Below are 57,303 nucleotides of genomic sequence, written 5' to 3' on the forward strand. Positions count from 1 at the left end.
GTGTTACCGGTACCGATACACGTTCAGGTAAGCTGCTGGACTTTGCTATCGGACAATTCGATACGTACACACCGCTCCAGCTTGTTCAGTATGTATCGACTGTAGCGAACGGTGGATACAGGGTGGCGCCAAAAGTCTTAAAGGAAATAAGAGAACCTTCCCAAGATGGCGAAACGCTTGGAGAATTGCTAGAGGAAACAGAAGTGAAAGTCCTCAATCGCATCAATAATACGGCGAAAGAAATTGAACAAGTTAAAAAAGGGATGCACTACGTGTATTACGGACCGAATGGGACCGGGCGCAACATATTCAACGGTGCTTCCTATACGGCTGCAGGGAAAACTGGTACTGCCCAAACATCTTACTATGGCGATGATAGGAGTAAGTATGGGATGGCTTCGGTCAACTTGACGCATGTCGGCTTTGCCCCGGCTGATAATCCCGAAGTAGCATATGCAGTCGTCATTCCATACGCTTCGACAGATCGAGGCAATTACATTACTCAAGGCATAGCGATGAAAGAGATTGTCAGAACGTCGCTAGACACCTATTTCGAATTGAAGGAAGAGCGGGCAAAGGCGAATGTACTTGAAACGACCGATCAAAAAATAGATCGCAGATTTGAACGAGAGAAAGAAAAAGAAAAAGATACGGACAGGAAATAAGAAAGCTGCCACAATCGCTTCGGCGAAGGGCAGCTTTTTCTTATCTCTTTGTCGTATTCGTAATAATGCCGGCAATTGTGCCGAGGTCCATTGTCGTATCGACTTCGTGCACACCGATTTGAATGCGGCCTGCTAAGCCGTTGTCAATTAAGTATTGTTCCAACTCTTTCGCGCTGCCGATAATCCCCGCGCGCTCAAGCTTGTCAGCAACAGTAGCCGATGTAGAACCGGCTTCGATGGTCAGAATAATTTTTGTTATTGGCTTTGATGGTGATCCGCTGACAGGTTTAGTTTCCGCATTTCCTTCAGTGGCATTGCTATTTTCCCCTGCGTTTTTATCAGTTTTTGAAGAAGTGAGCGTTTGGGCGACAGCCAACTCTTTTTTCACTTTATCCAATTCGATCTGCAACTCGGCCAACTGGGATTGGTACTGATCAGCGCCCGATGCTTCGGAATCATTGTCGGTACCTGTGTAATAAAGGATGCCTCCTGCAAGGATGCAGCCTATTCCGACTCCCCGTAAAATGTCCCTCATCATAAGGCGACACCCCGGGATTTCAATACGTCAATAACTTCCTCGTCAGACAGGGAGGAGCGTTTGGCTATTTCAGGAATTGAATAACCTTGGGCTTTCAAGGATAAGATTTGGTTGATGATGATTTCGTGAACCGGTTTTTGTTTCCGTTGCTGTTTCTGTCCGTTTGTTACAGGTGGTGCGACACCAATCATTAATTCCTCTTCAACGGCTCTCAGTCGCTTTTTCAGTTGGTTCGTCTCCTGATGAAGGCTAATTGAAACGTTTTCGATATCCTCTTCGCTTTTACGAGTGGATTTTCCGATGAAAAATGATAAAATGATACATATAAGGCCGATGCATAGTAAAATTAATTCAATATCCACGATCGAACAACCTCCGGGAATAAATTACTTTGTTCCCATAGTAACATATGCATCTTCCGAATGTAATTTGAAACTTTCTTCTTTACATCACCGTGTGATATGATACAATTGAAAAGTCGTATAAATCATGCTCATATTAATTTATATTGCTAATGAGTGGGAGGGACAACAATGCGCGTAAATATTACACTTGCTTGCACAGAATGTGGAGAGCGTAATTATATTACAAAGAAAAACAAGCGTAACAATCCGGAACGTCTTGAAATGAAAAAATATTGCTCACGTGAAAAGAAACAAACTTTGCACCGTGAAACGAAATAATCGCTCATGCCAAAACTCTTCACGGGTTTTGGTTTTTTATTTCAGAATGGGGGGAATACTTCTATGAGTAAATTATCCAAACGTAAACTAATGATAACAATCATGAAAGATATGAATCATTCTGAACATGCAAGTAAATCTGCAGCGATTTTGAAACGTCTTTATTCGTGCGAAGAATATGCTTCTGCCCGTACAATCGGGGTCACCATCTCTCGCTTTCCGGAAGTGGATACACTTCCTTTGATTGAATCCGCATGGGATTCGGGGAAGCAAGTTGCCGTTCCGAAATGCAATCCTGATACACGGGAGATGGACTTCAGACTCATTACATCCTTTGATGATCTAGAAACAGTCTATATGGATTTGAAGGAACCGATAGTCGGAAGAACGGTTTCCATCGATAAAGGGCAAATCGACCTCCAAATTATTCCCGGAGTTGTATTTTCCGATGAAGGCTTCAGAATCGGATTCGGCGGTGGGTATTATGATCGGTATTTAGCTGATTACGGAGGCGATCGGGTTTCTTTGGCGTTTAATCAGCAAACTTCCCAAGAAGTGCCCATTGAAGAACATGATATTCCAGTCAATATGATTATTACTGAAAACAAAGTGATACGATCTCAGAAAATACGTGATGCCAAATGAATCATTTCCTAGATGTCCTGCAACTTCTTAAACGGTTTGGCATTTTTATATATACAGGGAATCAAAAAACGGATATCGAAATGATGATGTCCGAAGTGAAAGAGCTATATGATAATGGGTTGATTATGAAAGAGGATTATTTGCCTGCGCTCTTACTATTGAAAAAGGAATTAGGTAGAAGGGCTGATTAATTTTTCCCAAATCGATTCCCTCCAGCTTTATAATTAAAAATGAAACTTTTTTACGCTTCATCCGTCTATTATATGTAGTACATGTCCAAGCGATAGGATGAATTTACAAATAGATGTTTTACTTATGAAAGGAAGATCAAGTATGAAAAAAGCAACTTGGCCCAAACATTCCATACTCGTCATTGCAATAATTGCAACGTGGTTAACGACGTATATCGGCTATATCACTAGCTTTTCTATGAAAATCGATAATGTGATGCAGGAATTCATCCTGTTCATTAACCCGCTTAGTTTTCTATTGTTCATTTATGGCTTGGCCTTATTCATGAAGAATGAGAAACGGCGTAATATCTATATATTTTCAATCAGTTTGCTAACATCAATCATCATGTTCAGCAACGCCGTGTTTTATCGATTCTTTAATGATTTCATCACATTGCCTGTATTATTCCAAACAAGCAACTTTGGGGATTTATCGTCTTCCGTCGGTGCCAACGTGCATCCATGGGATATCTTCTTCTTTGCGGATGTAATCATAATCGCATTGGCTATCAAATTCATCCCTGTTTTGGAAAGCTCCCAAAGAGAACGAAGCATTGGACGCAAGCTCTATTTTGTTGTAGCTGCAACAGTGCTGATGGTCAACTTGGGGTTGTCCGAAGCTCAAAGGCCGCAGCTGTTGACCCGAAGCTTCGACCGGGAATTGCTCGTTAAAAATATCGGGACATTCAATTATCACATTTATGACCTATTCATCCAATCGAAAACGCATGCACAACGAGCGCTTGCCGATGGCAGTGAGCTGGCTGAAGTGGCGAACTATATCAACGCCAATTATGCAGAACCCGATCCGAAAATGTTCGGAGTTGCGGAAGGGCGGAATGTGATCTTTGTTTCTCTGGAATCACTTCAAAGCTTCGTCATCAATAACGAGATGAATGGTCATGAAATTACACCATTCCTCAATGAACTAACAAATGATCCAGATACATTCTATTTCGATAATTTTTATCATCAGACAGGGTTGGGGAAAACCTCCGATTCAGAATTCATCGTGGAAAACTCATTATACGGCCGAAATGGCGGTGCTGTCTTTTTCACGAATAGCGGAAATACATTCAACTCAATGTCGGAAAAATTGGGTGAAAATGGATACTTCACGAGTGTCATGCACGCGAACAATCGGAGCTTCTGGAACCGTGATATCATGTATCAAGCCTTGGGCATTGAGAAATTCTACGATGTCGAAAGCTATGAAATCGGCGAAGGGCAGGCTGTCAACTGGGGTATGAAAGATATACCGTTCTTTGAACAATCCGTTGAATTGATGAAGACGATGCCTCAACCATTTTCAACTAGAATGATCACGTTGACGAACCACCATCCATTTGATTTGGATGAAGAAGATATGATGATTCCTGCGTATGATTCCAATTCAAAAACGTTGAATAAATATTTCCAGACAGCTCGCTATATGGATGAGTCCATTAAAATCTTCTTTGAAGAATTGAAGAAAAGCGGTTTGTATGATAATTCCATAATTGTTATGTATGGAGATCATTATGGTATTTCGGAAAATCATAATAAAGCAATGGGCATGTATTTGGATAAGGAAATCACTCCATTTGATAATGTCGAATTGCAAAAAGTGCCGATGTTCATCCATATTCCTGGCAATGGAAAAGGTGAAACGGTCCATGAGCTTTCCGGTCAACTGGATGTAAGACCGACAGTCCTGCATTTACTTGGCATCGATACGAAAGAAGACATGCAGTTAGGTGCGGACATATTCTCACCGGATCACGAACCATTTGTCATTTTCAGGGATGGCCGCTTCGTGACAGAGGATAATATTTACGCTCACGAAGTTTGCTATGAAATCAAAACCGGCGAAGAAACCGAAGGGGCGGCGTGTGAGCCTTATATTGAACGCGCCAATACCGAACTTGGCTACTCTGACTTGATCATTAATGGAGACTTGCTCAGATTTACAGACAAAGACAGGATTGAAGAACAAGAATAAGCCGTTACGGGCGAAGCAACTATGTTCTGCACGGGTTCGTTTACCGTGCAGATATTTTTTTGAATGATTGCGGGGAGGGGGATTGACGGATGAAAAGAATATGGTATCTGCTTGTGGTGAGCGTCTTCATCATGTCGGCCTGTTCGGAACAGAAGGAACACTCTTCTTTGCAACCTGACAGCGAAGAACCATCCGATCTTGTAGAAAAGCCTGCTGAACCGTCGAATCCCCATGTTTTCAAAGCAGACCCTTCACGCTTTCATTTCATTGCAGATTGGCTGACAGACACGCAGATCCTGTATGTTGAAAAAGACGAGGGCGAGTACAAAGTGAACTATTTTGATATCGAAACGGGCGAATCGGGATTGGTATACAAGGATGATTCATTCATAATCGATGTCCTCGTCCATCCTTCCCGTGATTATCTGTTAGTACATACAAGTGAACAAGCAAATGCAGCAGTTGTTAAGGTGATCGGAATGGATGGAACGATACAACATCAGGCTGAGATCAGTTCGACAGAGCTTTCCATTGAATGGAGCCGAGAAAATCCGGACAAAATACTGTTTTCAGCCTTTCAAGAAGACTGGTCCTTTGACTTGTTTGCGTTTGATGGATTGGATGATAGCCTTTCCATTGTGAATTTTGATGATCCCTTTCCCAAATGGGCTGGTGATAACAAAATTATGGGCATGTTGTTCAACGGGCATCCGCTTGACGGAGGAGAGATCCGTTTGTTCAGATTGGATACAGAGGAAATTGAGACCTTTGAAATAGATAACGCGGTTTATAATGATGTGTTTGAAGATTCCATGGTTGTCGTTCAGGTGATCGATCCAGAGGCTTTCGAGTATACAGTCAGAAATCTAGAAGGCCCTATTGTCGCTAGATGGACATTGCCTGCTGTCAGCAATTATTCGGAGTGGGTCACTCCATCGATTGAATGGCTCGATGCAAATCGGCTGATTGTGAAAGGCGCTGAAAAAAGCGGGCAACTGGATGAAATGGCGGCGGGGTTTAATTTGTACCTCTTTGAAGACGGTAATCTGGAGTTGCTTACAAAAGGGTTGGATGCAGGACCGTTAAAATGCTCGCCGTCAGGGCGTTATTGTGTAAGCGGATATATGTCAGATGAGTTGATCGACATGAAAGCGAAGGAAAAATATAAGTGGATTGATTTTGATAACTGATGTCATCAGTACGCTACTTAAGAAATAAAGAAAAACATCCTCTGCAATTACATGCAGGGGATGTTTTTCATGACAAATGTTCATTAATGTACTAGTGCAGGTGGATATCCTTGGAAGACGATTGTTGCAATTGTAAAACCGCCAAAAATCACGGCAGCTGCAACATTAAACAAAATGCTCAACACATTGCGCTCTTTGAAAGCTTGTACAGTTCCAATTACAGCGAAGATCGCAACGAGTCCGAAAATTACCATTAAGATGTTCATGCGGAAGACACTCCTTTCAACAGAGAAAAAATGAATGCCGATTAAGCAATATTCCTCCTCTATTGTACTGTTTCCCACAAATTTTGTCGAGGCATATAAGTGACGATTGTTTGAAATCCAGTTATAAGTCCATTATTATCAGGTAAAGGAGATGTGAAGGATGCTTGAAATACGTACATATCCATTAGGCCCGATTCAAACGAATTGTTATGTTGTCTATAATCGTGAAGGGGAGTGTTTAGTGATCGATCCGGGAGAAGAAGGGGATCGAATCATTGCCGAGATTGAAAACTCGAATGGCAAACCGCTTGCAATCCTTTTAACACATGCGCACTTTGATCATATCGGTGCAGTGGATCGGGTGAGGAACCATTTTGGCATACCGGTCCATATTCACGAAGCGGAAAATGAGTGGCTTGGAAATCCGGATTTAAACGGTTCTTCTAGATACCCCGGTTTGCCTCTCGTGAAAAATAAGGATGCGGATCAATTCCTTCACGAAGGTGATTTGCATATCGGCCCATTCCATTTGGAGGTCCGTCACACTCCCGGTCATTCACCGGGCAGCGTTTCATTCATTTTTAAGGAGGCACATTTTGCAGTGGTCGGTGATACACTTTTCAGGGGAAGTATCGGACGGACGGATCTTCGGGGAGGCGATACAAGAACCTTGCTTCAATCCATCCATGACAAGTTGTTGACATTGGATGATGAGACTGCCGTGTATCCCGGGCACGGCCCATCGACAACGCCTGAAGAAGAAAAGGATATGAACCCCTTTTTGAACGGATTTTCCTAAAAGAAAAAACAGCCAGATTGGCTGTTTTTTTTTAGGACGATTAATGTCCTGCACCTGGTACGTGAATGAATGTCGCATAATAGCTGAATCCTACCATAAAAATCATAAGGTAAGCTCCAAACATGTACATATACATACGCTCTGTCAGATTCAAATATCCAAGCAACAGGAAGAAAATAGTGCTAGCGATGAAAATGACGGAAGCTGTCATCATATCGCCGACGAAAAACATTACAGCGAAAATGCCAGTCCAAAAACCGCATAGCTTGAACATGTTATCCATAAGTGCGTCCCTCCTTAACGTAAAACAATACAAAGATCTCTTATTCATTATAATGGATAACAGTTCGAAAAGTAAACTCCTATCAAGTCGACATTGTGACAAATGCATGGAACGCATATTGACCTTATTACTTCAAAATTCATTTTTGAGCCGAAAAATCCATGTAAAAATGGAATTCTAGCCGGAAACGGCCCTTAAAAATCGAATTCACTTATAAGTATTCCTTTTTCGATTCGTTCACCGTATACTCGTTGTAAGGTGAAAAGCGGTCTTTCGCCTATTGAAAGAGGGGTGTTCAATGGAAAACCGTGATAATCTCATTGAGAAAAAATGTTTCGAACTTTTAGAACGGGCGATTGCTAATGAGGCGACAGACATCCACCTCGTTCCTCTGCAAGATCGGTATGATATTTGTTTCAAAAAGAATTCAAAACTTGAACGGTCCGGCACATTCCCCCCACAGTTGGCCGCCCGTATGATCTCCTTTTACAAATTTCTCTCCTCCTTAGATATCAGTGATAAACGAAAACCCCAAAGTGGTTCATTTCACAAGAAAATGCATAACGAGAACTTTTCGTTTCGTGTATCGACAATTCCCTCTATCCAAATGAAAGAAAGTGTTGTTATCCGTATTCAAAGGCATGATCAAATTGTCCCTCTCGATAAGCTATGCATCGAGTCCGTCTGGGAAAAGAAACTTCGGCGCGCCGCAGAAGAGAGGCAAGGTCTCGTCTTGTTGACAGGCCCGACCGGAAGCGGGAAGACGACGACGATCTATTCCCTTACTGCTCATTGTGTAAATCAGCTTGAAAGACATGTGATCTCCCTCGAAGATCCTGTCGAAAACAACCACTCTCATCTACTTCAAGTACAGGTGAATGAAAGATCAGGGATGACCTATGCCGCGGGATTGAAAGCGATATTGAGACATTCCCCTGACGTCATCATGATCGGTGAGATTAGAGATTCGGAAACTGCTAAAACTGCGGTCGCGGCTGCGCTGACTGGCCATCTAGTATTGTCGACTGTCCACTCGAAAGATCCGGAAGGCTGCTTCTATAGAATGATGGATTTTGGAATAACACCTGAGGAATTAAGACAAACGGTCGTATGCATATCCGCGCAGCGTCTTATTAGGAAAAAAGATGGCGACATCGGTGCGGTATTTGAAATTATCCAAGGCGAGCTATTGGAATCCATCGCTGAAGGGATCATTTCAGGCGAGCAAGTGACGGTGCCAAAGGAAATGACGATAGATTCAATATTGCGAAAATACAGCATGGAGAAAATGATATCCCGTGGTTAGGAACAGAATGCGAATTTTTAAACGACCAGTGCATCGTATTGAGAACCGGCCTGCATTTTTAGGGAGGCTTTCACTCCTCATACAAGAGGGCTACACATTCCATGATGGCTTGGTTCTGCTTATGCCTCACCATTCTAAACAGTACAATGAACTTCTAACTCAAACAGAAAGGGATTTAAAGAATGGACTTGGCGTAACGGATGTTCTTAGGAGACTTGGGTTTTCTTCAAACATCCTTTTACCTGTGATCATCTCGGAAGTTGACGGGAGATTGGCGGATGCCTTGAAAGGGATTGCAGAAAGATTGAAGCAATCTGAAGAAAGAAAGAAGAAGCTGCGGAATTTATTGCTCTATCCGGTCATTCTCTTTTTCTTTCTAGCCATCTTCCTGTTAGTTTTCAGGAGCTATTTCCTTCCGAATCTGCAAGCGATGTCTGTAGCAAGGAATGAAGCTGGAACCGGTTTTGTTTCTCTGCTACCACTCCTTGTATCGAAAATTCCCGATGTAATGCTCGGACTCGGAGTGTTTATTCTCGTAACCGCTTGCATAGGAAATCTTATCTATCGGAGGTTATCGCCGTCCGGTAAGATCCGCTTCCTTCTACCCGTTCCGTTTATCGGTCCGCTATTTTCGAAATGGAAAACTAGAGAATTTGCTGGTGAAGTAGGTAGCCTTCTTCATTCGGGACTATCTATGCAAGATTCACTTGAAGTGTTGGTTGAGCAAGAAGTGGATCCCATCTTAGGTGAAATCGCAAAGACGATTAAAGAGCATGTCATCTACGGAGAGAATTTTGATACGGCAATCCTGCTGACAGTTGGTCTTCGAAAGGAATTATGCGCCTACGCGAAGCATGGATCCGATACGGGACACTTAGGGAAGGAACTACTACTGTTCAGTGAAAATCTTCATGACATGATCGAAGAGGAGATGGCAAGATGGCTAGCGTTGCTTCAACCCATATTGTTCGCAATATTGGCCGTCTGCATTTTGGCTGCATATCTTGCATTGCTCCTGCCGGTTTACAGTACGTTTAACAACTTTTAAGGAGGAGGAAAGGATTGAAACTAGTCAATGAAGAAGAGGGGTTCACTTTAATAGAGATGATGATCGTATTGCTCATCATTTCCGTTCTGCTTCTCATCGCCATACCGAACGTGACAAAGCATTCAAAGTCGATCGATGAAAAGGGATGCAAGGCGTATGTGAAAATGGTGGAGGGACAGGTTGAGGCATATAAGATGGAGAAGCACGTTCTTCCGAGCGCCGAAGACTTGGAGAGAGATGGTTATTTGCCAAATGGTGCGAAGTGTCCGGATGGATCTCAAGTTTTGATTGATGACGGTATAGTTACAGCGCCGTCTCTAAATCGTCCGAAGAGCAATGATGAAAACTGACGAAAACGGCTTCACATTCCTCGAGATGCTTTTGGTCTTAAGTATCGTCGCAATTCTGACTGCTGTTATACTGCCTATCGGCGATCGATGGATAACGAAACAAAGCGAGGAAGAAGCACTGTATACATTCATAGCGACGATTCACCATGCCCAGGCATTTGCGATGGCGAACGAAACATACACAGCTATCAGGTTTAGGAATTCAGGCAAGTCCTATAGTTTGTATGCCCCTAGTTCAGTGGCATATTCCACCATGGATTTTCCGGAAGGCATGCGCTGGGTTGGGGGCAATCGCCTCAGTGCAATCGAATTTCATCCGAAAGGCCATATCATCAATCCGGGAACGGTCATTTTGCGAACAACGACCGGTGACAAGCGATTAACTCTGCAACTACAGCACGGGAGGGTGCTCGTCTATGATCAATGAAAAAGGGTATTCTTGGCCGGAATCAATTTTATCCCTTGTCATTTTGACAGTTATTTTTGGAACGCTGTTGCCATTGTATTCACATATGTCTGTGCGTTTAGAAGTGAAGAGACTAGGTATGCATGCAGCGGAATCTGCCTATCATGGCACAATTCTTTATCGTTCATACGGAATAATGTCAGGGACAAACCGGATAGAGAAGACTTTGTACAACTGGTCTGTGGAAGGTGAAGGAATCTGTGTAACCTATCGTTACATAGAACGGGAATTCGTGAAATGCATAGCATTCTGAAACTCCGAGATGAATCGGGATACTCTCTAGTGGAAGCGTTGTTTCAATTGTTGATCCTGGGCATATTCCTTCATTTTTTCGTTCTGTTCTTTTATTGGAAACTGCCTATTGAACGTCAATTACAAGACTATTATGCGACTGAGTGGGAGCTGTTTGCAATCGATTTGCAAGCATTGTTGCTCGATGTCGACGATTTCAATGTTCATTTGGGCGAGAGGTCCATTTCATTCACAAATGAAAGAGGGAAGATCGAAGTTGGCCAAAGTGGTAATGTTATTCGAAAATTAATTAATAAAACAGGGTATATCCCTCTCTTCACGAGCATCTCAAGTGTGGCTTTTAGTCATGAAGGATATGAACTCAATATGGAAGTGACGATGCTTGACGGACGTAAGCGGGAAAGGAGATTTGCTATTGGGTTTCGTCAGGAATGAGCAAGGAGTCATATTGGCCGCTTCGCTAATTTTATTATTTCTCGTCAGCCTCTTTCTATTTACTATTGTTTCGTGGCATAGTAATCTATACAGAACTTACGATTCAATAGAACTCCATTACGAGAAAGAAACATCAAAGTTGATGAGGCAAGGCGGGTAGAGATATGAAGAGAGTATACTTGGTCGGATTTATGGGAAGCGGAAAAAGCGCTATCGGCAAGCGGCTGGGGACATTGCTGAATTTGCCTTTCTACGATATGGATACGGAAATTGCCAATCAGACAGGAATGACAATCCCTCAGATCTTCGAAACATACGGCGAGGAGGGGTTCAGGGAAATGGAAACCGAATTCTTGCGCAATTTCCATGACAGCTATTGCATCATTGCGACCGGTGGCGGTGTTGCAATGAGAGAGGTGAACAGGACTATCATGAGAAGGACAGGCCTTGTCTTTTTCTTGAATTCAACGTTCCGTGATATTTGGCGAAGGATTTCGACTGATAGCAACAGACCGATCGTTCAGCGATCTTCCAGACATGAATTGGAGATGCTCTTTCACAAGAGGAAGCCGCTTTATCTGCAAAGCGCACATTTTAAAGTCGAAACGACAAATAGGTCATTGAATGAGATTACTCAGTATATTGCGTCTCAGATTGTTAGATTAACAATTGAATGAGAGAGTACTGAAATATCTGGCGATTATAATACGTACGATTAGTTGTTCCGAGTGGATAACGTTCGGTAATTTAATAACACATGAAAAAGGATTGCGCTATTAAAAATAAAATGTTAAGATATGAGGCGAAAGGGCAGTTACTTGTCCGAATTTTACTCATTTTATTTTTAATTGAATATGGCGGATGATTGGATGGGGAGAGCACGCATTAGGCGTCGCCGAAGGAGCAAGTAACGGAAGTTATGAATCTCTCAGGCAAAAAGACTCATTCATGACGCGTCTCTGGAGAGCGCCGGCATTTTCGGCCACCAAAGAGGAAAGCCGCAAGGTCAAACTTTCAGGTACACGGACAGAGGTTCTCTTATTACAAGGGGACTTCTGTCTTTTTTTCATCATTCATTTCAAGGGGGATATGACTTTGACAGGAACTTTGAAACGCACTGCACTATTTGATAGTTATCAACAGTACGGTGGAAAAACGATTGATTTCGGTGGTTGGGAACTGCCAGTTCAGTTTTCAAGCATTAAGGCCGAACATGAAGCTGTCCGAACGAAAGCTGGCCTATTTGACGTATCGCATATGGGCGAAGTTTTTGTTTCTGGCCTGGATTCACTTCCCTTCCTGCAAGGGTTGGTCACAAATGATGTCTCCAAATTGAAGGACGGTCAAGCGCAATACACTGCAATGTGCTATGAAAATGGCGGCACAGTAGATGACCTGCTCATCTACAGAAGGAAAGAGAATGACTATCTTCTAGTTGTGAACGCTTCCAACATCGAAAAAGACGTTGAATGGATGAAGCAGCATGCGTCGGGCGATGTGGTCATCGAAGACCGTTCGAACGAATTCGGCCTGCTGGCATTACAAGGCCCGAAAGCCCAGGAAGTATTGCAGAAATTGACTTCCGAGCCATTGGATGAAATCAAGTTCTTCCGTTTCAAAGAAAATGTCGATATCGCAGGACACAATGTGCTCATTTCCCGGACAGGCTATACCGGCGAAGACGGTTTCGAAATTTATGGATCTCCGGAATCGATGGTCGCTCTATGGCCGGCCATTTTGGAAGCTGGAGAAGAGGAAGGCGTGGTTCCTGCCGGTTTAGGCGCCCGCGATACGCTTCGATTCGAAGCGGGACTGCCACTGTACGGCCAGGAATTATCGAAGGATATCACTCCGCTGGAAACTGGCCTTGGCTTTGTCGTGAAGTTGAATAAGGAAGCCGATTTCATAGGTAAAGAAGTGCTTGCTGCACAAAAGGAGAATGGTGTTCCAAGGAAGCTTGTCGGTCTTGAAATGATCGATAAAGGAATTCCGCGGACAGGCTATAAAGTTTTCATTGGCGACGAGGAAATCGGGGAAGTCACTACGGGAACCCAATCGCCTACACTGAAAAAGAATATCGGATTCGCACTTCTTGCAACGGAGCATACAGCTGAAGGAACTGAAGTGGAAGTTGAAATCCGTGGCAAACATCTGAAAGCGGTTTTAATTGCCACACCTTTCTACAAACGATAAATGGATGAAAAGGGGACATGTTGATATGAAGCATCGTTATATTCCTATGACGGAGACGGATCGCGAAGAAATGCTATCAGCAATCGGGATTGCGACAGTTGATGAGCTATTTGAAGATATTCCGGAGAAAGTCCGTTTTAAAGGTGAATTGAATATTAAACCAGCGAAAGCGGAGTCCGCATTGACGAAGGAGCTTGCACAACTTGCAGCGAAAAACGCGGATGCTCGCACCTATGCATCTTTCTTAGGAGCAGGTGTGTATGATCATTACAAACCGATCATCGTTGACCATGTCATTTCGCGCTCCGAATTCTATACAGCCTATACACCTTATCAACCAGAAATCTCTCAAGGAGAATTGCAAGCCATTTTTGAATTCCAAACGATGATCTGTGAATTGACGGGCATGGACATTGCCAACTCATCGATGTATGACGGCGGCACATCTCTTGCTGAAGCTGGGACGATGGCGGCAGGACATACACGCCGCAAGAAAATCCTCGTTTCCGAAACGGTTCATCCTGAAGCGCGGGACGTAGTGACATCTTACGCGGCAGGTCAATTTATCGATGTTGTAACAATTCCTCATAAAGATGGTGTGACGGATTTGGCATTGCTCGAGGAGTTGCTCGATGATAAAACTGCAGCAGTTCTTGTCCAGTATCCGAACTTCTTCGGCCAAGTGGAAGACATCCAAAAAATTGGAGACATCACTCATGAAAAAGGCGGACTGTTAGTCGTATCGGCGAATCCGCTAGCACTCGGTGTATTGACGCCTCCAGGAAAATTAGGCGCGGATATTACAGTAGGTGATGCACAGCCGTTCGGCATTTCCGAACAGTTCGGCGGCCCGCATTGCGGATACTTTGCAACTACGAAAAAGTTGATGAGGAAAATGCCAGGAAGATTGGTAGGGGAAACTACTGACAGCGAAGGCAGACGCGGATACGTATTGACGCTTCAAGCACGGGAACAACATATCCGACGCGACAAGGCGACATCCAATATTTGTTCGAACCAAGCACTGAATGCCCTTGCAGCTTCGGTTGCGATGACAGCCTTAGGAAAAGCGGGTACAAAGGAAATTGCATACCAAAACATAGCGAAAACCGCATATGCGAAAAGTGCTTTTGAGAAGGCTGGATTCGAAGTGAAATATGGCGGACACCATTTCAATGAAATTGTCGTGGTACTTAAGAAACCGGTCAAAGAAGTGAATGCGAAGCTTCTTGAAAAAGGAATCATCGGCGGATATGATCTTGGATTGACGTATCCAGAGCTTTCCAACCATGTTTTGATTGCCGTTACGGAACAACGTACGAAAGAAGAAATCGATGCACTTGTGCAGGAAATGGAGGCCCTTCATGCATAAAGACAACCAACCGCTCATTTTTGAAATTACAAAAGCAGGCCGGATCGGTTATAGCTTGCCTGAGCTTGATGTTCCTGAAATTGATCTTTCAAGCCATTTTCCGGAAGGTCTTCTCAGAAAGGAATCACCTGAACTTCCAGAAGTTTCAGAGCTTGATATTATGCGTCATTATACAGCATTATCCAATCGTAACCACGGAGTCGACACCGGATTCTATCCACTTGGATCTTGTACGATGAAGTATAATCCGAAAATCAATGAGGCAGTTGCAAGATTCCCTGGTTTTGCGAACATCCATCCGCTGCAGGATGAATCAACTGTCCAAGGTGCAATGGAAATGATGTTTGACCTACAGGAACACCTTGAAGAAATTACTGGAATGGATGAAGTGACACTTCAACCAGCTGCAGGTGCACATGGGGAATGGACTGCGCTCATGATGATTCGTGCATTCCATGAAGCGAACGGGGAATCTCACCGTACGAAGGTACTTGTACCGGACTCCGCGCATGGTACAAACCCTGCTTCCGCTACAGTAGCCGGCTTTGATACAGTAACAGTCAAGTCAAATGAATTCGGTCTTGTCGATATCGATGATTTGAAATCGAAGGTCGGCTCGGATACGGCGGCCCTCATGCTGACAAATCCGAATACATTAGGTCTTTTTGAAGAAGATATTCTTCAAATGGCTGAAATTGTACATGGCGTAGGTGGTAAATTGTACTATGATGGCGCAAACTTGAACGCTGTCATGGCTAAGGCGCGTCCTGGAGACATGGGCTTCGATGCGGTCCACTTGAATTTGCATAAGACATTTACAGGTCCTCACGGCGGCGGCGGCCCAGGTTCAGGCCCTGTCGGAGTAACGAAGGAATTGGCTCCGTTCCTGCCAAAGCCGATTCTCATCAAAGAAAATGACCGATATACATTCCAATATGACGTTCCCCAATCAATCGGGCGCGTTAAACCTTTCTATGGCAACTTCGGCATCTATTTGCGTGCGTACACATATATCCGCTCAATGGGTCCGGATGGCTTGAAAGCTGTCACGGAGAACGCGGTGTTGAATGCAAACTACATGATGCGCAGACTCGAGCCTTATTTCGACCTGCCTTACACGCAGCACTGTAAACATGAGTTCGTATTATCAGGACGCCGTCAGAAGAAGTTGGGCGTACGAACATTGGATATGGCGAAACGGTTGCTCGACTTCGGCTTCCATCCGCCGACAATCTACTTCCCGTTGAATGTTGAAGAGGCGATCATGATTGAGCCTACAGAAACGGAGTCGAAGGAGACGCTTGATTCCTTCATTGATACTATGATCCAAATTGCGAAAGAAGCAGAAGAGAATCCTGAAATCGTTCAGGAAGCGCCTCATACGACGGTTATCAATCGTCTAGATGAGACGAAAGCGGCTCGTCAACCGGTATTGAGGTATACAAAAGAAGAAGAGCTCGTGAAGGCATAATAGGCATAAAGAAAGGAGAGGCCCGAATATAGGGTCTCTCCTCTATTTTATTTACTTTTCACTTTGCCTGTCCAAGTGCGGAATCCGCCTTGCAGCTGGTAGAGTTGGGTATAGTCGCGCTTCTTCAAATACATGGCTGCCCGTGAACTTTTGCCGCCGTTTTGATCATAAAGATAGACAGGCTTGTCCGGACGGATTTCTTTAAAGCGCTGGCGGAACTGTGAATAAGGAATATTACGGGCGCCTAAAATATGACCCGCTTCATATTCTTTCGGTTCACGTACATCGATCAATTGAGCCTTTCGGTATCCTTCGATGAATTGCTCCTGTGTTAGGTTTGTAACTGCTTTTTTGACACGGAACATTGTAATGACAAAATACAAAATGATGGCGAGAACTACCGCCCCTAGAATAATATAATCCACAACCGATTTTCCCCTTTCTTTCTATAGTTCCATTATAAAGAATGAGTAGCACTTGTTCAATGGGAATGATAAAATGATAAGCATTGTGGGTAAGGGGGGTAATGATTTGGGGAAGACGGTCTGGCATTTTATCAATTCAGGAAAATGTTCTCCATCATACAATATGGCGCTGGATGAAGCGTTGTTGGAATGGCATAGCAGGGGAGAGATCGGTCCTGTGCTGCGGTTTTATGAATGGGAGCCGGCAACGTTGTCAATCGGCTATTTCCAAAGTGTTGTAAAGGAAATCAACATGGATGCGGTCGAGAAACACGGACTCGGATTCGTACGTCGGCCAACCGGCGGAAGAGGCGTCCTGCACGAGCATGAACTTACATATAGCGTTATCGTAACAGAAGACTACCCTGGTATGCCTGAAAGTGTTACAGAGGCGTATCGCGTCATTTCCGGCGGTCTATTAGAGGGCTTTCGGAACCTAGGATTGCATGCCGAGTTTTCATTGCCGGCCTCTAAGGAGCAAAGCGATAACCTGAAAAAGCCGAAAAGCGCTGTTTGTTTCGATGCTCCAAGCTGGTATGAACTCGTCGTCGAAGGAAAAAAGGTAGCAGGAAGCGCCCAAACCCGGCAGAAGGGTGTAATTTTACAGCATGGAGCGATACTATTAGGTTTGGATGAGAATAAACTTGTGTCGTTATTCAAGTTCCCATCCGAAGAAAGTCGTAAGCGAATGCTCGAAAGCCTGCCGGAAAAAGCGGTTGCCATCGATCGATTGACTGATCGCGATATCTCTGTGGAAGAATGTGTCAGAGCTTTTGGGAAAGGCTTTGAAACAGCATTGGATATCGTTCTTCAACCGATGGAACTTACGGAAGAGCAACTCCTTTATATCGAAGAAGTTGAAAAAAGGAAATATGCGAACAAAGACTGGAACTTTAAAAAATAAGACTGGAACTTTTGGATTATTTTTTGCGGTGAAACGCATAATATCAACTTCAGATTTTTCGGTTCTAAATCTTATCATTGCGACAGGTTTCAATATGTAGTAGATTAGGGAAGAGAAATAACACAACATGTTGTGTTGATAAAAATAAACCAGAGGGAGGATGCGTTAATGGTAATTGTTTCAAAGCATCAGGAACCAATTCTGGACAAGGCACGGTTGAATGCGGATATTGCAGGATTCCCGCAAGTGCATCCAATTACAGAAGACATGAAAATCGAACACAGCGGTGTATCCCGTCTTGTCATGATCGATCGTTATTCTTTCAAGGATACCGAAAAGAAAACGCTGAAGGTCGGCGATTTCGTCGTATTGACTGTAAAGGAAGATCCGAAGTTTCCAGCAAGGGGACTTGGGTTCATCACAGCGCTTGATGAGAAGAATGGAAAAGCGGATATTTGGATTGAAAAGGAATACCGCACTGCAATCGACAATCCCGAAAATCAGGAAACAGGCATAATAACAAGACCAATTGAAGTCATCGAAAAGCCGCTTGAAGTATTCTACGAGCAGATTGCAAAACGGAATGCGACAGGGCTCGCATCTGTCGAAAAGACGGAAGAGCGGCGCAAGGAGTCGTTCGATCAGTTCTATGGACAACTCTCCAAATTGAACTTCATTCCCGCGGGGCGTGTATTATACGGGGCTGGATCTGACACTGAAGTGACATTCTTCAACTGTTACGTCATGCCGTTCGTGGCGGATTCCCGTGAAGGCATCTCAGATCACCGTAAACAGGTGATGGAAATCATGAGCCGTGGCGGCGGGGTCGGAACGAACGGTTCCACACTACGACCACGCAATACATTAGCACGAGGAGTCAACGGTAAATCATCCGGGTCAGTATCGTGGCTCGATGACATTGCAAAATTGACACATCTTGTCGAACAAGGCGGCTCCAGACGCGGAGCTCAGATGATTATGTTGGCGGATTAAAGACAATGCTAGTCCGCGTCGTCCAGACAATGGACGACTAGAAAATCGGGTGAATTGCGAAGAACTCCTTAGAGGCCATTAAGCTACAACGTGATCGGAAACGATGAGCGTGAATGCTGAAAAATTAATGGCATTGGACAATCCGCAGCCAAGCACCGTTTAAGGTGAAGGTTCAACGACTATCGAAAGCATTGAAAGTGAATGCAAGTAGAGTAGGGAAGATACAGTTCTTTCCGAAGCGCCCGACCCCTAACAGATAATGCTGAGGGTGATGATATAGTCTACTCCGTCTGCTTCTTGCAGAGAAATATCCTGAAAAGGACGGTATTTAGGTGGCATCCTGACATTTGCGAATTCATCATTTCGAAAATGCAGAATCCGAGGATTCTCCGTTATCTTCTAGAACATACAGAAGACGAAATGATTAAGAAGCTCGCAAATGAAAAACTGAAATTCAAACCGCTTACGGCGCAAGAGGAAGCGATGTACCAAGGAATCCTCAACTATCGTACAATCCCTGGAATGGGCGGTTTCAACGAAGCAATATTGAAAGACGCTGAAACGAAATTACGCGATGGAGGAACTTATTCCGTACACAATCCGGAATTCCTGACAGGCGCTAACATCTCAGTCACATTGACAGATGATTTCATGAAAGCCGTAGAACAAGATGCTGATTATGAACTCCGTTTCCCAGCAGTTGAAAAATACTCTGCTGAAGAGATGGCGGCTTATAATGAGGAGTGGCATAAGGTCGGAGACGTCCGTGAATGGGAGCGCCTAGGATATGAAGTCCGTGTATACAGGACAATCAAAGCGCGTGCACTATGGGATCTCATTAACATTTGTGCCACGTACTCCGCAGAACCAGGCATTTTCTTTATCGACAATGCGAATAACGAAACGAATGCAAAAGCATACGGCCAGCAAGTCGTAGCGACAAACCCGTGTGGTGGACTTCGCCTCACGTTAAAAATTGCGGGATGAAGCGGGGAAGCTGAGATGCCAATCCGAACCGAAGGCTGAAGGTAAAGCTTCAGTCAGGGGCAACGCATACCTGGTGATCCTGTTTGATTAATAAAACAGACTATAATCCAGGCACGAGACCGCAACACTGCATTTCGCAGTGAAAATTTATGCTGAGCTGTTTGATTTTTCCATTTGATTTGCAGATTAAATATCTTGTAATTTCGAAAGGAGAAATCATATGCTTTCAAATAAAGTGTGGTTTTCCGATCAAGTAAAAAAAGGTAAAACTTTAACAGATGTCAGTGAGTATTTAAATGTTACTAAAAGGACTGTGTATAACTGGGAGAAAAAGCACGGCTTAAAACTAAAGCGCAATGCCAGAAGAGAAAGAACAAATTTCTTTAATGAAGATTTTTTTGTGGAAATAGACAACGAAGAAAAAGCCTATATTTTGGGTTTTGTTATGGCAGATGGTTGCATTGGAAGTCATGGTAGGTCACTTGATATAAAGCTCCAAGCATCCGACATTGATATACTTTATAAAATAAATGCAGCAATGTGCAGCAGTGCCAAAATAACGGACCGGGCAAATGGAAAGTATAAAACAGTTAGTCTATGCAGCAAAAAAATGATTCTGGATTTAGAGAAGTACACTGTGACCAATAGTAAAAGTTCTACATTACTGTTTCCGGTATTGGAAAATGTCGAACTTTACCGCCATTTTATCAGAGGGTTTTTTGATGGTGATGGTCATATTGGGTTTAGACAATGCGCCTTAGTTATTGGTAGTCCATCCTTTTTTGATTCATTTATGTCCTTTTTAAAACATAATTTCGACTTTACTCCTTGGCATGCCAATAAAGGCAATTACTTCCTTATACAACTTTCCAGAAAAGATAGCTGGTTTATAAAATGGTTGTATAATGATTGCTCAATTTATCTTGATCGAAAATTTAAATCATACATCGATAATTGGAAAGCATACCAAAATGAAGGAACAGAACTGGAGGATAAAAAACCTTCAGGATAACAAAATTGGAACAACCACTAGCACCATATTCGGTTTGTAACCTTGCTGCTGTAAACCTTGCTGAATTCGCTGATAAAGAAACTAAAACTGTGAACTACGATAAATTGATAGAAACAGTCCGTGTCGGTGTCCGTATGCAGGATAACGTCATCGATGCGACACCATATTTCCTAGAGGAAAATAAAGTACAAGCCCTCGGCGAACGTCGTGTAGGACTAGGAGTCATGGGACTTGCCGACCTTCTCATCTATTGTGAAAAAGAATATGGCTCAGAAGAAGGCAACGAGCTTGTCGACAAAGTGTTCGAAACGATTGCGACAACGGCTTACCGCGAATCGATCGAGCTTGCGAAAGAAAAGGGAAGCTTCCCATTCCTTATCGGCAAAACTGACGAGGAGACAAAAATGCTTCGTGAAGCATTCATCAACACAGGTTTCATGAAGAAAATGCCGGAAGATATCCGTGAATCAATTCTCGAACACGGTATCAGAAACTCTCATTTATTGACAGTTGCGCCAACTGGATCCACTGGAACCATGGTTGGAGTTTCTACAGGCCTTGAACCATATTTCTCCTTCACGTATTACCGCAGCGGACGTCTCGGTAAATTCATCGAGGTAAAAGCGGGCATCGTAGAGGAATATTTACAACGTAACCCGGAAGCTGATCCGGACAACCTTCCTGAATGGTTTATTTCGTCAATGAGCCTGGCACCGGAAGCGCATGCAGACGTTCAGTGCATCATCCAACGCTGGATTGACAGCTCGATTTCTAAAACAGTAAACGCTCCACGCGGCTATACTGTCGAACAGGTGGAAAGCGTCTACGAGCGCCTCTATAAAGGCGGAGCGAAAGGCGGCACCGTGTATGTCGACGGCAGCCGTGACTCGCAAGTGCTTACGCTGAAAGCCGAAGAAAACGAAATGGACTCTGATTATGTGGAGGAAGTCGTTGAACAACGAAAAGTCGTACTCGTGAATACGATTCAGGACTTGCGTTCAACCAACGTCACAATCGGCTCTGAAGTCGGCGATACATGCCCTGTATGTAGACAAGGAACCGTCGAAGAAATGGGCGGCTGCAACACATGCACGAACTGTAATGCACAGTTGAAATGTGGTTTATAATATAAAAACGAACTGTCCAATTAGTTAGCAACATAAAACAGGTAAGGAAAAAAAGTTTTTCCTTACCTGTTTTTTCTATTTCCTTAATTTTTTAGAGTGATTGTTTGGAAGACTTGGTATAATAAATAAAATAGTTACTTCATTCTTGTTCAATACCAGAATTTTTAAGAAGGACCAAATAAATTAATTTACTACGGAGGGGGTAATGTATGAAACAGGTTGGAATTGTATTGGGCATAGTAGTAGTGGCTGTGGCGGTGTTTATTTTTGTGAATAAATCACACTATCCTTCTTTACCGATAGATCATCTATCAGCAAAAGAAGCAATTGAAAAACTAAAAAACTCCGATGAGAAGATAGTAGAGCTCGCAACCGACACTAATTCCGTTTGGTATATCACAAGAACTGAAAATAAAGGTATATCGATAGCGGATAATAATATTAAACAGATGATTCGTTCAAAAGGATGGGAATTTAAAGAAAAAGACGGTGCTGGTCTGTTCTTTGAAAAAGATGGAGAAAGATTAGTTGCGACTACTCAAATGTGGACTGGAAAATACGTTCTTGTTCAAGTGCAATATAAATTTAAAGAACTTTAAAGCCTTCAGCAATTCAAATTTTGAATGTATTATCAATTAATGAAGATGAAGATTCCCAAATTTCAACAGTTTATAATTGTAAGTTGCTAAATTGGGAAAATATCTTTTTGAAAATACCTTACACAAAATTGAAGTGTCAGCGATTGGCTGGTGTACACGCCGTGGAATTGAATAGAGCGCTCCATTTCCGGAGAAAAATCTATCAATCCTTAAAACAATGCTACTATAAACCGAAAGAACAATTGAATCCAGAGTATTAGTAGGAAATCAACTGCCCCTGTAACGGTGAAGATCTTTTACCGGGACTATAAAAAAAGGGAGTGCCCCAACTTTCGGGACACTTCCTTTTTATTAATTCACGGGAACTGTCGAATCTTGCATTTTTGTGTCAGTCGACTTCAAAATATCAACATTTTCAATTCCTTGCTCTTCAATTTCAAGCAGTTTATTAAAAGAGGCAATCGCCACTTCCACCTGTTTATCCTCAGGCTCCTTCGTCGTCAACAACTGCAGCCACAATCCCGGATATCCTAAATACTTCAATACAGGAATATTACGAAGGCGGTTCGTAAACTGCAATACTTCAAATGAAATGCCAATCACAACAGGAATCAACAGAATTCGATTGACAACCCTAAACCATAACGGATCAGCGGGAACGAAGAAATAAATGAACATCCCTACAATCACTGTAAACAACAAGAAGCTGCTGCCACATCGATAATGGAGCCGAGACTGCGCTTGGACATTTTCAACGGTAAGCGGAAGACCGTTTTCATAAGCATTGATCACTTTGTGCTCAGCACCATGATACTTGAAAACTCGTTTAATTAACGGTGTCATGGAAATGAGGGAAATGTACAACAACAAAAGTGTTAGTTTGAAAAAGCTCTCCAGCAAGATTTGTGCCGTTTTCCCTGGAGCCATGAATTCGAGCATTTGCGCTAAAAAGACCGGAACAAGTGTAAACGCGAACTTGCCGAATAAAAATGAGAGCACGCCTACCGCTGCGACGCCGATAACCATCGTAAGCTTGGAAGCCTCTTCTCCGTTCTCTTCCACTTCCTCGCCTGGCATGACATCATAACGCTCATTCGCGAACGTCAAATGTCTAGATCCGATACCTGCGGATTCTATCAAAGCGACAATTCCGCGCACAAAAGGGATCTTTTTCAATTTCGCGGCGAATGGCTTCTGCTCTTTTGGAACATAGAAATAATCGAGTGAATCATCCTTCCGCCGGATCGCTGTCACTGTATGGTTTCTGCTGCCGAACATAACACCTTCGATGAGTGCCTGCCCACCGTATGCCGGCGGTTGTTGTTTTTTAGTCATGGGTACCCAACACCTTCTCTTATCAAATGAAAAACATGTTTCGAAATATGTTCTACTCTAGAAACATTATATCAGATAACTTATCTAACTATTGTACAAAAAAAAGGGGATTGACTCCACCATTAAGGTTTAAAAAAATGGCTTTTTCCCGACACTCGTCATAAGGAGGAGTCGATATGTTCAATAAAACAATGATATGGACGACAATCATCGCGGCATTATTCACAATAGGAGCATTGAAATTCCTGCATTTTTTCAATTTCATAAAATGGTCACCTGTCGGATGGGGTGGCAAATGGTTATTATTTGGATCATCGAATGAAGGCTGGAAGTGGGCATTGCTTTTCATCGTCTTATTACTAGCTTTCGGCCTATTCTATGGACTGTCGAGAGCTACGGCAAATATACCTCCGGCAATAACGGCCATTGCCGTCAGTATTGTTGCGGCTGTTGCGATTGAATGGATCATCTATTCTCCACTGACGTTCACGGAGGGTGTCAAGAAACTGTCAATTCCTTTCATCTCCCTAATCGCAATCGTCAGCAGGTTCATTACGGGAACCGCTGTCTATATGAAGAAAACTTTCGAACAACAACCATAAATAGGTTGCGCCATTGGAACGATATGATAAAATGGTGAAGAAAATAGTGAGGGGAATGGTGTAGCTGTGAGACTGCTTGTTCTGAATGGACCGAATTTGAATCGGCTTGGCAAAAGGGAACCCGGTATCTATGGTGCTGAAACGTTGGAGGATGTCGAAAACAACCTGAAATCCATCGCTCAAGAGAAACTTGTGGAGATTTCTTTTTATCAATCGAATGCGGAAGGTGCATTGATTGATAAAATCCATGAGGCCGAAGATGCCGGTTGTGACGGAATTATTTTCAATCCCGGAGCCTATACACATACGAGCGTTGCAATAAGGGATGCAATCGCTTCTGTCGATATACCAGTTATCGAAGTTCATATTTCGAATATACATAGTCGGGAACCATTCAGACAAACATCAATGCTCGCACCTGTGTGCATAGGACAGCTGTCCGGCTTCGGCACTAGCGGTTATGAACTTGCACTCCAGGCTTTCCTTCTCCGTAGAAAAGGGGTAAAGCTATGAAACTGGCAAAATTGAGGGAAGCGTTGAAAGAAAACGGTTTAGATGCACTATTGGTGACGAATCCATATAACAGACGTTATATAACCGGATTTACTGGCAGTGCAGGTGTTGCTATCGTTTCAGCTGATGATGCAGTGTTCATCACCGATTTCAGGTATACAGAACAGGCAGCCGAACAAATGCAAGGCTTCCGCATCGTCAAGCATGAAAAAACGATTATCGAGGAAGTTTCCAACCAAGCAAAGGAAATGAAACTCAAAACATTAGGCTTCGAAAAAGATAATGTTTCTTTTGGCACGTACGAATTATATAATGACAAAGTGGATGCCGAACTGAAAGCAGTTTCCGGAATTATAGAAAATCTTCGTATGGTAAAAAACGCTGATGAAATCAAGATTCTTCAACAAGCCGCGAAAATTGCGGATGATGCATTTGCTCATATTTGCACGTTCATCAAACCGGGAGTTACGGAGCTGGAAGTGTCAAACGAACTCGAAATGTACATGAGAAGACAAGGCGCAGCTTCATCTTCATTCGATACAATTGTAGCTTCAGGGGAGCGCGGTGCATTGCCGCACGGCGTCGCTTCAGACAAAGTGATTCAATCCGGCGAGCTGGTTACATTGGATTTCGGGGCGCTCTATAACGGCTATATTTCAGACATCACTCGTACTGTCGCAGTAGGGGAACCTTCAGAGAAAATGAAGGAAATCTATGAAGTGACCCTTGCAGCACAAGAATTGGCTTTGGAAGAGATCAAAGCGGGTATGACTGGAATAGAAGCGGATGCAATTGCTCGTGACTACATCAAATCTAAGGGATATGGAGATGCCTTCGGACACTCAACGGGCCATGGCATCGGTTTGGAAGTACATGAAGGTCCAGCATTATCCTTCCGTTCGGAAACTGTACTTGTGCCGAACATGACTGTCACGGTCGAACCGGGCATTTATCTGCCTGGAATCGGCGGTGTCCGTATTGAGGATGATATTATTATCACTGAAGACGGCAATGTCCGTTTGACACATTCACCTAAAGAATTGATCATCCTATAACGAACAAAATGGAGGAAAAAGCATGATTTCTGTAAACGAATTTAAAACAGGTCTGACAATCGAATTTGAAGGGGACATTTGGCGCATTATCGATTTCCAACACGTAAAGCCGGGAAAAGGTGCGGCATTCGTCCGTTCAAAACTGCGTAATCTGCGCACAGGAAATGTGAATGAAAAGACATTCCGTGCAGGCGAGAAAGTTGAAAAGGCGCAAATTGACAACCGTCGTATGCAATATTTGTATGCTAATGGCGATGACCATGTCTTCATGGACAATGAATCGTACGAGCAGATCGAATTGCCATCAGCGCAAATCAAAGAAGAATTGAACTACTTGAGAGAAAACATGGAAGTTCATATCATCATGTTCAAAGATGAAATCCTCGGCGTTGAGCTACCGGTAACAGTCACACTTGAGGTGGCAGAAACTGAACCAGGCATCAAAGGCGATACGGCAAGCGGCGGATCGAAGCCGGCTACTTTGGAAACCGGTCTAATCGTCCAAGTTCCATTCTTCGTAAACGTTGGTGATAAATTGATCATCAACACAGAAGAAGGCGAATACGTATCTAGAGCATAATGCATAGTAACACTCCGACTCCTTACTTGGGAGGCGGAGTGTTTTTTTCTTTTGCGGTGGAAATCCATTTTTCCTCCTCAACTCCATCATATTTCTTCCTGCCCTTTCATAAGTTGTTCATGAAGGGGGAACCCGAATTGGAATTGAATGATTTATTGCGTATTGCCGGAATTGGATTGGTCATCGGCTTTTTACATGTCTTCTTTGAACAGACCGGTAAGAAGGAGTTTTCTTTTTTCCTTTTCTTTGTAGCCTACATTTATATTGCCGCCGAAATGCTCCGTTTCCTTAGGATTTTCTTTTCGGAAATCGCCGAGTTCTTTCAATGGCTCTCCTTGGCATTCTAATGGTTACGCTTTTCCAACTGGTCGTCATCTACCTCCTTCTGCTAATCGTGTCTTTCGCTTCCAAGAGCTTGCAGCCAATAATTTACGCAGCACTTTTCTTCTTCTTTCTGTCGTATGTCGGTATGACGATCATCATACCTTTCGGAAAAACCTTTATGAACCTATTCGAACCGTTGCCAGGTCCCTATGCGAAGCTTTTAATAGGAAGCGTCTTTTTGTTTTATTTCTCGGAGATGATTGTGAAGCATGTGGCCGAAGCTGGGTATGAGTCAATTGCAGAGATTGCGAATTTGGCCATTAAAATTGCAATACTATCACTCTGGCTTCCGCAGTTATCCATGCTGCTTAACACGCTCTCCAAATTTATCATTAAATGATCGGATGAAGAATCCATGATGCCTATGCTAGAATCCGTTATCGGGACAGTCCTCTCCAGTTTCATTATCGTCATCATTTCAACATTCATGGCCTTAGTTCTCGATTTTCTTTTTCCTTCATTCAGCAGATGGACGAGAACTTTTCTGTTTTTCATCGTACTAACTGTCGTCCTATACCCGGCGTACGAGCATCTGCAAATGATACGATCCATCACACAGACAGTTGCAACGATGTTCATATCCATTTATCCGTTATTGACTGCTAGCATTCTGGCTTCCGGCGGCTCCTTCAGCATGCTGAACTTTCAGCCCGCCATGCTGTTATTCGCGAATGGTGCAGTCATCCTATCGGATAAGATCCTCATTCCTATGTTGTCTGCAGCATTGCTGTTTGACATAGTTTCAAGGTTTCATCCGGCACTTCCATTTACAAGAATGGCAGATTTACTCAGGGGTTCCCTGATTGGCCTAGTTTCAGCCCTAGTCGCTGCTTACTCCATATTCATCACTGCGGGCGGCACAATTTCTTGGGCACTGACAGGTGTGACAAGTGAACCGATTAAAAAGCTGATCAGTCAAAACATACCACTCGTCGGCTCATTCATGACGGACAGTTTAGGGGCGATCGGACGATATTCCTCGGGGGCAAGCGTTTTTATCGGTGCCTGGCTCATCGTCACGATCTGGTCGGTAGCTCTTTTGCCGACGCTGAAGACGTTGCTGACCGGTTTCTTATACCGGTGGACAGCTGCCCTAATTGAGCCGTTTGCGAATGAAGACATAACAGGCATACTCGATGATATCGGGAAGACGTTATTTGTTCTTTGCGCTGTCTCTTTCCTCGTCGCATTCGCGTTCATCTACACCGCCCTGTTTACTGTCATTCTGGTGAAATTGATTACCGTGGTGAAATGAGGGGTGGGATGCTGCAGTTTTTGACAGGTGTTTTATTTATTACAATAGTGTCCTCCGCTTTATTATTATTGCTTCCGGCCGAGAAGGAGGAAGAATTCCTGCCACTCGTAAAAATGGCAATGGGAATTTGGATCATTCATTCCATTACGAGAATTTTTGGTCATAGCCTCTTCTGAACAAGCATAATATGCAACATAGATAACACGAACCATATCCGGCTCGAAGGGATGAGATGGTGATCATATGCAAAAGCCAAAACGAAAAGTTCATATGCTCTTCATCGGGACGCTGCTAGCAGTCTTCATCATTTTCATCAATTCAACGATTGGTTCGATGGGAGGGGAGAAAGGGAAAGGGGAGGAGAGCCGGAAGGAAGCTCAGCTTGAACAAGCCTTGATGAAGATCGAAGGGGTTGGAGAAGTGTTCATCCACTTCCATTACGATCAACAAGAAGAACCAAGCCCATTATCCGGATATTTTTCGGGCTCCGGATCCTCATCAGTAAAGAGGAATCCGCTCCAGGGAGTATTAGTCGTTGCAGAAGGGGCGGACAATCCTAGAACGAAAAACGAATTGACACGAATCTTGTCGACGGTTCTTCAGTTGCCTGAACATCGGATAGTCGTCGAAGAAATGAAAAGGGGGATACACGTTGAAAGCAAATAAACGTACAGTATGGTTCTTGACTTTACTAAGTCTAGTAGCGGTCATCTCGATCTACTATTTGAAGAAGGAAACACCGATGTCTCTGGACGGAATGGCGATCTTCGGTGATAAAGATGCAGTAACCGTCTCAAAACCGGGCGATGCTGAAGGAGAAACGAAAACCGTTTATGCAGACTCGATGTTATTTGAAGAAATGAGAATGCAAGTACAAAATGAGAGAAGTTCCTTGAAAGATCAATTGCAATCCAAAGTGATTTCTTCGGACACAACAGCTGAAGAGAAAAGCGCAGCGTATGATGAAATGGCCGAATTGACCAAGCGCACATCTGCTGAAGCATTGATGGAAACACAATTAAAGGCGCTGGGCTATCCGGAAGCGTTCGTCCGTAAAGATAATGGCAAGGTGAGTGTGGCTGTAATCGCGGAAGATGGCGGACATTCCACAAAAATGGCGGCAGAAATTACGCAATATGTACTGACGAGCTGGGAAGATGCACGTACAGTCCAAGTCGATTTTATGGAAAAATGATTAAATGAGGCCCTAAATGGGTCTTTTTCTATTTATTTTACCGTATTTCACAGTAAATCCAGTATATCTATTTCAATATGCTTGAAAAACGTCTAAAATAGGGAGGAGGTACGTAAATAAAAATGAGTCAGGAGAATTGTCATGTTGAAAATTCAAGAAATCCGTGAAATCATTAAATTAATTGATCAATCTTCAATTGAAAAATTTACATTCGAATCAGAAGGTACAAAAATTAAACTTGAAAAAGCAAACGGCACTAAACATCAACCCGTTCAAGTAGAACAACGGAAAGAGGAGCCTGTTCAGCAAGTTCAACCATCCGTCCAAGAGACGAAGAAGGAACAGTCCGAGCAAGCACCTGCAAAACAAGAGAGCAAGGAGCCTTCCACAGAAACATCCGCAGCAGAAAACGATCCATCTTTGCATAAGATAACGTCTCCGATGGTTGGAACATTCTACAAATCTTCATCTCCTGATGCGGATCCTTACGTGCAAACAGGCGACTCTGTAAAAACGGATTCCATCGTTTGTATTGTTGAGGCAATGAAGCTCTTCAATGAAATCGAAGCGGAAGTTTCCGGAGAAATCGTGGAGATCCTTGTGGAAGACGGTCAGTTGGTCGAATATGGACAGCCTCTCTTCCTAGTCAAACAGAAGTGAGGGGGCAAACTACAATGAAAAAAGTATTAATAGCAAACCGGGGCGAAATAGCAGTAAGGATCATCCGGGCATGCAAAGAAATGGATATTAAAACAGTGGCGGTCTATTCGGAAGCGGATCGGGAAGCTCTTCATGTTGAACTTGCCGATGAAGCATATTGCATCGGACCGAAACTTTCAAAGGACAGCTATTTGAACTTTTCAAATATCATCAGTATCGCAAAATTGACAGGCTGTGATGGAATTCATCCGGGATATGGATTCCTCGCTGAAAATGCAAGTTTTGCGGAGCTTTGTGAAGAAGTGAATATTGAATTCATTGGCCCGACTGCCGATGCGATTTCCAGAATGGGAACAAAAGACGTAGCAAGGGAAACGATGAAACAAGCAGGCGTTCCGATTGTTCCAGGATCTGACGGAATTGTCGCAGATGAAATCGAAGCCCTTAAAGTGGCACGGGAGATTGGCTTCCCAGTCATCATAAAAGCGACTGCCGGCGGTGGCGGTAAAGGGATCAGGGTTGCCAGAGATGAAGAGGAATTGGCCAAAGGTATTAAGATTACGCAGAAAGAAGCTGCAGCAGCATTTGGAAACCCGGGCGTATACCTTGAAAAGTATATCGAAGAATTCAGGCACGTCGAAGTGCAAGTCCTTGCAGATAAGCATGGAAATACGATCCATTTCGGGGAACGTGATTGTTCCATTCAACGAAGGATGCAAAAGCTCGTTGAGGAAGCTCCTTCGCCAGCCCTTACTCCCAAAATTCGGGAAAAGATGGGGGAAGCGGCAGTTAAGGCTGCAGAGGCAGTCAACTATAGAGGAGCCGGAACTGTCGAATTCATTTTCGATCATATCAACCAGGAATTTTACTTCATGGAAATGAATACCCGCATTCAGGTTGAACATCCAGTGACCGAGATGATCACCGGAATCGATCTGATTCAACAGCAATTGAAGATCGCAGCGGGTGAAAAGCTTGCTTATCGTCAAAAGGATATCAAGATTAACGGTTGGTCGATCGAGTGCCGGATCAATGCAGAAAATCCGGCGAAAAACTTCATGCCTTCACCCGGAAAAGTGACAATGTACATGCCGCCCGGCGGTTTTGGAGTCAGGGTCGATTCAGCGATGTATACGGGTTACACGATTCCACCGTTTTACGATTCCATGGTGGCGAAGCTGATCGTTCATGCTGATACGCGCGAAGAAGCGGTTGCAAGGATGAAACGAGCACTTGACGAATTCATCATCGAGGGTGTCGATACGACAATTCCTTTCCATTTGAATTTGATGGACCATGAAGTTTTCAAATCCGGTGATTTTGACACGAAGTTCCTTGAGAAATATACAGTCATGAAGTAAGTGGGTATTACGGCTAATGCGGCGAGGAAGTTTAGGCGATTAGGCGAGCATGAATGCATAGGAGAGGGAGGAGAAGTGGAATGGCTGATAAGGTAAATCCTTCATTCGCAGGAAAGAGTTCAAAGGGAGACGAGGTTTTAGGCCGTGTTCAATTGGCTCCTGAGGTGCTTGAAGTTATCATCGGCATTGCAACGAACGAAGTCGACGGCGTCGCAACGACGAAAGGCAACTTCGCGACAGGGGTTGCGGAGAAGTTCGGCAAGGTGTTCCATGGAAAAGGGGTCAAGACGGATTGGACTGGTGATAGACTCGTTATTGATGTATATTGCGTCGTCCAGTATGGCCACTCGATCCCCACTGTAGCAACTGAGATTCAAAGGCAGATCCGGCATGCGGTTTACAATATGACTTCGCTTGAGACGGAAGAAGTGAATGTCCATATAACCGGCATCGATTTCGATACAACTTCTGAATCAGAGTGATCTGAAAAGCATCGTCCATTGGATGGTGCTTTTCAACTTGTCCTGCTATATCTTCGTCAAGTGAATATGCTATGATAAAGCCCAAGAGACACAGTAGTGGAGGAGACAAACAATGAAACGAAGAGAAGCACGTGAAAAGGCGATTCAAACGCTTTTTCAATTGGACAATACGGATATGTCGATCGGGGAAGCGATTACTTATATTATGGAACGGCCAATCGACCCTTTCTATGAATCACTCGTCAAAGGCACGACTGAATATCGCGACGAAGTGGACAAGGCATTGTCAAGCAAGCTCGAAAACTGGTCGCTAGACCGATTGCCGAAAATCGAAAGGACGATTTTGAGATTGGCGGTCTATGAACTGCTGCATCATGAAGATGTGCCCCATAAAGTCATCTTGAACGAAGCCGTCGAGCTATGTAAACAGTTCGGAGATGAAAAATCAGGTCGCTTTGTCAACGGCGTCCTATCGAAGTTCGAAGAGAAATAATACTGTAAGGTGGAGGGAAATCGGATGACCGCAAAATTGATAGATGGAGTGGCGATCGGCAAAGAACTCAGAGGGGAAATAAAGCACGGGGTCGGAACTCTGGTAGAATCCGGATGCAAACCTGGTCTTGCAGTCATCCTCGTAGGAGAAGATCCCGCTTCGCAGACATATGTGAAGAATAAAGAGAAGTCCAGTGTCGAGGCCGGCATGAAATCGGAGTTGATCAGATTGCCAAAAACGGTAACTGAACAGGAATTATTGGCACATGTCGATAAATTGAATAACGACGATTCCATCCATGGCATTTTGGTCCAATTGCCTTTGCCGGACCATATTAATGAAGATCTTGTGATCCAAGCGATCGACCCCAGCAAGGATGTAGATGGATTCCATCCACAAAATGTCGGGAAGATGATGATCGGGCAAGAGACATTCATTCCATGCACCCCACACGGAATAATGGAAATGTTGGATCGTTCCGGCGTTGAAATCGCAGGAAAGCATGCTGTTATCATCGGAAGGAGCAATATTGTCGGTAAACCGATGGGACAACTGCTACTTCAAAAAGACGCTACAGTGACATACTGCCATTCAAGAACAAAGGACCTTCCGACATTTACAAAACAGGCTGATATTTTGATCGTTGCCATCGGCCGGGCGAAATTCGTAACGGACGAACATATTAAAGAGGGTGCAGTTGTCATTGATGTCGGTATGAATCGTGATGAAAACGGCAAATTATGCGGGGACGTCGATTTTGAGAAAGCGAAGGCTGTCGCTTCTGCCATCACTCCTGTTCCGGGCGGTGTCGGTCCGATGACCATTACGATGCTTCTGAAAAACACATTGCAAAGTGCCGAATCGGCATGCCAAAAAGGCAAGTCGCAATAATAGTAGGGTAAACGAAATTCGGCTACCCGCCTTAAATAATCATAAACGAAGAGCTGCGCTGTTTTTCATAGGAAAGACAGCGTTTCTATACGTCTGAATTTCCGGGGGTAAAGTTATTGAGTGAAAATGTGTATCTATCCGTGCATTCATTGACAAAATACATAAAACGTAAATTCGAAGCCGATCCTTATTTAAGAAATGTTTTTGTAAAAGGCGAACTTTCCAATGTGAAAATCCATCCAAGCGGGCATATTTACTTTACGTTGAAAGATGATAAAAGCAGAATACAGTCCGCCATGTTCCGTTCGGCTGCAGGAGCTTTGAAGTTCAAACCTGAAGAAGGGATGAATGTCCTGATTACAGGGGACGTGAATGTGTACGAATCTAGCAGTCAATATCAGCTGTATGTCCAATCGATGCAGCCGGACGGCGTTGGGGCATTATATCTGGCTTATGAACAACTGAAAAAAGCGCTTGCGAAAGAAGGATTATTCGATGTGCGTTGGAAACAACCGCTGCCCGTTTTGCCTAACAAGATCGGTGTCATCACCGCCCAGTCAGGTGCTGCGATTCGGGATATCTGTTCCACGTTGCAACGGCGTTATCCTTTAGCTGAAATTTGCCTGTTTCCGGCAATCGTGCAAGGTCCTCAAGCTGTCCCTTCTATCGTGCAGGCGTTGGAGCTTGCGGAATCGCATGGTTCGATCGATGTGTTAATCCTTGGACGAGGCGGCGGTTCCATAGAAGATCTTTGGGCTTTTAATGAAGAGGCGGTAGCAAGAGCAATCTTTTCTTGCAGGATTCCTATTATAAGCGCTGTCGGCCATGAAACGGATACGACAATCGCAGATTTTGTAGCCGATATGAGGGCGCCGACTCCAACTGCGGCCGCTGAATTAGCGGTTCCTTCAAAAGAAGAATTGTTTGAGAGGATATTGGAGCGGAAGCGTTCCCTTTACATCTCGCTTTCGAATCATATCAAGCATGAACGCAAACGATTGACCACCACTCAGCAATCATATCCGTTGCAGTTCCCGGAAAGGCTTTACAGGCCATTCACGGAAAAGTTGAGCGGACTGGATGACAGGCTTCTCAGGAGCAGAAATGAACTGACTGCGAATAGGAAAGCGGACCATGACCGATTGGATAGGATGCTCTCATTTTATTCTCCATTGCAGCGAATCAAGGACGAAGATCGAAACCTTTCGTTATTGACCGAAAGGATGAAGAGGGCAATGCAAAATGATCTACGGAACAAGGCCGAACAATTCAGTTCGGCGATCAGAATGCTGAAAGCGCTAAATCCATTGGAAGTGATGGAACGCGGATTTTCAATCATCTATAAAGAAGGAACCGTCGCAAATTCCGTTATCGGACTGGAGATTGGGGAGACGTTGCATGTCCGTATGCAAGACGGGACTGTGGAATCTGAAATCAAATCGATCACGATGAAGGATGAGGAGGAAAACTAAATGAGCGAGGAAACACTACGATTTGAAGAAGCAATGTCAAAGTTGGAAGGCATTGTTCAAAAATTGGAAGCGGGAGACGTTCCGTTAGAGGACGCCATCACATTATACAAGCAAGGTATGGAGCTATCCGCATATTGTCATGGAAAATTGCAGGATGCGGAAAAGCAGTTAATCTCAATCATAGATAATAATGGGCAGTCGGCTCCGTTCGATCCATCCAAAGGTCGGGATTCGAATGGATAAACGGCTTCAGAGTTTCATTTCAGAAAAAGCACCATTGATTGATGCGGAAATGAATCGGTTGATCGACACAGAAAAAGCGCCATCATCTTTGAAGGAATCCATGCTCTATTCAGTGAATGCGGGAGGTAAAAGGATTCGTCCTCTTCTAGTCTTGGCAGTCCTCGCTGATTTCGGGAAGGACTCCGCTGATGCACTTAAAGTGGCATGTGCAGCTGAACTCATCCATACATACTCTCTCATCCACGATGATCTGCCAAGCATGGACGATGATGATTTCAGAAGGGGTAAACCGACGAATCATAGAGTATTCGGCGAAGCGACAGCGGTTCTCGCCGGTGATGCATTGCAGACGAGGGCATTCGGTATATTAGCTTCCCTGGAACATGCGAAGCCGGATCAGGTGATCAGATTGGTCGCTCTTTTAGCGGATGCTTCAGGCGCGAATGGCATGGTCGGCGGTCAAGTGCTGGATATGGAAGGTGAGACGGCTGCCTTATCGCTGAAGGAGCTTGAAGAAGTGCATCTGCATAAGACGGGCGCATTATTGTCATTCTGTATAGAAGCAGGTGCAATCCTTTCCGATGCAGAAGATGCTGAGTTGGATCAGCTTCGCAAATATGCGAAGAACATCGGATTAGCTTTCCAGATCAAGGACGACATTTTAGACGTCACATCAACGACCGAACAGCTAGGAAAGACCGCAAATAGCGATGCTGCCAGTGATAAGTCCACGTATCCTTCCCTTTTGGGACTTGAAGGGGCACAGCAACAATTGGAAAAGTATCACCTGGATGCAACCGCAAGCTTGGATTTTTTAAAGAAGGAAAACTCGATGTTAAAACTTTTTGCTGATTATATCGTCCAAAGAGATGTCTGATATTCCTTTGGTATGAAAAACCCGTTGTCCGGATTATGGTCCAATAGTTCCTATTGTAGAGCCTTCTTGTTATAATGAAAACATTACTTGGACTTACGTGGCAATAATTTATGAAGGTGTGTGATAGTAGTGGATCTCGCTAAAATTACAAATCCGTCGTTTCTGAAGCAACTTGATAAAGAAAAAATGACGGAATTGGCAGAAGAAATCCGGAAATTTCTAATTGAAAACCTGTCTGTGACAGGCGGTCATATCGGTCCGAACTTAGGTGTTGTTGAATTGACGATTGTCTTGCATAAGCTATTCAACAGCCCAAAAGATAAATTCATCTGGGATGTCGGGCATCAAGCATATGTGCATAAAATCCTGACGGGTCGAGCTAATCAATTTGGCACGCTCCGCCAATATAAAGGTCTGAGCGGCTTCCCGAAAATGTCTGAAAGCGAACACGATGTATGGGAAACAGGGCATAGCTCCACATCCCTTTCCGCTGCCATGGGAATGGCTGCTGCCAGAGATATGCAAGGCGGCTCGAACCATGTTATTCCAATCATCGGCGATGGTGCATTGACGGGCGGCATGGCTTTGGAGGCATTGAACCATATCGGCCACTTGAAGACAAATATGATTGTCATCTTAAATGACAACGAAATGTCAATCGCGCCTAACGTCGGAGCGCTTCATGATATCCTTGGCAAGTTAAGGACTGCCGGGAAATACAATAGCGTGAAAGATGAATTAGAATATATTTTGAAAAAGATCCCTGCAGTCGGCGGAAAAGTGGCTGCTGCTGCTGAACGAGTGAAGGATAGTTTGAAGTATCTGCTTGTTTCCGGTGTGTTTTTCGAAGAGCTTGGATTTACGTATCTGGGACCTATCGATGGACACGACTTCAATGATCTAGAACGTAATCTTCAGTATGCCAAGAAGGTTGAAGGTCCTGTCCTGCTTCACGTTATTACGAAAAAAGGAAAAGGATACACACCTGCCGAAAATGATAAAATTGGAACTTGGCATGGAACCGGCCCCTATAAGATAGAAACAGGCGATTTCGTGAAATCAAATACGACTGCACCGTCATGGAGCGGGCTAGTGGCTGAAACCGTCAGAACAATTGCCAGGGAAGATAAACGGATAGCAACCATTACTCCGGCTATGCCCGTAGGATCCAAACTGGAGTCCTTCGCGGCTGAATTTCCGGACCGGTTTTTTGATGTGGGAATTGCTGAACAGCATGCCGCAACGATGGCAGCAGGTCTGGCAACCCAAGGGATGAAACCGTTTTTGGCCATATACTCGACGTTCCTGCAACGGGCATATGATCAAATGCTTCATGATATTACTAGACAGAAGTTGAACGTCTTTATCGGCATAGATCGTGCAGGACTCGTTGGTGCGGATGGAGAAACTCACCATGGTGTGTATGATATTTCATTTTTACGACATATGCCGAATCTCGTAATTATGATGCCGAAAGATGAAAATGAAGGGCAACATATGGTAAAGACGGCTTTGGAGTATGATGACGGTCCTATTGCGATGAGATATCCAAGAGGGAACGGTCTGGGAGTCGTAATGGACAAGAAATTGAAAACGATTCCTATTGGTACATGGGAAATACTGCGCGAAGGTGCGGACGTATCGATTTTGACATTTGGGACAACCATTCCAATGGCATTGGAAGCAGCGGAGTTACTTGCGAAAAAAGGCATTCATGTAAAAGTCGTCAACGCAAGATTCATCAAACCGATGGATATTGCAATGCTCGATCAACTATTCAGTACTGGTAAACCGATTGTCACTGTGGAAGAAGCGGCATTGGCAGGCGGGTTCGGAAGTGCTGTCATGGAGTACGCACATGATGTCTCTGCATCTGTTTCCATTAGCCGTATTGGCATTCCGGATGAATTTATTGAACACGGCAGTGTCGATAAGTTGTTTGAAGAAATCGATTTGACGGTAGAGAATGTTGTAAGGACGACGGAACTGGCTGTCAAAGGAACGACCCATGCAGAAAGGGAAATCGTATGACGAACGGTCAACCAAAAGAGCGAGTCGATGTACTCCTTGTTCAAAGAGGGTTAGTTGAAACGAGGGAGCAAGCGAAGCGTTCCATAATGGCAGGAATCGTGTTTTCCGCAGAAACGAGATTAGAAAAGCCCGGTGAGAAAATCAAGATAGACGCCCCGTTGTCGGTAAAAGGATCCGCATTGAAATATGTGAGCCGAGGCGGCTTAAAGCTTGAAAAGGCTCTCGAAGTTTTCGATATATCCGTACAAAATAAGATTGTTTTGGACATCGGTTCTTCTACGGGCGGTTTTACGGATTGCGCTTTGCAAAATGGGGCAAAACATTGCTATGCGCTTGATGTAGGGACAAACCAGCTTGCTTGGAAAATCCGGAGTGATGAGCGGGTTACCGTCATGGAGAAGACCAACTTCAGACATTCGATTCCCGAACACTTCACGAAAGGGACGCCTCAAGTCGCCACAATTGATGTCTCGTTCATATCACTTACATTGATACTGCCTCCACTGAAGCGGATAATTGCCGATGGTGGAGACATTGTGGCGCTCGTAAAACCTCAGTTCGAGGCGGGGAAAGACAAAGTAGGAAAAAAAGGGATTGTGAAGGAGAAGGCCGTCCATTTAGAAGTCTTACAAAAGATTGCGGCTTCCTCCACCATGAACGGATTTTCTTTACGCGGTATTTCCTTTTCCCCGGTTACTGGCGGGGAAGGAAATATCGAGTTCCTTTTCCACCTGCAATCGGAGGAAGACCCGGTCAATCCTTATGATGAATCAGCTTTTAGTGCGTTGATCACTGAAGCTTATGTAGCATTGACCTGATTTCAAATAGAAAGGTGTGAAGTTGAGCATGGGAGGTATTGTATTGAATAAAGGACAACGCCATCTGCGTATCCGGGATATTATTACAAATGAGGAAGTTGAAACACAGGATCAACTTGTTGATAAATTGAAAAACGCCGGAGTGGACGTGACACAAGCGACGGTTTCCCGTGACATTAAAGAATTGCATCTCATCAAAGTCCCATTGCCCGATGGCCGTTATAAATATAGCCTGCCGCCTGTCCATAGATTCAATACCGAAGAAAAGCTGCGTCGAATGCTTACTGATGCATTTATAGGTATTGATAGTGCAAGCCATTTCATTATTCTGAAGACGTTGCCTGGAAATGCGCATGCAGTTGGTTCCCTTATTGATAACTTAGGATGGGATGAAATGCTTGGAACCATTTGCGGAGATGATACGTGCATGATCATTTGCAGGGATGAGTCCCTAACAGTTGAAGTGAAAGAAAGGCTGTTAGCGCTCATTTAAGCTGAATGTTCGATTCTCTGAAGGAGGTGCGTATTTGAATGTTAGGTGAGATTTCCATTCATAATTTTGCGATAATAGAGCATCTCGAAGTGACTTTTGAAGAAGGCTTGACCGTTCTGACCGGCGAAACAGGCGCCGGTAAGTCCATAATCATTGATGCCGTTCAGCTCCTTGCCGGTGCAAGGGGCTCGCAGGAATTCATTCGTCACGGAGCGAAAAAGGCTGAACTGGAAGGGATGTTCACAATCGATGATGCGAATCACCCTGTCTTTGGAAAACTAGCTGAATTCGGCATTGATTGCGAGGATGGCATAATCATTCTCAGACGTGATCTGAACGCCAGCGGTAAAACGACTTGCCGGATCAATGGCAAACTAGTGACGATTGCCAGCTTGAGAGAAATCGGTTCGCAATTGATCGATATTCACGGCCAGCACGATAATCAAGAATTGATGCATGAAAAGCGGCATATTAATCTGCTCGATCAATTTGCTGGAGTGGGTCTGGCTGAAGCACATCGCAATTATATAGAAATATATAATCAATATACAAAATTGAAGCGTAGGCTAGAAACCGCTAGTGAAAATGAACAGCAAGTGGCACAGCGGATTGATCTCTATTCTTTTCAATTGAAAGAAATCGACAGTGCAGAGCTGATCATCGGTGAAGAGGAAGAGCTTGAAGAGGAAAAAATGAAACTCCAACACTTCAATAGGATCTTTGAACGTCTAAATACCGCATATGAGTCAATCAGCGGTGACAATCATGCATTGGATTGGGTGGGATCTGCAATGAGTGATTTGGAAGATGCCGCTTCTGTCAACAAAGAACTGGAATCCCACTCCGAGATCGTTTCATCAAGTTTTTACTCTTTGCAAGATACTGCACATGAATTAAAGAGCATTATTGACAGAATGGAGTACGATCCAACACGATTGCCTATTGTCGAAGATCGGCTGGCAATGCTCGTAACACTAAAGCGCAAGTATGGTGCCACGATTGAGGATATTCTCATTTATCGGGAAAAGATTGCAGATGATCTAGATCAATTGCTCAATCGGGATGAACGTCTTGGTCAAGAACAGGAAAAACTCATCCAACTTGAAAAAGATCTAGAAGTGGAAGCGAATGAACTATCTATTATCCGACAAGAAGCAGCTCTCCGTCTGCAAGATGCAATTATGATGCAACTGAAAGAGCTACATATGGAAAAATCCACCTTCAATGTATCGATTACACGAAAAGCATCCGGCAGTTTTGACAGTAATGGCTTTGATGAAGTTATTTTCCTCATTTCAACAAATCTGGGAGAACCGTTGAAACCTTTAGTTAAAATTGCATCCGGTGGCGAATTATCGAGGATCATGTTGGCATTGAAAACAATTTTTTCCAAGCATCAAGGAATAACTTCAATTATCTTCGATGAAGTCGATACAGGGGTAAGTGGACGGGTCGCTCAAGCAATTGCAGATAAAATTGCGATGGTCGCCACCCATTCACAAGTGCTTTGCATATCTCATCTCCCGCAAGTCGCTGCCATGGCTGACCACCACTTGCTCATTAGGAAAGAAGTGAAGGCGAACCGCACGACGACAGCGGTTGCTGAAATTACTGATTTGGAGAGAACGAAGGAATTATCAAGGATGCTGTCAGGTGCAGAAATAACTACACTGACGTTGCAGCATGCTGATGAATTACTGTCAATTGCTGACGAAAGGAAAACAACTTTCCGTATTTAAACGCATACAACAAGTATGCGTTTTTTTACATGATTTAACCTTTCATAAGTTCCATCTGAACGGACATACCAATAGTATCTTTCAGCTGAGGAGGTGAACCATGGGATGGAGTAAACGACTGATGTTATCCGTTTCGTTTGCCACGCTTTTGAATTTCCTGCCGATCCAACATGATGTTTCCGCTTCATCCGATGACAAAGTCATTCCGATGGGCCATTCAATTGGTATTCAAATGGATTTATCGGGCATTTTCGTCACAAATGATGTACTGGTCAATAACGAGCAATGGCTAAAGGCTGGCGATTCCATAATCCGACTTAACGGAACGGACATCGTTAGTCTCGGCGACTTTGAACACATCATGATGAAAGTGAAAAAAGAAAAAATTCACATGAATATCAGTCGAAAAGGTGCATCAGTTGAGGTGTTGGCGGAAAAGGATGCTGTAAAACGCCTCCTGCCTTTCCTTAAAGACCGGACGGAAGGTACCGGGACACTGACATATGTTGATCCGCAAACAGGCACATATGGAGCCCTCGGCCATCAAATCGTTGACAGCTCCTTGAAATCACCACCACCTTTTAAACATGGCGCAATATACCTTTCCGAAATTGAACAGATAAAGAAAAGTACGCCAGGCTCTCCAGGATATAAAATCTCCTCCATCGTAGAAGACGAAGAATATTTGGGAACAATTAGATCTAATGGGATTTATGGAATTTTCGGGGCGTGGAACGATGCTTATAAGAAAGTGTTGGCTGAACCTCTAGAAGTTATGCAGCCCGCGGAATTACAAGCAGGGGCGGCGGAAATTTTTACTACAGTAAAAGGGACCGAAGTCGAAAAGTTCTCCATCCAAATTACTGACATTGAGGAAGAGCAGTTCCATTTCATTTTAACCGATGCAAAATTGCTGGAAGCCACAGGTGGGATCTTACAAGGCATGAGTGGTAGTCCCGTCATTCAGAACGGCAAGTTTGTCGGCGCTGTCACTCATATGTTTGTCGATGAACCGCAAAAAGGTGCAGGTTTATTTTTAGTCACAATGCGTGACGGTGAGAAAAGAAAATGAGGAAAAACCGATCCGAAATTTGGGTCGGTCTTTTTAAATGAATTTAGTCGAATAATGACGAAACCATAATCCTTAAGTTTCATTTTTCGGAAAACAGAAGGATTGTTCGATTGTTTGTCGAAATTTTCCTTTACAGCAATTCGATTTCATGCGAATAATAGAATCATGGAGAATAATGGCAGGGATGAAAAACGAGTAGGGGGAAAATGGGATGGGGAAAGTAAGGATTGCAATTGCGGACGATAATAAAGAATTGGTGAACACGATGCAAGCATATTTTGAGCAGCATCCGGAATTGGAAATCATTTGGACAGCACATAACGGTAAAGTATGTCTTTCCATGCTGCAGGAAAACAAGCCTGATCTGCTGCTTTTGGATATCATAATGCCGCATTTGGATGGGATTGCGGTATTGGATACGATAAAGAAGGATGCTGCATTATCCGATATGCATATTATTATGTTGACTGCATTCGGGCAAGAGGACGTCATGGCGCAGGCAGGCAGCTTAGGCGCTTCCTATTTTATGTTGAAACCATTCGAATTTGACAGATTGGTTTCACAGATTTTCCAAATCTCAGGAACGGCAAAACCTTCAAGACCTATCGTTCAAAAGCAGGTGGAAGCTGATACAACGATGAACCAACGTGCTCTTGATACTACGATTACATCGATCATAAAAGAAATCGGAGTCCCTGCTCACATTAAAGGGTATGCATTTTTAAGAGAAGCGATTCAAATGGTCTACACTGATGTCGACCTGCTTGGATCCGTAACCAAAATCCTTTATCCCGACATTGCAGAGAAGTACAAAACAACCCCTTCACGTGTGGAAAGGGCAATTAGGCATGCGATTGAAGTTGCTTGGAACCGGGGGAATTACGATGTCATTTCAAAAACATTCGGCTATACAGTCCATCACTTGAAGAGCAAGCCTACAAACAGTGAGTTCATCGCGATGATTGCAGATAAAATCCGTCTGGAGCATATAGCAAGCTAACTGGCATCATAAAATAGCTACTTTATCAAACACCGTAAATTTGCGGTGTTTTTTATCTGTCTATTGTAGAAATATTGTTTAAACTTTATAATGAAACAAGGATAGATGAGAAAACGGGGTGTCGAATTGCTAGTTCAAAATGACTTTTTTGATTTATACGTGAAAGAGGAAGATGTAGTAATCGACTTGAAAAAGACCGGTTATCCTTTAAAATCGTTTGACATGATGACCAACCAAAATCCAAGGATTAAAATTGCATCCTTTCCAGCCTTAAGAAAAGCTCTGACGGAAATTGGGAATGGACATAAGGTCGGCTACTATTTACCTTTAATTGAAGTGATTGTTCAGCCGGATCATATGAAAGCAGAAGTTGTTATCAATATGACAATATCGGAATTTCAATCGGAGAAACACCGACTGCTTCCCCTCATTGGAAAATCACTGCAAGACTGCGGCGTCGTCTTTGGGGTAATTGACTTGGCGGTAGATGATTTGTATCCGGGGATCGCTATTGAAGCTGCAGTTGGACGGGAACCCGAGAAAGGCGAGGACGCCAAAATTACATATATAGAAAAACCGGAGAAAAAGCCTGTAATCCGCGAAGACGGTTTGGCAGATTACTATGAAATGAATTTTGTCACACATGTAGAAGAAGGCGATTGGTTAGGCGATAAAATTCCACCCACGGACGGGAAACCAGGAAAGGATATTTTCGGAAACATTGTCGCTGCAATGCGGGGAAGCGATGTTAATCTTCGTTATGACCGGAAATCTGTAGTGGAAGTGGAAGAGCAGAAGAAATTTGTACTTCGTGCATTATTCGGAGGTGCGCTTGAATTCGTCGATGACATTGTGAGCGTTGGAAAACACTTGATCATTAACGGGGATGTAGGTCCTGAAACGGGTTCCATTACATTTGACGGGGCGATTACAGTTTACGGAACAGTCATGTCAGGCTATTCTGTAAATGCAACTGGAGATATTTCAATCGAGGGCAACGAAGGTATAACAAATGCCAAGGAAATATGTTCATCCGAAGGGGATATTTATATTAAGGGCGGAGTATTTGGTGGAGACAATTCCCTTATAGAAGCAAGTGGTGATATATACATAAAGCACGCAAACAATTGCAGGCTATTTGCAAAAAATATCTATGTAGGGTCCTATATATTAGGCTCCGAAGTAGTAGGCGATACGGTAATGGTCGATAAAGAAAGAGGGAGAATCATCGGCGGCCGTATTGAAGCACTTTTCAGGATTGAATGTGCATTCGCCGGCAATGTCCATGAGAGGACGACCCATTTATATGCAAAAGGAATCGATAAAGATTTAATCTACCTGGAAATACAACAAATGGTTCTAGAATTGAAGGAAATACAAAAAAATACGTTGCATCTTGAAACGCAATTATCTTTGTTTGATAACGGACTATCAAATCAATTGCATGGAGAGCAGGCTGATGCATATGATAAGTTGCATAAGACGCTCCAAGCCGGAAGGGATAAGATGTTTGAACTCGACCGGGAAATCCAGGTCGGACTTTACAAAATTAAAACTGCAAAGCCTCCTCAAATTGAAGTTTCAAAAGAAGCATATCCTGGCGTCATTATTCAAATAGGATCAAAGACCAGTTTGCTGAATAATACAACGAAAGGTGTCTTCGAAGTTGTCGACAAAATACTTAATGTCTAACCCGATGGTCTTCGCGCACAGGGGTGCTTCAGGTGTCTGTTTTGAAAATACAATGCAGGCATTCAAGGAAGCTGCAAGGCTGCATGCTGACGGGATTGAATTGGATGTTCAATTAACGGCCGATGGAGTGCCAGTCATTGTTCACGATATGGATCTTTACAGAATTTCCGGAATCCGGAAGCTCGTTTCAGATCTCCATTTTAGTGAATTGCAACATATAAACATCGGAAATAAATTCTTCAGGATTTTTAAAGGCCATCGCATACCAACATTGCAGGAAGTCGTTTCATTCTGCGAACTGAAACGGCTGGCCTTGAATATCGAGTTGAAAGAGACAGTTTCCGAGAGGCCGGAGCTGTTGCGTAACATCATCGATATAGCCATGCTGTCAGATAGTGTCCATTTGTCTTCATTCGATCCGGAAATACTCCGAAAAGCAAAAGCGCTGGAGCCATCTATTGAAACGGCATTGCTTGTAAAGAGAACAACGACTGATTGGAACTGCCTTGAAAATTATGATTTCGTAGATGGCTTCAACTTCCATAAACGCTTGTTGAAAGAACCGTATATAGGCGCAATGGTCGCCAGCGGAAAAAAGATGAGGGTCTATGGAGTTACCGGTAAAGAGGCAATTACTTTCCAACCACCTCCATATATCGATGGCTGGATAACAGATTTCCCAGAAAGGTTCAAATAGACTTATGGCCCCGAGTCTATGGCGTCCGGAGTCAAGACGAATAAAGGACATCGGCGAATTCGTCGATGTCCTTTGTAGATTCATTGATTTATTTGAAACGATCTTGAACCCTTCCTTTTCGTCTATCACGTCGTAGCAGGAAACCCGCAAAGAAGGCAAGACCTGCACCGAACATGAGGAAGCCCACCGTGAATTGAAGCCAGATGAAAGGAAATGGAGCAAATTGGATTCCGAAAAGTGAATCACGCATGAGCTTAATACCGCCTGCTGTGATAAGAATAGGAATCAGAAGTACGATGAATGCCGCCATACGAGCCATAATATCAATCTCCTTACCAAATATAATTTTACCTGCTCAACATTTATTGTCAAGAACAGAGCAATCGTGTATTATGAATATAGATTTGCAAAAGATTGCATGGTGCTAAAAGGAGAATGAATATCCTTGCAAAATGTACTCATTGTTGGAGCGGGCTCCGGGGGCACGAAAATACTGAACCTGCTCTTGAACTCGAATTTCATGAATGTATCAGCAATTGTCGATATTGATGAACAGGCACCGGGGCTTGTAATCGCAAATAAACTAGGAATCCCGTATGGCTCCGATTGGAAGCTTTTCATGACTGAAGAAGTCCATATTGTTTTTGATGTAACGGGAGAAAAAGCAGTTTTTGATGAATTGATGAAGAGCATTCCAATGCATACGTTAGTAATTCCCGGATCTATCGCGAATCTGCTCGTAGGCCTATTGAATGAAAACGATCAATACATCCGTAAACTACAAACGGAGATGGATAGGCAGCGTCTCATCTTTAATTCAATTGATGAAGGCATGATCGGTATTAATCACGACGGTGTAATTGATTTTATTAATGAAAGCGCTTGCAAAATGTTGGAAGTTTCTGATTTCGATGCACTCGGCAAATCGATCGGTGACATTATTCCGGAAAGTAAATTGGTTAGGGTGCTTACATCCGGCCGCTCTGAAGTGAATGAAGAGTTGATTCTGCGCAATGGATTGAAAATTGTAAGTTCCCGTTATCCACTCATTTCCACTGAGGAAGAGACATTTGGCGCATTTGCAATTTTCAAAGATGTGTCTGAAGTTGTCAAGCTCGCAGAGGAAATAACAGATTTGAAATCAATAAAAACGATGCTCGAAGCAATCATTCAATCTAGTGACGACGCAATTTCGGTTGTTGACGAGAAAGGGAATGGCATCCTTGTCAATCCGGCGTACACTCGGATCACAGGCTTATCTGAAGACGAAGTGATCGGGAAACCGGCATCTGTCGACATCAATGAAGGCGAAAGCATCCATATGAAGGTATTGCAAACAAAAAAACCAGTCAGAGGCGTAAATATGCGGATTGGGGAAGATAATCGGGATGTTATTGTAAACGTGGCCCCTATTATTGTCGATCAGGAAGTAAAGGGAAGCATTGGTGTCATCCACGACATCACCGAAATGCGCAGCCTAATGAAAGAACTTGATTGGGCAAGACAAACAATCCGGAAATTGGAGTCGACTTGCACATTCGACGATATCCATGGCAGCTCCTCTGAGATCAATCTTGCTATCGATCAGGCAAAGGTTGCCTCGAAATCGGATATTCCCGTCTTATTACGAGGGGAAGCAGGCTCGGGGAAAGAGCTGTTCGCAAACGCTATTCATAGCGGCAGTGAGCGGAAGTCAAGCAAGTTCATCCGTTTAAACTGCGCGGCAATTGATCCTTTTGTAATTGAGAAAGAAATCTTCGGAAATAACGCAGCTCATGACACAGGCGCTGCATTCAGGGCGGGGTTGTTGGAGGAAGCAGGAAAAGGGACTCTATTCTTGGACGAAGTGACGAATCTACCATTAGCCGTCCAATCAAGACTCCTAGATTATCTGCAACTGTCAATGTCCAATCGAAGAAGCAATGCATCCACAGAGACTGCGCGGATCATTGTGGCTTCTACAAAAAACCTTGAAAAGGCAATTCATGAAGGTGCGTTTAATATGGATTTTTATTACATGCTCAATCGGTTGTCGATTCAAATACCGTCATTACGAACGAGGAAATCGGATATTCCGGAAGTCGCACTTCAACTTTTGAAGAAACTGAATCAAGAGTTTGGCATGAATGTAGAAAGCATTTCAGAGGAAGCTATGCAAAGGCTGCAAAAATATGAATGGCCTGGCAATGTGCGTGAACTTGAAAACGTCTTAAGCCGGGCAATGATTTTTATGAAGCATGGATATGCCGTCATCAGGGAAGAAGATATTAGAAGGTCTCTTTCCACGAATGAGGTTAAAGCGGGAGACGTTGCCCTTCCCGAAATCAGTACACTGGCCACAGTGATGGATGACTACGAACGAACTGTGCTTGAAAAGGCTTTGGCCGAACATGACGGGAACAAATCGTTGACAGCAAACCGTCTTGGCATTTCATTGCGCTCCTTATATTATAAATTGGAGAAATACAAACTCATCTGAAGGAGGCTGCTCATATGTCGACACTGGATGCTTTGGTCGAAAAAACAGCTTCTTCTGGTACTCGGGTCGTATCCGTTGCATGCGCCGCCGATCCGGCAGTGTTAGAAGCAGTGGAAATGTCAGTCATGAAAGGAATTGCATCTTTTCTTCTATTTGATGATGAAGATAGATTGCGTTTGGCCATTAAAGATCGTTATCCGGAACTTGATGGACATCCCTATATCACACTCATCCATACGGACAGCGACGAAGAAGCGGCGGAAAAATCCGTACGTGCCGTATCCGGCGGGGATGCCCAGGTGCTGATGAAAGGCAATTTACCGACTGCACTCATTCTGAAAGCTGTATTGAACGGAGAATATGGGTTGCGGACCGGGAAAGTCCTCTCCCATGTAGCGGCGTTTGAAGTGGATGGCTATAATAGGTTGCTTTTCGTCACGGATGCCGGAATGAACATTGCACCCACCTTGGAAGAGAAAGCGCAAATCATCCGGAACGCGGTTGCCGCCGCCAGAGCATGTGGCGTGAAATTGCCGATTGTCGCCCCTCTTGCAGCAATCGAAACAATCAATCCGGCAATGACTCCCACAACTGATGCGGCGTCGCTCGTCGTCATGAATCAAAGAGGTCAAATTAAGGATTGTATCATCGATGGGCCCCTTGCTTTGGATAATGCAGTTTCTATTGAATCTGCCAAGCATAAGGGAATAACGAGCGAAACTGCGGGTCTGGCGGACATTCTCGTAGTGCCTTCGATCGAGGCGGGAAATATCTTATACAAATCACTTATGTATTTCGCCAAAGCGAAAGTCGGCGGCATCATACAAGGTGCCAGAGCTCCGATCGTATTAACATCCAGATCTGATAGCGCAGAGAGCAAGCTTTACTCGTTGGCATTAGCCATTCAGGCATCTAAAAACTAAAAACGGATATTCCGGAGGAGGAAATGCATCATGGAAATTTTTAACTATATGGAAGATCACGATTACGAACAATTGGTTATTTGCCAAGACAAAACTTCAGGATTGAAAGCGATTATCGCAATTCACGATACAACTCTCGGACCTGCTCTAGGCGGTACTCGCATGTGGACATACGCGAGTGAAGAAGAAGCAATCGAGGACGCTCTTCGTCTAGCAAAAGGAATGACGTATAAAAATGCAGCTGCGGGACTCGATTTAGGTGGCGGAAAGACGGTCATCATCGGAAACCCGAAAACGGATAAAAACCCGGAGATGTTCCGCGCATTCGGCCGCTTCATCGAAGGATTGAACGGAAGATATATTACAGCAGAAGACGTAGGTACAACAGAAGAGGATATGGATTTGATCCATTTGGAGACGGATTATGTTACTGGCGTTTCCGCTGAGTTCGGTTCTTCAGGCAACCCTTCACCTGTCACGGCGTTCGGTGTCTATAAGGGGATGAAGGCCGCAGCGAAAGAAGCATTCGGAAGTGATTCCCTTGAAGGCAAGACAGTAGCTGTCCAAGGTGTTGGAAACGTCGCCTACACATTATGCGAATACTTGCATGAAGAAGGCGCAAAGCTGATTGTCACTGATATTAATAAGGAAGCTGTTCAACGTGCTGTTGATGCTTTTGGCGCAACTGCCGTCGAGACCGACGAAATTTATTCGCAAGAAGCGGATATTTTCGCTCCATGTGCATTGGGGGCCATTATCAACGACGAAACGATTCCACAGTTAAAAGTGAAAGTCATTGCTGGTTCAGCGAATAACCAATTGAAGAATCCGGAGCACGGCGATACAATCCATGAAATGGGAATCGTCTACGCACCTGACTACGTCATCAATTCCGGAGGCGTCATCAACGTGGCTGATGAGCTTGCAGGCTATAACCGGGAACGTGCATTGAAACGCGTCGCTGGCATTTACGATACGATTGAAAAGATTTTCGCGATTTCCAAGCGCGATAACATTCCATCGTACGTTGCAGCGGATCGACTTGCTGAGGAACGTATTGCCCGTGTTGCCAAATCACGTGGACAGTTCCTGCAAAATGAAAAAAGTGTTCTTACACGAAAAAAATAAGACAAATCATTCCCTAACAGGTGCACCCCGAGAGGAGGATGACCGTGCGAAAAAAGAGTTACCGGATTCTCGTCATCAACCCCGGATCCACATCAACGAAAATCGGTGTGTACGAAAACGATCAAATCATTTTTGAAGACACATTGAGGCATCAGGCGGAAAAGCTTTCACACTTCGATTCGGTCATCGATCAATATAATTTTCGAAAAGAGGCCATCCACTCTTCTATGGAAGTTGGCGGCATCCGCATGACGGAAATTGATGCTGTATGTGGAAGAGGGGGATTACTCCGACCGATTTCAGGCGGTACATATTACGTCAATGAAGAAATGCTCAACGATTTGAGAAAAGGCTTTTCCGGTCAACACGCTTCAAATCTTGGCGGCATCCTTGCCAATGAGATTGCTTCTGAAGCAAATATCCCTGCATTCATCGTCGACCCGGTAGTTGTCGACGAGATGCAGCCGATTGCCCGCATTTCGGGATTCGCACCGATCAGCAGAAAATCCATTTTTCATGCACTCAACCAGAAAGCGGTTGCCAGAAGATATGCGAAGCAGATCGGCAAGAATTATGACGAGCTCCGATTGATCGTCACTCACATGGGAGGCGGCATAACAGTCGGGGCACACTGTTACGGTAAAGTTATAGACGTCAACAACGGCTTGCACGGTGATGGGCCATTCAGTCCTGAACGGTCTGGTACAGTACCTATCGGCGAACTGGTAGATTTGTGCTATTCGGGAACTTATTTCAGAAAAGAGATCATGGCAAAATTAGTCGGACAGGGCGGTCTTGTCGGATATTTAGGTACGAACGATGCTGTGACTGTCGAAAAAAGAATAGAAGCTGGCGACTCAAATGCGGCATTGGTCTATGAAGCAATGGCTTATCAAGTCGCAAAAGAAATCGGCAGCGCGGCAACAGTGCTCGAAGGCAAAGTCGATGCCATCCTATTGACCGGTGGCCTCGCGTACGGCAAGGAGTATGTTGAAATGATCAAAAGCCGGGTCGGCTGGATATCCGAAGTAGTAACCTATCCAGGTGAAGACGAGTTGCAAGCCCTTGCTGAGGGTGCTCTACGAGTCCTGAATGGTGATGAGCAAGCAAAAATCTATCCTGCTTGATGGATAGCAAGAGGAGGCCATGAATATAGATGGCAAACGAATATGATGTGGTAATTTTAGGCGGAGGTACAGGCGGTTACGTAGCCGCAATACGCTCCGCACAATTAGGCCTGAAAACGGCACTAGTTGAGAAGGATGCACTTGGAGGCACTTGCCTGCATAAAGGATGCATCCCAAGCAAAGCCTTATTAAAAAGTGCTTCCGTGTATCAAATGACGAAAAATGAAGCTGCCCACTTCGGTGTCGAAACGAATGGTGCATCATTGAATTTTGCGCGCGTCCAGGCAAGGAAGGATGAAATCGTCCAACAATTGCATAAAGGTGTCATCGGGTTAATGAAAAAAGGAAAGATTGATGTATATGAAGGGCACGGCCGCATGTTGGGACCTTCGATTTTTTCCCCGATGCCAGGAACGATTTCCGTTGAAATGAACAACGGGGAAGAAAATGAAATGCTCATCCTGAAAAACCTCATTATTGCAACCGGCTCGAGACCCCGCACTTTGCCAGGGTTGGAAATCGATGAACAACAGATCCTCTCTTCAGATGGGGCCCTCCAGATGACGGAACTACCGAAATCGATCCTTATTGTCGGTGGAGGAGTCATCGGAATCGAATGGGCTTCGATGTTGAATGATTTTGGCGTAGATGTCACTGTAATTGAATATGCGGACCGGATCATTCCTACAGAAGACGATGACATTTCAAAGGAAATGAAGAAACTTCTGTCGAAAAAAGGGATCTCGTTCGTGACCGGTGCGAAAGTTGCTGCGGACAGTCTTTCGAAAACAGAGGAATCTGTTACGATATCCGCTGAAATAGCAGGTGAAATGAAAGAGTTCACTGCCGAGAAGATGCTTGTTTCAGTAGGACGCCAAGCGAACGTTGAAGGGATTGGCATTGAAAATACGGAAATTCAAATTGAAAATGGTTTTATAAAGACAAAGCCGACATTCCAGACGAAGGAAAGCCATATCTATGCAATCGGCGATGTTATCGGCGGACTGCAGCTGGCTCATGTAGCTTCCCATGAAGGCATCGCAGCTGTTGAACATATCGCCGGTAATACAACGGAACTGATCAATTATAAGAACATTTCCCGGTGCATCTATTCAAGTCCAGAGGCGGCAAGTGTTGGTCTTACTGAAGCGCAGGCGAAAGAACAAGGCTTTGATGTCAAAGTTGGAAAGTTCCCGTTTGCTGCAATCGGCAAGGCGCTCGTCAATGGAAATTCTGATGGATTTGTAAAGATTATCGCCGACAAAAAATCAAATGATATTTTAGGTGTCCATATGATAGGCGAGCATGTAACAGATTTGATTTCCGAAGCAGGTTTAGCAATGGTGCTCGATGCGACTCCGTGGGAAGTGGCTTCGACCATCCATCCGCATCCTTCTTTATCTGAAGTGATCGGGGAAGCTTCCCTTGCTGTGGATGGAATTGCAATTCATATGTAATGAAAATATCGCCATCGGCTGTCCGTTTGAATTTGAACACCGATTTTATGCTTGGAAAAGAAGGGGGTTTCTAAAATGGCAAAAACGCGTCATGAAGAATTGGGATTGACGAATGAAGATGCATTGGAAATATATGAAACGATGGTCATGGCAAGACGGTTGGATGAACGTATGTGGCTATTGAATCGTGCAGGTAAAATTCCGTTTGTCATTTCATGTCAAGGGCAGGAGGCCGCTCAAGCAGGGGCTGCGTATGCACTCGACAAAGACAAGGATTGGATTGCACCTTATTACCGTGATATGGCAGTTGTCCTTCATTTTGGAATGACACCGAAGGAACTTATGCTTTCGGCTTTCGCAAAAGCGGAAGACCCGAACTCGGGCGGACGTCAGATGCCGGGTCACTTCGGGCAACGGAAGAATCGTATTTTGACGGGCTCATCACCGGTTACGACACAGCTTCCGCATGCAGTGGGCGTCGCGCTTGCTGCGAAAATGAAACAAGAGGATTTCATCACATTCGTCACATTAGGGGAAGGGTCGTCCAACCAAGGCGACTTCCATGAAGGGATGAACTTTGCAGGTGTCCATAAACTTCCGACAGTGATTATGGTCGAAAACAATAAATATGCAATTTCCGTTCCAGTTGAAAAACAGTTGGCTTGTGAGAACGTCTCTGATCGTGCCATTGGATATGGCATGCCTGGCGTGACTGTCGATGGTACAGATCCACTTGAAGTATACAGGGTAGTGAAGGAAGCGGCTGACCGTGCCCGTAATGGTGAAGGGCCGAGCCTCGTTGAAACAATCTGCTATCGTCTCACAGCGCACTCTTCAGATGATGATCATCGTTTGTATCGGGATTCAGAAGAGCTTGAAAACGAACGGAAGCATGATCCGATCCCTAAATTTGCAGCATACTTAAGGGATGCTGGCATCCTCGATGAAGCTTATGAAAAAGAAATGGAAGAACGTATCATGGCGATTGTCAATGAAGCGACCGACTATGCAGAAAAAGCACCATATGCAGAACCGGAATATGCGCTTCGCCATGTTTATAAAGAGGAAGGGGGGAACGAATAATGGCCGTCATTTCGTATATTGATGCAATTACACTTGCCATGAAAGAAGAAATGGAAAGAGACGAAAATGTATTCGTTCTTGGAGAAGACGTTGGAAGAAAGGGCGGCGTTTTTAAAGCGACAAACGGCCTTTACGATCAATTCGGTGAATACCGCGCGCTTGATACGCCTCTTGCAGAATCCGCTATTGCGGGTGTAGGAATCGGAGCCGCTATGTATGGAATGCGTCCGATAGCTGAAATGCAGTTCGCGGATTTCATTATGCCGGCTGTAAACCAAATCGTTTCCGAAGCGGCGAAAATTCGTTACCGTTCCAATAACGACTGGTCTTGTCCGATTGTCATCCGTGCGCCTTTCGGTGGCGGAATCCACGGAGCATTATACCATTCCCAATCAGTCGAATCGATGTTCGCCAGTACACCTGGCTTGAAAATCGTCATCCCTTCGACTCCTTATGACGCAAAAGGATTGTTAAAGGCGGCTATTAGAGACGATGATCCGGTCCTGTTCTTCGAGCATAAACGGGCATACCGTTTAATCAAAGGGGAAGTTCCTGAAGAAGAGTACGTACTGCCAATCGGAAAAGCGGATGTGAAGCGCGAAGGGGACGATATTACAATCATCACCTACGGCCTTTGTGTGCATTTCGCATTGCAAGCAGCGGAAAGACTGGCTGAAGATGGAATTTCTGCTCATATTCTTGATTTGCGGACAGTTTACCCGTTGGATAAAGAAGCCATCATTGAAGCGGCTTCCAAAACCGGAAAAGTGCTGCTCGTCACTGAAGACAATCTAGAAGGCAGCATAATGAGTGAAGTGTCAGCAATCATTGCAGAAAACTGCCTGTTTGATCTCGATGCCCCAATCAGGCGTCTTGCAGGTCCTGACATTCCAGCAATGCCTTATGCACCGACTATGGAGAAATTCTTCATGGTCAACCCGGATAAAGTTGAAAAGGCTGCACGAGAATTAGCAGAATTTTAATCGGAAAGGAGGCAAAAGGATATGACAATAGAAAATATTGAAATGCCGAAGCTTGGAGAAAGTGTTACAGAAGGAACAATTGAGAAGTGGTTAGTGAAGCCGGGAGATACTGTCAATAAATACGATCCGTTGGCTGAAGTGAACACGGACAAAGTGACTGCCGAAATCCCTTCCTCCTTCGCTGGAACAATTAAGGAAATTATCGTTCAAGAAGGCGAAACTGTAGAAGTCGGCGTCGTCGTTTGTACAATCGAGACAGAAGGGGGCGCAGAAACTACGGTGGAAGCGGTCCCTGCGAAAGAAGAGCCCGCGAATGAAATGCCTGCTGCCGGCTCCCAGAAACCAGCCGCGCCTATCAAACGTGAAGCAGGGGCATCTCGCTTTTCTCCTGCAGTCTTGAGGTTGGCACAAGAGAACAATATCGATCTTTCACTTGTCCAGGGTTCTGGGAAAGAAGGACGCATCACTCGTAAAGATATTCAACGAATTATCGATAGCGGTGAAATTCCAACCGCAGAAACTGCACCAATCGAACAGACTCCGAAAAACGTTGAACAGCAGGCTGCAGGTCCAGTACAAAGCGCGCATGCGAGCAAGCCGGTTGAGCCTGTCTCGATTCCGACCGCTGCAGGCGATATCGAAATTCCGATTACTGGAGTGCGACGTGCGATCGCGACAAATATGCTCCGATCCAAGCACGAAGCACCACATGCATGGACAATGATCGAAGTGGACGTAACGAACCTTGTCGAGTATCGTGACTCCCTGAAAAATGAGTTCAAGCAGAAAGAAGGCTTCAACCTGACATACTTTGCTTTCTTCGTGAAAGCAGTTTCCCAAGCCTTGAAGGAATTCCCAATGATGAATTCGATGTGGGCAGGAGACAAGATCATCCAGAAAAAAGATATAAACATATCTATCGCCGTTGCTACCGAGGATGCACTATACGTCCCGGTCATTAAGCATGCAGATGAAAAAACAATCAAAGGCATCGGCCGTGACATCAATGATCTCGCCTCAAAAGTGCGTTCGGGCAAATTGAAGTCCGATGAAATGCAAGGCGGGACATTCACCGTTAATAACACTGGTTCATTCGGTTCGATCCAATCAATGGGGATTATCAACTACCCGCAAGCAGCAATCCTGCAAGTTGAATCGATTGTCAAACGCCCTGTCGTTATGAACGGCAATATGATTGCCGTGCGCGATATGGTAAACCTCTGTCTATCACTCGATCACCGTGTGCTTGATGGGTTAGTGGCTGGTCGTTTCCTTGCACGAGTAAAGGAAATCCTTGAAAACATCACATCAGAGAATACATCTGTCTATTAAGAAGCAGTAGAAAGCTGTCCCTCCAGTAAAGGAGACCACTGAAAGAAACCTATTAAATAGGATTATGTTTAAGCTGTTGATTTCCGTTCCGAGCGGACGCTTTCCGTGGGGCGGGCGGTAAGCCTCCTCGGTCGCTTTGCTCCACTGCGGGGTCTCACCTGTCCCGCTAATCCCACAGGAGTCGCCGCTCTCCAATTCAATCAACGGAATTCACTCTAATATATATAGGTATTAAATAAAAATATAAAATCCAAGCCAAGCGATTCATTTCCTTTCATCGGGGAATGAATCGTTTTTTTATTATATAGTCAACTTATTTAATGGAAGAGTGTTCTTCCCGATTATCTTCCGAATAAACCCCTAAATCCGATCATCGTAGATGCTATGCATATATAATTTCGCTATAACCAAAAATCACTAAAAGAATTAGGTTGTTTTCTTAAAGTTTGTTTTTTAAATAGGTTGTTTTCGTATAGATTGTTGTTTTAATATGTAAATTAAAGAGGGCTTCAGCGCCCCTTTTATTTACCAATTTAAACAATTAATCAAGAAGACCATTTCCAATATACTTAAAAGTATTTACATCGGCATAGATAATCACATTGTTTGGAGTGCCTTTGTTTTTAGTAGGGAAATCGATTAAATAGACTTCTTTCCCTTCATATGATTTATCATCGATTTCAGTTATCATATATTCATTCAAAGTAACTTTTGAGACCTTTCCATCCTTCCAAGTACCATCAATCCATTCTTTTTGTTTTGCCGATAATTGTTCCCAAATAATTTTTCTAACATCGTTTTCGTTTTTATCCTTATTGACTCGCTCTTTGTTACTAACATTGTTTTGGTCATCGCTATTCTTTGCTTGTTTAATCTGGTCAGAACAAGCGAATAAACCTAATAAGAGACAAAAGGATAGAATAAACAGAACGGTTTTCTTCAAACCACCACCTCCTTATTTAATTTGACGACCCATCTATCTCATACGTTACAACATGAAACAGACTTTTCTTTGTAATTATGCACTTCCCAACAATTTAACTGTTGTATTGTTCGATTTTGACACGCTGAAATAAGCATTTGCTCAACCTGTTTTTCAAATGCCAAGTTTTTTCCCTTATCAAGCTAGCGAAACCAATAGAGGTAATTATCCAGATACTTTGTCGCAACACCCTGAAACCGTTCCATCCAAGTCACTAAGCGATTATGAAAGTTATTGACGTGCTGAACGTGATATATGCCTTTCTTTACACGTTGTTTAAATCGCTCATTGACCATTTCGAGTTGGAATCCTTTCATCTCGGCAACTATATATTATTCTTTTCTGTATCCATACATAGCAAAGCAGACAGGGGAATCTATTCACCTATCTATTGGTTTAAAAGAGATTCGTTGATTGGAGCGAAAGGCGGCGACTCCTGCGAAAGCCGTCACGAAGAACGGCTTTTGCGAGCACAAGCGAAGCGTTGCGAGCAGGATGAGAAGGATGAGGCTGCCTTAATTTCTGCATAGAACGCAGAAATACGGCAAATCGAACCCTTCGCTGTTCGATTGGCTCAAGCCATGCCCGCGGAAAGCGTCCGCCTGTA

General features: G+C 44.0%; 63 protein-coding genes, 4 pseudogenes and 1 riboswitch (1 of these 68 running past the window's edge). Of the genes and pseudogenes, 58 read left to right on the forward strand and 9 right to left on the reverse strand.

Annotated features, from left to right (window positions below):
* Positions 1–665, forward strand: partial view of a peptidoglycan D,D-transpeptidase FtsI family protein gene (locus M3191_RS10165; protein ID WP_251700278.1) — the final stretch only. Its footprint begins 1,537 nt before the window's first position; 665 of the gene's 2,202 nt are visible here — the last part of the coding sequence; its start codon lies off the left edge, out of view; the stop codon is at positions 663–665.
* 40 nt (positions 666–705) lie between these two features.
* On the opposite strand, the gene M3191_RS10170 is transcribed toward M3191_RS10165, so the two are convergent.
* Both M3191_RS10170 and M3191_RS10175 read right to left on the reverse strand, forming a co-directional pair.
* Entirely contained in the window at positions 706–1,203 is a 498-nt protein-coding gene (locus M3191_RS10170) for an endolytic transglycosylase MltG (RefSeq protein ID WP_251700279.1), read from the reverse strand.
* Complete coding sequence (locus M3191_RS10175; RefSeq protein WP_251700280.1) at positions 1,200–1,565, reverse strand: hypothetical protein; 366 nt, start codon at positions 1,563–1,565, stop codon at positions 1,200–1,202. Before M3191_RS10175 ends, M3191_RS10170 begins: the two co-directional genes overlap by 4 nt.
* A 171-nt stretch (positions 1,566–1,736) precedes the next feature.
* On the opposite strand from M3191_RS10175, the gene rpmG reads away from it, so the two are divergent.
* The 5 genes from rpmG to M3191_RS10200 all read left to right on the forward strand — a co-directional run bounded on the left by rpmG (position 1,737) and on the right by M3191_RS10200 (position 5,935).
* Positions 1,737–1,886 carry a 50S ribosomal protein L33 gene (gene rpmG / locus M3191_RS10180; RefSeq protein ID WP_060210366.1) on the forward strand — a complete coding sequence of 50 codons (150 nt, stop codon included), beginning with the start codon at positions 1,737–1,739 and terminating at the stop codon, positions 1,884–1,886.
* Between the two features lie 63 nt (positions 1,887–1,949).
* Positions 1,950–2,531, forward strand: coding sequence for a 5-formyltetrahydrofolate cyclo-ligase (locus tag M3191_RS10185; RefSeq protein WP_251700281.1), 582 nt, complete (start codon positions 1,950–1,952; stop codon positions 2,529–2,531).
* Positions 2,528–2,722: a YqgQ family protein gene (locus tag M3191_RS10190; RefSeq protein WP_251700282.1), complete on the forward strand. Its 195-nt coding sequence runs from the start codon at positions 2,528–2,530 to the stop codon at positions 2,720–2,722. The genes M3191_RS10185 and M3191_RS10190 overlap by 4 nt, the downstream gene beginning before the upstream one ends.
* Before the next feature lie 142 nt (positions 2,723–2,864).
* Positions 2,865–4,745: an LTA synthase family protein gene (locus M3191_RS10195; protein WP_251700283.1), complete on the forward strand. Its 1,881-nt coding sequence runs from the start codon at positions 2,865–2,867 to the stop codon at positions 4,743–4,745.
* A gap of 89 nt (positions 4,746–4,834) precedes the next feature.
* Complete coding sequence (locus M3191_RS10200) at positions 4,835–5,935, forward strand: hypothetical protein (RefSeq protein WP_251700284.1); 1,101 nt, start codon at positions 4,835–4,837, stop codon at positions 5,933–5,935.
* 83 nt (positions 5,936–6,018) lie between these two features.
* On the opposite strand, the gene M3191_RS10205 is transcribed toward M3191_RS10200, so the two are convergent.
* Positions 6,019–6,201 (reverse strand): DUF2759 domain-containing protein, encoded by a 183-nt coding sequence (locus M3191_RS10205; RefSeq protein ID WP_251700285.1) that lies wholly within the window; start codon positions 6,199–6,201, stop codon positions 6,019–6,021.
* Positions 6,202–6,361: 160 nt separating this feature from the next.
* Between M3191_RS10205 and M3191_RS10210 the strand changes: the two genes are divergently transcribed.
* Positions 6,362–7,000 (forward strand): MBL fold metallo-hydrolase, encoded by a 639-nt coding sequence (locus tag M3191_RS10210; RefSeq protein ID WP_251700286.1) that lies wholly within the window; start codon positions 6,362–6,364, stop codon positions 6,998–7,000.
* Between the two features lie 40 nt (positions 7,001–7,040).
* Here the strand turns inward: M3191_RS10210 and M3191_RS10215 are convergent, their stop codons facing one another.
* A complete protein-coding gene (locus M3191_RS10215; RefSeq protein ID WP_251624533.1) occupies positions 7,041–7,283 on the reverse strand; it encodes a DUF2626 family protein in 243 nt (80 codons plus the stop codon).
* Between the two features lie 298 nt (positions 7,284–7,581).
* On the opposite strand from M3191_RS10215, the gene comGA reads away from it, so the two are divergent.
* The 10 genes from comGA (at position 7,582) to gcvPB (ending at position 16,176) form a co-directional block, all read left to right on the forward strand.
* The gene (gene comGA, locus M3191_RS10220) at positions 7,582–8,589 is read left to right on the forward strand and encodes a competence type IV pilus ATPase ComGA (protein ID WP_251700287.1); all 1,008 of its coding nucleotides are present in this window, start codon (positions 7,582–7,584) and stop codon (positions 8,587–8,589) included.
* 7 nt (positions 8,590–8,596) lie between these two features.
* Positions 8,597–9,637 (forward strand): competence type IV pilus assembly protein ComGB, encoded by a 1,041-nt coding sequence (gene comGB, locus M3191_RS10225; protein ID WP_251700288.1) that lies wholly within the window; start codon positions 8,597–8,599, stop codon positions 9,635–9,637.
* A gap of 14 nt (positions 9,638–9,651) precedes the next feature.
* A complete protein-coding gene (gene comGC, locus M3191_RS10230) occupies positions 9,652–9,987 on the forward strand; it encodes a competence type IV pilus major pilin ComGC (protein WP_251700289.1) in 336 nt (111 codons plus the stop codon).
* Positions 9,977–10,414, forward strand: coding sequence for a type II secretion system protein (locus M3191_RS10235; RefSeq protein WP_251700290.1), 438 nt, complete (start codon positions 9,977–9,979; stop codon positions 10,412–10,414). Before comGC ends, M3191_RS10235 begins: the two co-directional genes overlap by 11 nt.
* Positions 10,404–10,706, forward strand: a complete 303-nt coding sequence (locus M3191_RS10240; RefSeq protein ID WP_251700291.1) for a hypothetical protein — start codon at positions 10,404–10,406, stop codon at positions 10,704–10,706. The genes M3191_RS10235 and M3191_RS10240 overlap by 11 nt, the downstream gene beginning before the upstream one ends.
* Positions 10,691–11,140 (forward strand): competence type IV pilus minor pilin ComGF, encoded by a 450-nt coding sequence (gene comGF / locus M3191_RS10245; RefSeq protein ID WP_285853306.1) that lies wholly within the window; start codon positions 10,691–10,693, stop codon positions 11,138–11,140. The genes M3191_RS10240 and comGF overlap by 16 nt, the downstream gene beginning before the upstream one ends.
* A gap of 164 nt (positions 11,141–11,304) precedes the next feature.
* The gene (locus M3191_RS10250; protein WP_251700293.1) at positions 11,305–11,817 is read left to right on the forward strand and encodes a shikimate kinase; all 513 of its coding nucleotides are present in this window, start codon (positions 11,305–11,307) and stop codon (positions 11,815–11,817) included.
* A 184-nt stretch (positions 11,818–12,001) separates the two neighbouring features.
* Positions 12,002–12,094: riboswitch (glycine riboswitch) on the forward strand.
* Positions 12,095–12,235: 141 nt separating this feature from the next.
* Positions 12,236–13,333, forward strand: a complete 1,098-nt coding sequence (gene gcvT, locus M3191_RS10255; RefSeq protein WP_435368151.1) for a glycine cleavage system aminomethyltransferase GcvT — start codon at positions 12,236–12,238, stop codon at positions 13,331–13,333.
* A gap of 25 nt (positions 13,334–13,358) precedes the next feature.
* Positions 13,359–14,705, forward strand: coding sequence for an aminomethyl-transferring glycine dehydrogenase subunit GcvPA (gcvPA, locus tag M3191_RS10260; RefSeq protein WP_251700295.1), 1,347 nt, complete (start codon positions 13,359–13,361; stop codon positions 14,703–14,705).
* Positions 14,698–16,176 carry an aminomethyl-transferring glycine dehydrogenase subunit GcvPB gene (gene gcvPB, locus M3191_RS10265; RefSeq protein WP_251700296.1) on the forward strand — a complete coding sequence of 493 codons (1,479 nt, stop codon included), beginning with the start codon at positions 14,698–14,700 and terminating at the stop codon, positions 16,174–16,176. The genes gcvPA and gcvPB overlap by 8 nt, the downstream gene beginning before the upstream one ends.
* Before the next feature lie 47 nt (positions 16,177–16,223).
* On the opposite strand, the gene M3191_RS10270 is transcribed toward gcvPB, so the two are convergent.
* On the reverse strand, positions 16,224–16,541 hold the full coding sequence (locus M3191_RS10270; protein ID WP_285847111.1) for a rhodanese-like domain-containing protein: 318 nt from the start codon (positions 16,539–16,541) through the stop codon (positions 16,224–16,226).
* A 133-nt stretch (positions 16,542–16,674) separates the two neighbouring features.
* On the opposite strand from M3191_RS10270, the gene M3191_RS10275 reads away from it, so the two are divergent.
* The 6 genes and pseudogenes from M3191_RS10275 to M3191_RS10300 all read left to right on the forward strand — a co-directional run bounded on the left by M3191_RS10275 (position 16,675) and on the right by M3191_RS10300 (position 22,262).
* Positions 16,675–17,544: a lipoate--protein ligase family protein gene (locus M3191_RS10275; RefSeq protein ID WP_285853307.1), complete on the forward strand. Its 870-nt coding sequence runs from the start codon at positions 16,675–16,677 to the stop codon at positions 17,542–17,544.
* 168 nt (positions 17,545–17,712) lie between these two features.
* A pseudogene (locus M3191_RS10280) lies at positions 17,713–18,531 on the forward strand (ribonucleotide reductase N-terminal alpha domain-containing protein); the annotation flags it as partial.
* Positions 18,532–18,870: 339 nt separating this feature from the next.
* Positions 18,871–19,491: pseudogene (locus M3191_RS10285) on the forward strand (vitamin B12-dependent ribonucleotide reductase); the annotation flags it as partial.
* A gap of 253 nt (positions 19,492–19,744) precedes the next feature.
* Entirely contained in the window at positions 19,745–20,536 is a 792-nt protein-coding gene (locus M3191_RS10290) for a helix-turn-helix domain-containing protein (RefSeq protein ID WP_251700298.1), read from the forward strand.
* Between the two features lie 8 nt (positions 20,537–20,544).
* A pseudogene (locus M3191_RS10295) lies at positions 20,545–21,663 on the forward strand (vitamin B12-dependent ribonucleotide reductase); the annotation flags it as partial.
* 209 nt (positions 21,664–21,872) lie between these two features.
* Positions 21,873–22,262, forward strand: a complete 390-nt coding sequence (locus tag M3191_RS10300; protein ID WP_251700299.1) for a hypothetical protein — start codon at positions 21,873–21,875, stop codon at positions 22,260–22,262.
* A gap of 351 nt (positions 22,263–22,613) precedes the next feature.
* Here the strand turns inward: M3191_RS10300 and M3191_RS10305 are convergent, their stop codons facing one another.
* Positions 22,614–23,597, reverse strand: coding sequence for a DUF1385 domain-containing protein (locus tag M3191_RS10305; protein WP_251700300.1), 984 nt, complete (start codon positions 23,595–23,597; stop codon positions 22,614–22,616).
* A gap of 176 nt (positions 23,598–23,773) precedes the next feature.
* Between M3191_RS10305 and M3191_RS10310 the strand changes: the two genes are divergently transcribed.
* The 26 genes from M3191_RS10310 to M3191_RS10435 all read left to right on the forward strand — a co-directional run bounded on the left by M3191_RS10310 (position 23,774) and on the right by M3191_RS10435 (position 45,202).
* Complete coding sequence (locus M3191_RS10310) at positions 23,774–24,199, forward strand: hypothetical protein (RefSeq protein ID WP_251700301.1); 426 nt, start codon at positions 23,774–23,776, stop codon at positions 24,197–24,199.
* A 66-nt stretch (positions 24,200–24,265) separates the two neighbouring features.
* Positions 24,266–24,712, forward strand: coding sequence for a type II 3-dehydroquinate dehydratase (gene aroQ, locus M3191_RS10315; protein WP_251700302.1), 447 nt, complete (start codon positions 24,266–24,268; stop codon positions 24,710–24,712).
* Complete coding sequence (locus tag M3191_RS10320; RefSeq protein ID WP_251700303.1) at positions 24,709–25,767, forward strand: M24 family metallopeptidase; 1,059 nt, start codon at positions 24,709–24,711, stop codon at positions 25,765–25,767. Before aroQ ends, M3191_RS10320 begins: the two co-directional genes overlap by 4 nt.
* A 22-nt stretch (positions 25,768–25,789) precedes the next feature.
* Entirely contained in the window at positions 25,790–26,347 is a 558-nt protein-coding gene (efp, locus tag M3191_RS10325) for an elongation factor P (RefSeq protein ID WP_251700304.1), read from the forward strand.
* 137 nt (positions 26,348–26,484) lie between these two features.
* On the forward strand, positions 26,485–26,694 hold the full coding sequence (locus M3191_RS10330; RefSeq protein ID WP_060209461.1) for a SpoIIIAC/SpoIIIAD family protein: 210 nt from the start codon (positions 26,485–26,487) through the stop codon (positions 26,692–26,694).
* A complete protein-coding gene (locus tag M3191_RS10335) occupies positions 26,673–27,071 on the forward strand; it encodes a SpoIIIAC/SpoIIIAD family protein (protein ID WP_251700305.1) in 399 nt (132 codons plus the stop codon). Before M3191_RS10330 ends, M3191_RS10335 begins: the two co-directional genes overlap by 22 nt.
* 15 nt (positions 27,072–27,086) lie before the next feature.
* Complete coding sequence (locus M3191_RS10340; RefSeq protein WP_251700306.1) at positions 27,087–27,986, forward strand: stage III sporulation protein AE; 900 nt, start codon at positions 27,087–27,089, stop codon at positions 27,984–27,986.
* A gap of 8 nt (positions 27,987–27,994) precedes the next feature.
* A complete protein-coding gene (locus tag M3191_RS10345; protein ID WP_251700307.1) occupies positions 27,995–28,162 on the forward strand; it encodes a hypothetical protein in 168 nt (55 codons plus the stop codon).
* 67 nt (positions 28,163–28,229) lie between these two features.
* Positions 28,230–28,652 (forward strand): hypothetical protein, encoded by a 423-nt coding sequence (locus M3191_RS10350; protein WP_251700308.1) that lies wholly within the window; start codon positions 28,230–28,232, stop codon positions 28,650–28,652.
* Positions 28,639–29,181 carry a SpoIIIAH-like family protein gene (locus M3191_RS10355; protein ID WP_251700309.1) on the forward strand — a complete coding sequence of 181 codons (543 nt, stop codon included), beginning with the start codon at positions 28,639–28,641 and terminating at the stop codon, positions 29,179–29,181. The genes M3191_RS10350 and M3191_RS10355 overlap by 14 nt, the downstream gene beginning before the upstream one ends.
* A gap of 141 nt (positions 29,182–29,322) precedes the next feature.
* Positions 29,323–29,841 (forward strand): acetyl-CoA carboxylase biotin carboxyl carrier protein, encoded by a 519-nt coding sequence (accB, locus tag M3191_RS10360; RefSeq protein ID WP_251700310.1) that lies wholly within the window; start codon positions 29,323–29,325, stop codon positions 29,839–29,841.
* 14 nt (positions 29,842–29,855) lie between these two features.
* The gene (gene accC / locus M3191_RS10365) at positions 29,856–31,202 is read left to right on the forward strand and encodes an acetyl-CoA carboxylase biotin carboxylase subunit (RefSeq protein ID WP_251700311.1); all 1,347 of its coding nucleotides are present in this window, start codon (positions 29,856–29,858) and stop codon (positions 31,200–31,202) included.
* A gap of 80 nt (positions 31,203–31,282) precedes the next feature.
* The gene (locus M3191_RS10370; protein ID WP_251624506.1) at positions 31,283–31,684 is read left to right on the forward strand and encodes an Asp23/Gls24 family envelope stress response protein; all 402 of its coding nucleotides are present in this window, start codon (positions 31,283–31,285) and stop codon (positions 31,682–31,684) included.
* A gap of 112 nt (positions 31,685–31,796) precedes the next feature.
* On the forward strand, positions 31,797–32,177 hold the full coding sequence (gene nusB, locus M3191_RS10375) for a transcription antitermination factor NusB (protein ID WP_251700312.1): 381 nt from the start codon (positions 31,797–31,799) through the stop codon (positions 32,175–32,177).
* A 24-nt stretch (positions 32,178–32,201) separates the two neighbouring features.
* Entirely contained in the window at positions 32,202–33,068 is an 867-nt protein-coding gene (gene folD, locus M3191_RS10380) for a bifunctional methylenetetrahydrofolate dehydrogenase/methenyltetrahydrofolate cyclohydrolase FolD (protein WP_251700313.1), read from the forward strand.
* 116 nt (positions 33,069–33,184) lie between these two features.
* On the forward strand, positions 33,185–34,540 hold the full coding sequence (gene xseA / locus M3191_RS10385; protein ID WP_251700314.1) for an exodeoxyribonuclease VII large subunit: 1,356 nt from the start codon (positions 33,185–33,187) through the stop codon (positions 34,538–34,540).
* Entirely contained in the window at positions 34,541–34,783 is a 243-nt protein-coding gene (locus tag M3191_RS10390; RefSeq protein ID WP_251700315.1) for an exodeoxyribonuclease VII small subunit, read from the forward strand. It begins immediately after the preceding gene.
* Complete coding sequence (locus M3191_RS10395; RefSeq protein WP_251700316.1) at positions 34,776–35,660, forward strand: polyprenyl synthetase family protein; 885 nt, start codon at positions 34,776–34,778, stop codon at positions 35,658–35,660. The genes M3191_RS10390 and M3191_RS10395 overlap by 8 nt, the downstream gene beginning before the upstream one ends.
* Before the next feature lie 129 nt (positions 35,661–35,789).
* A complete protein-coding gene (gene dxs / locus M3191_RS10400; protein ID WP_251700317.1) occupies positions 35,790–37,691 on the forward strand; it encodes a 1-deoxy-D-xylulose-5-phosphate synthase in 1,902 nt (633 codons plus the stop codon).
* Positions 37,688–38,509 (forward strand): TlyA family RNA methyltransferase, encoded by an 822-nt coding sequence (locus tag M3191_RS10405; protein WP_251700318.1) that lies wholly within the window; start codon positions 37,688–37,690, stop codon positions 38,507–38,509. The genes dxs and M3191_RS10405 overlap by 4 nt, the downstream gene beginning before the upstream one ends.
* Positions 38,510–38,552: 43 nt before the next feature.
* Positions 38,553–39,002 (forward strand): transcriptional regulator AhrC/ArgR, encoded by a 450-nt coding sequence (gene ahrC, locus M3191_RS10410; RefSeq protein WP_251694445.1) that lies wholly within the window; start codon positions 38,553–38,555, stop codon positions 39,000–39,002.
* 38 nt (positions 39,003–39,040) lie between these two features.
* Complete coding sequence (gene recN, locus M3191_RS10415) at positions 39,041–40,741, forward strand: DNA repair protein RecN (RefSeq protein WP_251700319.1); 1,701 nt, start codon at positions 39,041–39,043, stop codon at positions 40,739–40,741.
* A gap of 100 nt (positions 40,742–40,841) precedes the next feature.
* A complete protein-coding gene (locus M3191_RS10420; RefSeq protein WP_251700320.1) occupies positions 40,842–41,813 on the forward strand; it encodes a SpoIVB peptidase S55 domain-containing protein in 972 nt (323 codons plus the stop codon).
* 211 nt (positions 41,814–42,024) lie between these two features.
* On the forward strand, positions 42,025–42,813 hold the full coding sequence (spo0A, locus tag M3191_RS10425; protein ID WP_251700321.1) for a sporulation transcription factor Spo0A: 789 nt from the start codon (positions 42,025–42,027) through the stop codon (positions 42,811–42,813).
* A 126-nt stretch (positions 42,814–42,939) separates the two neighbouring features.
* Positions 42,940–44,505, forward strand: coding sequence for a DUF342 domain-containing protein (locus M3191_RS10430; RefSeq protein ID WP_251700322.1), 1,566 nt, complete (start codon positions 42,940–42,942; stop codon positions 44,503–44,505).
* Positions 44,480–45,202 carry a glycerophosphodiester phosphodiesterase gene (locus M3191_RS10435; protein ID WP_251700323.1) on the forward strand — a complete coding sequence of 241 codons (723 nt, stop codon included), beginning with the start codon at positions 44,480–44,482 and terminating at the stop codon, positions 45,200–45,202. Before M3191_RS10430 ends, M3191_RS10435 begins: the two co-directional genes overlap by 26 nt.
* Positions 45,203–45,290: 88 nt before the next feature.
* Here M3191_RS10435 and M3191_RS10440 read toward each other — a convergent pair whose 3' ends face one another.
* Positions 45,291–45,521 carry a DUF2627 domain-containing protein gene (locus tag M3191_RS10440; protein WP_251624491.1) on the reverse strand — a complete coding sequence of 77 codons (231 nt, stop codon included), beginning with the start codon at positions 45,519–45,521 and terminating at the stop codon, positions 45,291–45,293.
* A gap of 126 nt (positions 45,522–45,647) precedes the next feature.
* On the opposite strand from M3191_RS10440, the gene M3191_RS10445 reads away from it, so the two are divergent.
* From M3191_RS10445 to M3191_RS10480, 8 genes are all read left to right on the forward strand, one after another.
* Positions 45,648–47,681 carry a sigma 54-interacting transcriptional regulator gene (locus M3191_RS10445; protein ID WP_251700324.1) on the forward strand — a complete coding sequence of 678 codons (2,034 nt, stop codon included), beginning with the start codon at positions 45,648–45,650 and terminating at the stop codon, positions 47,679–47,681.
* Between the two features lie 14 nt (positions 47,682–47,695).
* Complete coding sequence (yqiS, locus tag M3191_RS10450; RefSeq protein ID WP_251700325.1) at positions 47,696–48,604, forward strand: phosphate butyryltransferase; 909 nt, start codon at positions 47,696–47,698, stop codon at positions 48,602–48,604.
* Between the two features lie 30 nt (positions 48,605–48,634).
* Complete coding sequence (locus M3191_RS10455; protein ID WP_251700326.1) at positions 48,635–49,732, forward strand: Leu/Phe/Val dehydrogenase; 1,098 nt, start codon at positions 48,635–48,637, stop codon at positions 49,730–49,732.
* Positions 49,733–49,776: 44 nt separating this feature from the next.
* Positions 49,777–50,859, forward strand: coding sequence for a butyrate kinase (gene buk, locus M3191_RS10460; protein WP_251700327.1), 1,083 nt, complete (start codon positions 49,777–49,779; stop codon positions 50,857–50,859).
* A gap of 29 nt (positions 50,860–50,888) precedes the next feature.
* Positions 50,889–52,316, forward strand: coding sequence for a dihydrolipoyl dehydrogenase (gene lpdA, locus M3191_RS10465; RefSeq protein ID WP_251700328.1), 1,428 nt, complete (start codon positions 50,889–50,891; stop codon positions 52,314–52,316).
* A gap of 75 nt (positions 52,317–52,391) precedes the next feature.
* The gene (locus tag M3191_RS10470; protein WP_251694457.1) at positions 52,392–53,399 is read left to right on the forward strand and encodes a thiamine pyrophosphate-dependent dehydrogenase E1 component subunit alpha; all 1,008 of its coding nucleotides are present in this window, start codon (positions 52,392–52,394) and stop codon (positions 53,397–53,399) included.
* Positions 53,399–54,382: an alpha-ketoacid dehydrogenase subunit beta gene (locus M3191_RS10475; protein WP_251624484.1), complete on the forward strand. Its 984-nt coding sequence runs from the start codon at positions 53,399–53,401 to the stop codon at positions 54,380–54,382. Before M3191_RS10470 ends, M3191_RS10475 begins: the two co-directional genes overlap by 1 nt.
* 21 nt (positions 54,383–54,403) lie before the next feature.
* Positions 54,404–55,714 carry a dihydrolipoamide acetyltransferase family protein gene (locus M3191_RS10480; protein WP_251700329.1) on the forward strand — a complete coding sequence of 437 codons (1,311 nt, stop codon included), beginning with the start codon at positions 54,404–54,406 and terminating at the stop codon, positions 55,712–55,714.
* Between the two features lie 541 nt (positions 55,715–56,255).
* Here M3191_RS10480 and M3191_RS10485 read toward each other — a convergent pair.
* Positions 56,256–56,657, reverse strand: coding sequence for a hypothetical protein (locus tag M3191_RS10485; protein WP_251700330.1), 402 nt, complete (start codon positions 56,655–56,657; stop codon positions 56,256–56,258).
* A 38-nt stretch (positions 56,658–56,695) separates the two neighbouring features.
* Positions 56,696–56,968, reverse strand: a pseudogene (locus tag M3191_RS10490) (hypothetical protein); the annotation flags it as partial.
* Between M3191_RS10490 and M3191_RS18780 the strand changes: the two are divergent.
* Positions 56,936–57,226, forward strand: coding sequence for a hypothetical protein (locus tag M3191_RS18780; protein ID WP_435368155.1), 291 nt, complete (start codon positions 56,936–56,938; stop codon positions 57,224–57,226). The pseudogene M3191_RS10490 and the gene M3191_RS18780 overlap by 33 nt on opposite strands.
* Positions 57,227–57,303: the final 77 nt, after the last annotated feature.

This window comes from Sporosarcina luteola (assembly GCF_023715535.1).
GTDB lineage: Bacteria > Bacillota > Bacilli > Bacillales_A > Planococcaceae > Sporosarcina > Sporosarcina luteola_B.

Bases quoted from the DNA above. Each gene is read 5' to 3' on its own strand.
- M3191_RS10170 (WP_251700279.1), bottom strand. From the start codon at position 1,203: ATGATGAGGGACATTTTACGGGGAGTCGGAATAGGCTGCATCCTTGCA.
- rpmG (WP_060210366.1), top strand. From the start codon at position 1,737: ATGCGCGTAAATATTACACTTGCTTGCACAGAATGTGGAGAGCGTAAT.
- M3191_RS10185 (WP_251700281.1), top strand. From the start codon at position 1,950: ATGAGTAAATTATCCAAACGTAAACTAATGATAACAATCATGAAAGAT.
- M3191_RS10190 (WP_251700282.1), top strand. From the start codon at position 2,528: ATGAATCATTTCCTAGATGTCCTGCAACTTCTTAAACGGTTTGGCATT.
- M3191_RS10195 (WP_251700283.1), top strand. From the start codon at position 2,865: ATGAAAAAAGCAACTTGGCCCAAACATTCCATACTCGTCATTGCAATA.
- M3191_RS10200 (WP_251700284.1), top strand. From the start codon at position 4,835: ATGAAAAGAATATGGTATCTGCTTGTGGTGAGCGTCTTCATCATGTCG.
- M3191_RS10205 (WP_251700285.1), bottom strand. From the start codon at position 6,201: ATGAACATCTTAATGGTAATTTTCGGACTCGTTGCGATCTTCGCTGTA.
- M3191_RS10210 (WP_251700286.1), top strand. From the start codon at position 6,362: ATGCTTGAAATACGTACATATCCATTAGGCCCGATTCAAACGAATTGT.
- M3191_RS10215 (WP_251624533.1), bottom strand. From the start codon at position 7,283: ATGGATAACATGTTCAAGCTATGCGGTTTTTGGACTGGCATTTTCGCT.
- comGA (WP_251700287.1), top strand. From the start codon at position 7,582: ATGGAAAACCGTGATAATCTCATTGAGAAAAAATGTTTCGAACTTTTA.
- comGB (WP_251700288.1), top strand. From the start codon at position 8,597: ATGCGAATTTTTAAACGACCAGTGCATCGTATTGAGAACCGGCCTGCA.
- M3191_RS10235 (WP_251700290.1), top strand. From the start codon at position 9,977: ATGAAAACTGACGAAAACGGCTTCACATTCCTCGAGATGCTTTTGGTC.
- M3191_RS10240 (WP_251700291.1), top strand. From the start codon at position 10,404: ATGATCAATGAAAAAGGGTATTCTTGGCCGGAATCAATTTTATCCCTT.
- comGF (WP_285853306.1), top strand. From the start codon at position 10,691: ATGCATAGCATTCTGAAACTCCGAGATGAATCGGGATACTCTCTAGTG.
- M3191_RS10250 (WP_251700293.1), top strand. From the start codon at position 11,305: ATGAAGAGAGTATACTTGGTCGGATTTATGGGAAGCGGAAAAAGCGCT.
- gcvPA (WP_251700295.1), top strand. From the start codon at position 13,359: ATGAAGCATCGTTATATTCCTATGACGGAGACGGATCGCGAAGAAATG.
- gcvPB (WP_251700296.1), top strand. From the start codon at position 14,698: ATGCATAAAGACAACCAACCGCTCATTTTTGAAATTACAAAAGCAGGC.
- M3191_RS10270 (WP_285847111.1), bottom strand. From the start codon at position 16,541: ATGTTCCGTGTCAAAAAAGCAGTTACAAACCTAACACAGGAGCAATTC.
- M3191_RS10275 (WP_285853307.1), top strand. From the start codon at position 16,675: ATGATAAGCATTGTGGGTAAGGGGGGTAATGATTTGGGGAAGACGGTC.
- M3191_RS10290 (WP_251700298.1), top strand. From the start codon at position 19,745: ATGCTTTCAAATAAAGTGTGGTTTTCCGATCAAGTAAAAAAAGGTAAA.
- M3191_RS10300 (WP_251700299.1), top strand. From the start codon at position 21,873: ATGAAACAGGTTGGAATTGTATTGGGCATAGTAGTAGTGGCTGTGGCG.
- M3191_RS10305 (WP_251700300.1), bottom strand. From the start codon at position 23,597: ATGACTAAAAAACAACAACCGCCGGCATACGGTGGGCAGGCACTCATC.
- M3191_RS10310 (WP_251700301.1), top strand. From the start codon at position 23,774: ATGTTCAATAAAACAATGATATGGACGACAATCATCGCGGCATTATTC.
- M3191_RS10320 (WP_251700303.1), top strand. From the start codon at position 24,709: ATGAAACTGGCAAAATTGAGGGAAGCGTTGAAAGAAAACGGTTTAGAT.
- efp (WP_251700304.1), top strand. From the start codon at position 25,790: ATGATTTCTGTAAACGAATTTAAAACAGGTCTGACAATCGAATTTGAA.
- M3191_RS10335 (WP_251700305.1), top strand. From the start codon at position 26,673: ATGGCTCTCCTTGGCATTCTAATGGTTACGCTTTTCCAACTGGTCGTC.
- M3191_RS10340 (WP_251700306.1), top strand. From the start codon at position 27,087: ATGATGCCTATGCTAGAATCCGTTATCGGGACAGTCCTCTCCAGTTTC.
- M3191_RS10345 (WP_251700307.1), top strand. From the start codon at position 27,995: ATGCTGCAGTTTTTGACAGGTGTTTTATTTATTACAATAGTGTCCTCC.
- M3191_RS10350 (WP_251700308.1), top strand. From the start codon at position 28,230: ATGCAAAAGCCAAAACGAAAAGTTCATATGCTCTTCATCGGGACGCTG.
- accB (WP_251700310.1), top strand. From the start codon at position 29,323: ATGTTGAAAATTCAAGAAATCCGTGAAATCATTAAATTAATTGATCAA.
- accC (WP_251700311.1), top strand. From the start codon at position 29,856: ATGAAAAAAGTATTAATAGCAAACCGGGGCGAAATAGCAGTAAGGATC.
- M3191_RS10370 (WP_251624506.1), top strand. From the start codon at position 31,283: ATGGCTGATAAGGTAAATCCTTCATTCGCAGGAAAGAGTTCAAAGGGA.
- nusB (WP_251700312.1), top strand. From the start codon at position 31,797: ATGAAACGAAGAGAAGCACGTGAAAAGGCGATTCAAACGCTTTTTCAA.
- folD (WP_251700313.1), top strand. From the start codon at position 32,202: ATGACCGCAAAATTGATAGATGGAGTGGCGATCGGCAAAGAACTCAGA.
- M3191_RS10390 (WP_251700315.1), top strand. From the start codon at position 34,541: ATGAGCGAGGAAACACTACGATTTGAAGAAGCAATGTCAAAGTTGGAA.
- M3191_RS10395 (WP_251700316.1), top strand. From the start codon at position 34,776: ATGGATAAACGGCTTCAGAGTTTCATTTCAGAAAAAGCACCATTGATT.
- M3191_RS10405 (WP_251700318.1), top strand. From the start codon at position 37,688: ATGACGAACGGTCAACCAAAAGAGCGAGTCGATGTACTCCTTGTTCAA.
- recN (WP_251700319.1), top strand. From the start codon at position 39,041: ATGTTAGGTGAGATTTCCATTCATAATTTTGCGATAATAGAGCATCTC.
- M3191_RS10420 (WP_251700320.1), top strand. From the start codon at position 40,842: ATGGGATGGAGTAAACGACTGATGTTATCCGTTTCGTTTGCCACGCTT.
- spo0A (WP_251700321.1), top strand. From the start codon at position 42,025: ATGGGGAAAGTAAGGATTGCAATTGCGGACGATAATAAAGAATTGGTG.
- M3191_RS10440 (WP_251624491.1), bottom strand. From the start codon at position 45,521: ATGGCTCGTATGGCGGCATTCATCGTACTTCTGATTCCTATTCTTATC.
- yqiS (WP_251700325.1), top strand. From the start codon at position 47,696: ATGTCGACACTGGATGCTTTGGTCGAAAAAACAGCTTCTTCTGGTACT.
- M3191_RS10455 (WP_251700326.1), top strand. From the start codon at position 48,635: ATGGAAATTTTTAACTATATGGAAGATCACGATTACGAACAATTGGTT.
- lpdA (WP_251700328.1), top strand. From the start codon at position 50,889: ATGGCAAACGAATATGATGTGGTAATTTTAGGCGGAGGTACAGGCGGT.
- M3191_RS10470 (WP_251694457.1), top strand. From the start codon at position 52,392: ATGGCAAAAACGCGTCATGAAGAATTGGGATTGACGAATGAAGATGCA.
- M3191_RS10475 (WP_251624484.1), top strand. From the start codon at position 53,399: ATGGCCGTCATTTCGTATATTGATGCAATTACACTTGCCATGAAAGAA.
- M3191_RS10480 (WP_251700329.1), top strand. From the start codon at position 54,404: ATGACAATAGAAAATATTGAAATGCCGAAGCTTGGAGAAAGTGTTACA.